Source organism: Rhodococcus oryzae (assembly GCF_005049235.1).
Classification (GTDB): domain Bacteria; phylum Actinomycetota; class Actinomycetes; order Mycobacteriales; family Mycobacteriaceae; genus Rhodococcus_G; species Rhodococcus_G oryzae.
Genome location: NZ_SUMD01000011.1, coordinates 1 through 57,671 on the forward strand (window position 1 = coordinate 1; position 57,671 = coordinate 57,671).

The following is a 57,671-nucleotide window of genomic DNA, read 5'->3' on the forward strand; positions in this document are numbered from 1 at the left end:
CCGCGGAGATGATGCCGTCGATCATGTCCGGATCACTCATCCGGGACACGCCGCCCTGCGCGCGGATGTCCGCGGGCACACGCTCGAGGGCCATGACCGCCACCGCACCCGCATCCTCGGCGATCTTCGCCTGCTCTGCATTGACGACGTCCATGATGACCCCGCCCTTGAGCATCTCGGCCATGCCGCGCTTGACGCGGGCCGTGCCGGTGGTCGGGGCGGTATCAGGGGTGCTCACGGCATACTCCATCGGTAGTGACCTGTCAGGGGAACTCGTTCAATTCTAGGACGATGCGGGTTTCTGCCGGTCGGCCGGTCAGCGAATCGATCGGACCTCGGGTTCGACCAGCCTTGCGACCACGACATTCGCCTCCTCGAGGAGGTCCGGCAGCTCCTCCGGGTACACCACCTCGCCGGTCGCGGCGATCTCCCGGATCTCGCTCGGGCTGCACCAGCGGTGGCCGGTGATCGCGCGCCGTTCGAGGTCGGTGAAGCCGCTGCGCGTGGGGGTGAACTCGGTGGTCTGCAACGCGAAGAACAGCTCCTCGGAGCGGATCAGCTCGCCGTCGTAGGGAAACACCGCGACCCGGCGCCACATCGGCCCGCGCAGCACCGCCTGGTCCACCGACAGCCCGGTCTCCTCGGCGATCTCCCGGACGGCCGCCGCCCGCAGGGTCTCCCCCATCTCGACGGCGCCGCCGATGGTGAACCAGAAGTAGACGTCGGGCACCTGCGGGTCGTGCCCGCGCAGCAGCAGCACCCGGCCCTTCTCGTCGAGCAGCACCACGCGGGAGGACGTCCGCGTCTCGTCCACGTTCAGACCGGCGCCCACCACCGGGGCGGTGCGCTCGGCGATCTCGAAGTAGGTGGGCAGCGGGGCGGTGCCGCCGAGGTGCAGCCAGCGCACCGGTCGCCGGGTCCGCAGCGCGAGGGTGTCGCGCACCGCGTCGTTGTGGAAGCGGCGGGCGATCAGCACCCGGGCCTCGGCATCGGCCAGCTCCGCCACCAGCTGGGGCGGCAGCGCCTCGGCCGGCACCGCTGCCAGCGCAACGGACAGCGCGTTCTCCTCGGTTTCCCGATGTCCGCGATCGGCCCGCTCGGCCTTGATCGCCAACGCCGCCAGGGCTTTTCCGTCCGGTACCGGGGCGTCTCCACCGGTCGCGAGCGCGGCGGCCACCGCACGGGCCACCACCGACCGGCGCGCGAGCGAGGAGTCGAGCGCCTGCCAGGACAGGTCGGAGCGCACGTGCAATCGGTCGAGCCGGTTGGCGGTGCCGTATGCCCACACACCGATCGTGATGATCACCGCGGCGATCAGCGCGAGGATGAGGATCGAGGTCGCGGAGAAAGTCACGAGCGGACCTCGACGCCGACGCCGCTGCCGCCGACCGTCACCGTCTCGTAGACGCGCAGGATCTGCTCCGCGACCACCGGCCAGTCGTACTCGGCCACCACCTCGGTGGCCGTGCCGACCAGCGCGCGACGGCGGTCCGGGTCACTGAGCACCGAATCGATCGCGGTGGCCAGCGCGGCCGAATCGCCGACCGGCACCAGCATTCCGGCGGTGCCGTCGCGCAGCACCCGACGGAAAGCGTCCAGTTCACTGGCCACCACCGCAGTGCCCGCCGCCATCGCCTCCACGAGCACGATGCCGAAACTCTCACCGCCGAGGTTCGGCGCGCAGTAGACGTCCGCGCTGCGCAGGGCCGAGGCCTTCTCCGCGTCGGTGACCTGGCCCAGCAGCCGCAGGTGCCCGGCATACCTGCCTGCGTCCTTACGCAGCCTGTCCTCGTCCCCGCGGCCGACGACCAGGATCTCCAGGTCGGGATGCTTCGCGACGAGCTCCGGCAGCGCCTCGAGCAGCACCGCCATGCCCTTGCGCGACTCGTCGTAGCGACCGAGGAACAGCACAGTGCCGCCCGGGCGCGGGTACCCGGGCAGCGGGTCCGCATTCGCGAACGCGGGCACATCGACGCCGTTGGGGATCTCGACGGCATCCGAGCCGAGCGACTCCATCTGCCACCGCCTCGCCAGTTCGGAGACGGCGATGCGGCCGCTGATCTTCTCCAGGTACGGCGCGAGCACGCCCTGGAAGGTGCTCAGCACCAACGACTTCGTGGTCGAGGTGTGGAACGTCGCGACGATCGGGCCCTCGGCGATCTTCATCGCCAGCATCGACAGGCTCGGCGCGTTCGGCTCGTGGATGTGCAGTACGTCGAAATCGTTGTCGACGATCCACCGACGGACCCGCGCATAGGAGACGGGGCCGAAACTCAACCGGGCCACCGACCCGTTGTACGGGATCGCGACCGCCCGGCCTGCCGAGACCACGAAGTCGGGGAGCTCGGTGCCCTCCGAGGCGGGCGCCAGCACGCTGACCTTGTGTCCCCGTTCGATGAGCACCGATGCCAACTCGACGACGTGGGCCTGCACCCCACCCGGCACGTCGAACGAATAGGGACAGACCATCCCGATCCTCATGGCGATTCCATCCGCGCCAGCCTGCCCTCGGACAGGTCGGCGAGCCACAGCGGCTGGAGCATGTGCCAGTCGGCCGGGTGGTCCGCGATGTTGGCGGCGAAGCGGTCGGCGAGGGCCTGGGTGGCCGCGGCCACCCCGCCGGCGGTGTCCACCGGAGGATCGACCTGGAAGCCCCAGCCGTCGCCCTCGAAGTAGCAGTGCACCGGCAGCAGCGCGGCGCCGGTCTCGATCGCGAGCTTGGCCGGGCCTGCCGGCATCCGGGTGGGTTCACCGAAGAACGTCACGGGCACACCGTGTTTGGCGAGGTCGCGCTCCCCCAGCAGACACACCAGCCGGTTCTCGCGCAGCCGTTCGGCAAGCTGCTCGAACGGCGGGCGCTCGCCGCCGCTGAGCGGGAAGATCTCGAAGCCGAGACTCTCCCGGTACTCGAGAAACCGCAGGTACAGCGACTCCGGCTTGAGCCGCTCGGCAACCGTCGTCACCGTGCCCCAGTGCTGCACGGCCCACACGCCCGCCATGTCCCAGTTGCCGCTGTGCGGCAGGGCCAGCACCACGCCCTTGCCGTCGGCCATCGCCTTGTTCAGGTGTTCCTGACCGTGCACCAGGGAATCGAGCCGCCTGCCCAGCTCCTGCTGATCCATCGCGGGGAGCCGGAAGGCCTCCCGCCAGTAGCGTGCATAGGAGCGCAACGAGTCCCGGATCAGCTCATCCGGCACCTCAGTGGCGGGTACCCCGAGCACCCGTGCCAGGTTGCGGCGCAGTTGATCCGGGCCGCCGCGACGGGCCGCCCGATCCGCGCCCAGGTTGAACAGCGACTCCGCCACCCCTTCCGGCAGCGCGCGGACCAACCGCCACCCGGCGGCGTAGCCGAGGTCGCTTACCCGTTCGGTCCAGCTCACGTCGTCGGCGCCTCTCCGCTCTCCGCGGTGCCGTTCTTCATCGGCAGCGGATCCCGCGCACCCGGGGCGTTGCGCACCTGCAGCACCCGCTGGAACACGGTGACGATGCTCGCCACCGCCAGCAGCCACATCGCCACGTAGACGGCCCATTCGAGCCAGTCGATACCGAAGTGTCCCGCGAGGCCGGTCAGGCCGGAGCCGAGGAGGACGATCACCAGGCGGTCCGACCGTTCGATCAGGCCACCCTCCGCGGACAGTCCGCTCGCCTCGGCGCGAGCCTTGGCATAGGAGATGACCTGCGAGGTGACCAGGCAGATCAGGGTCGCGACCAGCAGCGACCTGCTGTTCTCGTGGTACACCGCCCACCAGGCGAGGCCGGCGAAGATGGCACCGTCCGCGATCCGGTCACAGGTGGCGTCCAGCACCGCCCCGTACCGGGTTCCGCCGCCGCGTTCGCGCGCCATCGCGCCGTCCACGAGGTCGAACAGGACGAACGCGGCGATCACGATCGCGCCCCAGAACAGGTGCCCGGAGGGGAACAGGGTGACCGCGGCCACCACACTGGCCGTCGTGCCGAACACCGTCACGACGTCCGGGGACAGCCCGACCGCGACCAAGGCCTTACCCACCGGCGCGATCACCTTCGACACCGCGGCGCGCCCGAGAACGCTCAGCACCTGTCGACCCCCGTTCCTGTGCTGGAAGAGACCCGATTTCGAGTTGATCTCGTCAACGATCCTGCCATGACGCAGGCGATACGGCTCACGCGTTCCAGGCTGCCGAGAGCAGCGCCCTGGTCTCGCGCAGGAGCTGGGGCATCACCTTCGCCCCACCGACGACGGTGATGAAGTTCGCGTCGCCACCCCAGCGCGGGACGATGTGCTGGTGCAGGTGCTCGGCCAGCGAACCGCCCGCCGCGGCACCCAGGTTCAGCCCCACATTGAAGCCGTCCGGACGCGAGACCCGCTTGATCACGCGGATCGCCTGCTGCGTGAACGCCATCAACTCGGCCGACTCCTCGGGGGTGAGGTCCTCGAGCGCGGCGACGCGACGGTAGGGCACCACCATCATGTGGCCGGGGTTGTACGGGTACAGGTTGAGCACCGCGTAGACGTGCTCGCCGCGGGCGACGATCAACCCTTCCTCGTCGCTCATCTTCGGGATGTCGGTGAACGGTCCCTCGCCAGGGGTCGTGACCTTCGGCGCCTCGGCGATGTACGACATCCGGTGCGGCGACCAGAGTCGCTGCAGCCGGTCCGGATCACCGGGGCCGGTGTCGACGACCGAGCCCTCGTCGCTCATCCGAGGCCTCCGAGCAATTCGGCTGTGGGCGAGGCGTTCTCGCGCCGCGCGATCCATCCGGTGATCGCCTCGACGGCGTCCGCCACCGCGATGCCGTTGATCTGGGTGCCATCGCGGAAACGGAAGCTGACGGCGCCCGCCTCCACGTCCCGCTCGCCGGCGAGCAGCATGAACGGCACCTTCTGCGTGGTGTGGTTCCGGATCTTCTTCTGCATCCGGTCGTCACTGACGTCCACCTCGGCGCGGACACCGGCGGACTTGAGCTTGGCCACCACACCGAACAGGTGCTCCTCGAAGGCCTCGGCGACGGGGATGCCGACCACCTGCACGGGCGCAAGCCACGCCGGGAACGCGCCCGCGTAGTGCTCGGTGAGCACACCGAAGAACCGCTCGATCGAACCGAAAAGGGCACGGTGGATCATCACCGGCTGATGCTTGGCGCCGTCGGATCCGGTGTACTCGAGGTCGAACAGGTTCGGCAGGTTGAAGTCGAGCTGGATGGTGGACATCTGCCAGGTACGGCCCAACGCATCCTGCACCTGCACCGAGATCTTGGGGCCGTAGAAGGCGGCGCCGCCCGGGTCCGGCACCAGGGTCAGTCCGGACGCCTGGGCGACCTCGGCGAGGGTGTTGGTCGCCTCCTCCCAGACCGCGTCGTCGCCGACGAACTTGTCCGGGTTCTTGGTCGACAGTTCGAGGTAGAAGTCGTCGAGGCCGTAGTCCTTGAGCAGACCGAGCACGAAGTCCAGCGTGGTGGCCAGCTCGTCGCGCATCTGCTCACGGGTGCAGTAGATGTGCGCGTCGTCCTGCGTCATGCCGCGCACGCGGGTCAGGCCGTGCACGACGCCCGACTTCTCGTAGCGGTAGACGGAGCCGAACTCGAACAGTCGCAGCGGCAGCTCCCGGTACGAACGCCCGCGGGAACGGAAGATCAGGTTGTGCATCGGGCAGTTCATCGGCTTGAGGTAGTAGTCCTGGCCCGGCTTGCGCACGGTGCCGTCCTCGTTGAGCTCCGCGTCGATGTGCATCGCCGGGAACATCCCGTCCTTGTACCAGTCGAGGTGCCCGGAGGTCTCGTACAGATCGCCCTTGGTGATGTGCGGGGTGTTGACGAACTCGTACCCCTCCTCGACGTGGCGCTTGCGGGAGTAGTCCTCCATCTCGGTGCGGATGATGCCGCCCCTGGGGTGGAACACCGGCAGACCGGAACCGAGCTCGTCGGGGAAGCTGAACAGGTCGAGCTCCGCACCCAGCTTGCGGTGGTCGCGACGCTCGGCCTCGGCGATCAGCTCCATGTGCTTGTCGAGCGCCTCGCTCGACTCCCACGCGGTGCCGTAGATGCGCTGGAGGTCCTCGCGGTTCTGGTCGCCGCGCCAGTACGCGGCCGAGCTGCGGGTCAGCTTGAAGGCGGGGATGTGCTTGGTGGTGGGGATGTGCGGGCCGCGGCACAGATCGCCCCACACCTTCTCGCCGGTCCTCGGGTCGAGGTTGTCGTAGATGGTCAGCTCGTTGCCGCCGACCTCCATCACCTCGGGGTCGTCGATGCCCGACTTGTCGTCGATCAGTTCGAGCTTGAACGGTTCGTTCGCCAACTCGACGCGGGCGTCCTCGATGTTCTCGACAACGCGCCGCGAAAAGCGTTGCGAGCCCTTGATGATCTGCTTCATCTTCTTCTCGAGGCGGGTCAGGTCCTCTGGGGTGAACGGCTCGTCGACCCGGAAGTCGTAGTAGAAGCCGTCCTTGATCGGCGGGCCGATGCCGAGCTTGGCGTTCGGGAACTCCGACTGCACGGCCTGGGCGAGCACGTGCGCGGCGGAATGCCGGATCACGGTGCGGCCGTCGTCCGAGTCGGCCGCGACGGGCTCGACCAGTGCGTCCTCCTCGGGAATCCAGGACAGGTCCTTGAGCTGGCCCTCCGCGTCGCGGACCACGACGATGGCGTCGGCACCCTTGCCGGTGAGCCCCGCCTCCCGAACCGCCGTACCGGCGGTAGTCCCCGCGGGCACCCGGACGTGGGCGGCTGAGACTGCGGATGCGGGCGTGGTCACGGCGATGTGCTCCTCGATGTTCTGCGCCGACTCGAAGACGGCAGCTCGGTGAGCCCTCATGCTATCGGCACGCGGAACGGGCGGGCCTGTCACCCGAGCAGCGCGCCGAGCCGCGCCGCTCGGACCGACGGCTGCTGACGGGGGCAGCTGGTGCACTTGACGCCCTCGGCGGCCACCGGATCGGGCTCCGTCTCGTAGATCAGGCAGCAGGACGACCTGCGGATCACCCGCCGGGAACCCGGTGCAGGTGCGCCACACGGGTCAGCACCGGCCGGTCCCCCGCGCCCGACGTCGACGAACCGGGGGCGCGGCATCTCGGCACCGATCAGGTCGGCCAACCGCACCGCCAGCGCGCTGCCGAGCACCGGGCCGCCCAGCGCGGTGCCCGCGTCCAGCGCACGGTTGCCCAACGAGTCCGTCGCGATCGCCCACAGCGAGCGCACGCCCGCACCACTGAGTTCGCTCAGCGCCGCGATGATCGGGGCGAGCGCGGCGCCGAGCCGCGCGGCCAGTACCTCGTCGTCGTGGATGCCTGCCTCGGAGCGAATGGTTCCCAGGTACCCGTCGGGCCGCAACGTACAGGTCAGCCCGTCCAGGGCCGGGTCGGGCGCAAGGCCCGTCGCCAGCAGCATCGAGGCGGGCACCGACAGCAGCGTCGAGCTCGCCGAATACCACCACAACGTCGCAGAGACGCGGACGTCCTCGCAGGCCCAACGCCGCGCGGTGTCGGCGATCCGCGCCGCCAGCCAGTCGCGGTCCACCAGGACGCTGCCGGGGTGTTCGACCGCGCCCGGCGCGGGTACGGTCGCGTCCCGCAGCGACGGGATCGCCGCGACCACTCGCTGGTAGGCCTCGACGAGTTCCGGATCCGTCGCCACGGCTAGAGCGGGCTCTCCAGGAGCGGGTGCTCGATGCCAACCCAACCCGCGATCAGCCCGAGAGTTCCCAGCACCCACAGGGTTCCGATCACGATGGCGCACGTCAGCAACGCGGACAGCGCCTTCACCACGACCGATTGGCGGACGAACCACGCCATGAACCGGTCGTAGCGCTCCCGCGCGAACCGGAGCAGGCGGTGTGCCCACGCGAACTCCGAGGCGAGAATGCCGAGCCCGGCGAACACGATCAACCAACCAGGACCGGGGTACGGAATGGTGATGATGCCGACGACGAGAACCACGGTGCCGACGACGCCGACGCAGATCCGGTAGGCCAGGTTCAGTGCGGTGTTGCCCGCGATATCCCGCCGCAGGCGCCTCCACCGGTTCTCAGTCGTCACCACCCGGCCAACAGTACCGACGGGCGGGGCACGGCGCGCCGGTCGTCGAGCTACCTGGTGACCGCCCGCCACGCCTCGAGTTTGTCCGCCACCGGGGTGCCCGCGTTCGCCGGACTCGTCGACGGCAGCCGCGCCATCGCGACCGACGCCGGGTGCAGGCCGCGCGCGACGACGGCGCGCCGGTACGCCTGTTCGGCCTTGGCGCCGTTGAAGAAGACCCGGCCGATCCGAGGGTGACGCTCGAACAGGGCCGCGAAGTCGTTGGCCACCTCGGAATCGGGGTCGATGCTCGAGTCGAGGCTGCCCTCCCGCCTGCACAGCTTCAACACGTCCCACAGCGCGATGCCCTCGTCCTGAAGCCGCTGCAGCCGCTGCGCGTACGTCTGCCGGGGGCCCGCGTCGAAGAGCTCACCCATGATCGGCCAGAAACTGTTGCGTGGATTCGCGTAGTACATGCCCGCGGCCAGCGACGGGATACCCGGCATCGACCCGAGGATCAGGGTGTCGGCGCGGTCGTCGAGTACGGCGGGAAAGCTGTGGACGACGGTCATGGGCGTCCATTACACCCCAATATCGGCACGAGAAGAAGGGGCCGGTGTCCCTCACCGGCGCGGATTCAGAGGCCGCGATCGATCAGGTCGAGGATCTCCTCGCTGGTCGCCGCGTGAATCTTGTCGACCGCGTCGGCGCGCGCACCCTCGCCCGTGCCGACCTCGGCCAACAGGTTGGCCAGGCGCTTCGCGAGCGCCGCTCGGGCCTCGGTGTCCTCTCCGAGCTCGGCGATGGTCGCGCGAAGCCGGTCGACGTCGGCGAAGGCCACCGACACGGGGTCCGGGACGAGTTCCGCGCGCAGGAACTCGGCAACGGCACGGGAGCTCGGGTGATCGAACACCAAGGTGGGCGGCAACCGCAGCCCCGTGGCCGCACCGAGGTGGTTGCGGAGCGCCACCGCGGCGAGCGAGTCGAAGCCGAGTTCCTTGAACGCCTGATCGGGGTCGACCGAGTCCGCAGCGTCGTGGCCGAGCACCGCGGCGGCTCCTGCCCTGACCAGTTCGAGCATCAGGTGCCGCTGTTCGGGAATCGACAGGTCGGCCAGTCGCTGCGCCCAACCCGACGGCTCGGACCCGCTGGATCCGGCCGAGCCCGACCCCGCGGCGCGCCTGCGCGGTTCCCGGATCAGGCCGCGCAGCGGGGCAGGCACGTAGGGTCCGGCCGACCCGGAGAGGTCGAACCGGGCGGCGGCCACGGCCGGAACGCCTGCGGCCAGCGCGTTGTCGAAGAGGGCAAGGCCGTCGGGAGCGGACATCGGAACCATGCCGCTGCGGCGCGCCCTGGCCAGATCGATCGCCCCGAGGTTGTCGGTCATGGTGCTCGGCGGTGCCCACATGCCCCACGCGATCGACACCGCGGGAAGACCGAGGGTGTGGCGGTGCCGGGCGAGGGCATCGAGGTACATGTTCGCGGCCGCGTAGTTCGCCTGTCCGGGGGCCCCGAGGACACCGCCGAGCGAGGAGAACAGCACGAAGGCCCGCAGCCCGGATGTCGCGGTCAGCCGGTGCAGGTGCCAGGCCGCGTCGACCTTCGGCCGCAGCACCGCGTCGACCCGCTCGGGGGTCAACGAGCCAAGGGTGGCGTCGTCGATCACGCCTGCCACGTGGATCACCGCGGTCAGTGGGTGCTCCTGAGGGATCCCTTCCAGCAACGCCGCGAGGGCCGGCTCGTCGGAGGTATCACACGCGAGGATGCTCACCTCGGCGCCCAGGTCGGCGAGTTCGCGCCGCAGCTGGTCGCAACCCTCGGCGGCGGGTCCGCGCCTGCTGGTCAGCACCAGATGCCGCGCCCCGTGCGCCGCGACCAGGTGCCGGGCCACCAACGACCCCAGGGTGCCGGTGCCCCCGGTGACGAGAACGGTGCCGTCCTCATCGAACGGCGCCGATGTCTCGACTGCGGGCATCCGCCGCAACCGGGGTGCGAGCAGGGCGCCGTTCCTGGCCGCCAACTGGGGTTCGCCGCTTGCCGATGCCGACGTGATCGCGGCTTCGACATCCGACGCGTCGTCGAGGTCGATGAGCACGAACCGGTCCGGGTTCTCGTTCTGTGCGGACCCCACGAGTCCCCACACCGCCGCGGCCGCGAGGTCGGTGCCCGTATCCCGGTCCTGCCCGTCGTCGGTGAGCATCGCGTTGTGGGTCACGATCACCAGCCTGCTGTCGGCGACGATGTCATCGTCCAGCCACTCCTGCAGCAGGCCCAGCACGCGGGCGCACAGTTCGTGGGTTGCGTCCGGACCGTCTTCGCCCCCTGTCCCGCATCCGACCAGCACCGTCCACGCGAGCCGGTCGCCGTCGTCGGGGACGGACTCCATCGCGGCCCGCAGCGCCGCCAGGTCGCGATGGTGGGGAAACGCCGACCCGTCGCCCGGCCACCCGGAGCCGAGGACGACCACCGGTCCCGGTGCCGGCTCCGACGAGGTGCCCTCGACCGGGATCCAGGTCAGCCGGTGCAGAGGCGGGGCCGCCCTGCCGCCCGCACCCGCCCCGTCGACGGCCCTCGGCACCACCCGCAGCGCGTCGACGGTCAGCACAGGCTCGCCTCGGGGGTCGGCGAGGGCGACGCGATATCGCCCGTCCTCGCTCGCCTCGGACCGCACCGACACCGCCTCCGCTCCGACGGTGTGCAGACGGATTCCCGACCACGTCGTAGGCCAGCCGTCCCACCCGAGGATCGGCTCGAGCGCGGCCTCCAACAGCTCCGGATGAATCCCGTAGCCGGACGCGTCGGTGCCTTCCTCCAGACGCACCTCGGCGTCGACATCACCCGGAACCTGCTGCCCGGCAACGGCGGCGGGACCCACGACGTCGTCGATCGTCGCGGAGGCGTTCCGGACCCAGGCTTCCTGGCCGTCGGCCTCGGCCGCGTTCGACGAGATGGTGACGGTGCGACCACCGGTGGCGTCGGTCGGCGACACGAGCACTCTGATCGATGCCTGCCCCGGCGACGGGAGGGTCAGAGGCTGGTGCAGCGTGAGCTCGTCGATGTGGTCGAGGCCGATGTGGTGGGCCGCGTGCAGCGTGAGTTCGACCAGCACCGCGCTCGAGACCGACTGCGGAGCGTCGGGCGACGGCGGCTCACCGTCATCGACCGGTGGCGGCACGAGCCACGAATCGCGCGGCAGCGAGAGCTGCCCGGTGAACATCAGCGCGCCGTCGTCGAGGCTCACCGCCGCGCCGAGCAGCGGATGATCCGCCGGGCCGAGCCCCAGCTCCGTCGGATCGCCTGCGCTCCGCATCGACGTCGACGGCCAGAAGGAACGACGCTGGAATGCGTAGGTGGGCAGGTCGACCCGGCGACGCCCGGGCAGTACCCGATCCCAGTCGACCGGGACGCCCTGCACGTAGGCCGCCGCGACCGCCGCGATGATCCCGTGCGCCTCGTCTCCGCGTCCGGGCAGCGTGGCGATCGCGTTCGGGACGACCTCCGCGGCGAGCGCGGTCAGGGTCGCGCCAGGGCCGACTTCGACGAGGCGGGTGACACCGAGCTCGTCGAGGGCGCGAATGCCGTCGTGGAAGCGCACCGATTGCCGGACGTGCTGCGTCCAGTAGTCCGGGGACACGAGTTCCTCGGCGGTGGCGACACGACCGGTGACGTTGGAGATGACCGGCACACTCGGTGGCTGTGGCGTCAGCCTCGACACCACGGCGGTGAACTCGTCGAGGATGGGGTCCATCAGGGTGGAATGGAAGGCCCGCTCGACCCGCAGGCTCGTGGTCTTCAGGCCGGCGGCGGACAATTCGGATGCGATGGTGTCCAGATCGCGTTCACCGCCCGCGAGCACCACCGATTCGGCACCGTTGACGGCCGCCAGATCGACCCGGTCGTCGATCCGTGCGAGCACGTCCTCAGCCCCCGCGCGGACGGCGATCATCGCGCCCGGCTTCGTCGACTGCATCAACCGTCCGCGCTCGCCCACCAGGGCGGCGGCGTCTGGCAGGCTGAACACTCCCGCGACGTGTGCCGCGGTGATCTCTCCGATCGAATGGCCGATCAGGTAGTCCGGGGTGATGCCCCAGTCCCGCAGCAGCCGATAGAGCGCGACCTCGATGGCGAACAGGGCCGGCTGGGTGTACTCGGTGCTGTCGAGCTTGGCCGCTCCGCCCTCGGCGTCGTCCCAGATCACCTCCCGCACCGGGATTTCCACATGCTCGTCGAGTGCGGCGCAGACCTCGTCCAGTGCCTCCGCGAACACCGGATACTCCTCGTAGAGGCCGCGGCCCATCCCGATCCGTTGCGCGCCCTGGCCGGTGAACATGAAGGCCGTCTTGCCGCGGACACTGTTCCCCGCGATGACATTTTCGCTCGGTCGCCCCTCCACGATGTGGGCCAGGCCGTCGCGCAGGTCGGTGAACGTCTCGCCGATCACCGCGGCGCGATGGGCGAACCCGGATCGGGTGGTGGCCAGGGAGTAGGCGACATCGGCGGGATCGGGGAGTTCTGCTGCGTTGTCGAGGAACTCGGCCAACCGAGCGGCCTGCGCCCGCAGCGCGTCGCCGGTCTTTCCGGAGAGAACCCAGGCCAGCGGCGAGGCCGACCGCGGCGAGAGCTCGGGCGCGGGGAAGTCGGGTGGTTGTTCGAGGATCAGGTGCGCGTTGGTGCCGCTGATGCCGAACGACGAGACCGCCGCGCGACGGGGCCGCCCGGTCTCCGGCCACGAAACAGGTTCGGCGAGCAGCGAGACCTCTCCCGCCGTCCAGTCGACGTGCCGGGTCGGGGTATCGCCGTGCAGGCTCGGCGGCAGCACCCCGTGCCGCATCGCCATCACCATCTTGATCACGCCCGCGACCCCGGCCGCGGCCTGGGCGTGGCCGATGTTCGACTTGACCGAGCCGAGCCACAGCGGCCTGCCCTCGCGGTCCTGCCCGTAGGCGGCCAGCAGCGCCTGCGCCTCGATCGGGTCACCGAGCGTCGTGCCTGTGCCGTGGGCCTCCACGGCGTCGATGTCGGTGGGTGCGAGCGCCGCATCGGCCAGCGCCTGGCGGATCACCCGCTCCTGGGACGGCCCGTTCGGTGCGGTGATCCCGTTGGAGGCCCCGTCCTGGTTGATCGCCGATCCGCGGATGATCGCCAGCACCCGGTGGCCGTTGCGTTCGGCGTCGCTCAGCCGCTCCAGCACCACCATGCCCGCGCCCTCGCTGAGCCCGGTGCCGTCCGCCCGGTCGGAGAACGGCTTGCACCGACCGTCGGCGGCGAGGCCGCGCTGGCGGCTGAACTCGATCAGCACCCCGGGCGTGGACATCACCGTCGCCCCTCCCGCCAGCGCGAGCCTGCATTCACCGTCGCGCAGGGCCCGCGCCGCGAGGTGCATGGCCACCAGCGAGGACGAGCAGGCGGTGTCCACGGTGACCGCGGGCCCGGTGAATCCGAGAGAGTACGAGATCCGGCCGGAGGCAACGCTGTTGCTGGTGCCGGTCATCAGATAGCCCTCGGCGTCGACATTGCGCCTGCTCATCAGGTGGAAGCCGTAATCGCCGCCCATCAGCCCCACGTACACGCCGGTGTCGGTGAGTCCCGGTCCGTTCGGCTGGATCCCCGCCCGTTCCAACGCTTCCCAGGCGCTCTCCAGGAGCAGCCGGTGTTGGGGGTCCATCGCGATCGCCTCGCGGGGGCTGATGCCGAAGAACGCGGCGTCGAACTCGTCGGCGTCGTAGAGGAATCCGCCTTGGCTCATGTAGGTGGTGCCGGCTCGCTCCGGATCGGGGTGGTAGACCTCGGCGAGATTCCAGCCCCGGTTGTCGGGGTACGCGCCCACGGTGTCGTGGCCCTCGCTCACGAGCTGCCACAGGTCGTCCGGGCTGTACACCCGGCCCGGATACCTACAGGCCATCCCGACGATCGCGATAGGGTCCTCGCCCCTGCGAGTACGCGCAGGCCGGGTCGGCTGCGGTGCCGCATCGCCGCCGAGCAGTCGGGCCACGAGCTCCTGGGCGAGCGCATCGGCGGTGGGATGGTCGAACACCACCGTCGCGGCGAGTCCGACGCCGGTGGCGGTCGCGAGCTGATTGCGCAGTTGCACCGCGGTCAGTGAATCGAAACCGAGCTGCTTGAAGGCCCGTTCCGGATCGATCGCCTCCTTGCTGTCGTGGCCGAGTACGGCCGCCACGTGGGTGGTGACGAGGTCAAGGACCCGGCTGTGTCGCTCGCCCGGATCGAGTGCCCTCAGTTCGTCGGCCAGGCCGGTGGGTGATTCGGCGGCGGCGACCCGGCGACGGATCCCGAGGACTCGGCGCAGGATCGGCGGCAGGGACTCGGCATCGGAACGCGAGGGGCGGGTCGAGAGGCGGAGCGGCACGATCAGCGGCCGGTCCACGGCCAGCGCCGCATCGAAAAGGGCCAACCCCGACTCCGGGCTGATGGTGTCGATGCCGGAGCGCTGCAACCGGTCCAGGTCTGCCGCGTTCAGGTGGGAGGTCATCCCGCTCGGCCGGTCCCACAAGCCCCAGGCCAGGGAGATCGCCTGCAGCCCGCGGGCGCGACGGTGTTGCGCCAGGGCGTCGAGGAAGACGTTCGCGGCCGCATAGTTGGCCTGGCCTGCGCCGCCGAGCACACCCGCCGCGGAAGAGAACAGCACGAACGCCGACAGGTCGTGGTCGCGGGTGAGTTCGTGCAGGTGCCAGGCACCGTCCACCTTGGGACGCATGACGGCGTGCAACTGGTCTCGGGTCACCGTGACGGCGGTGGCATCCTCGAGCACCCCGGCAGCGTGGATCACGCCGGACAGGTCGGGGATGTCGGCGAGCAGGGCGGCGACCGCCGCGCGGTCGGCCACGTCGCAGGCGGCCAGGCGGATCTCGGCCCCCGACTCGGCGACATCGGCTCGCAGTTCGGCCGCGCCGTCGGCGTCGAGCGCATGTCTGCCGGTCAACACCAGCCTGCGCACCCCGTATCGCGTCACGAGGTGGCGGGCGATCAGCCTGCCGATGGTCCCGGTGCCGCCCGTGATGAGGACCGTGCCATCCGGACCGAAGGGGGCCGGATCCGCATCGGGTGCGGTCCGGACGGGCGTCTCCGCGGCGAGCATGGGCGCCAGCAGCACGCCGTCCCGGATCGCCAGCTGGGGTTCGTTGCAGGCCAATGCCATTGCCAGCAGTTCGGGATCGGCGGGTTCACCCGCCGATGCATCCAGGTCCACCAGGCAGATGCGGTCCGGATACTCGTGTTGCACCGCGCCGATCAGCCCCCAGGCGGGTGCGGCGGACACGTCGTCGATCGGTTCGCCGTCACGCACGCCAACCCCGCGCCGGGTCGTGACGAGCAGGCGGGTCTGCGCCAGTCGATCCTCGCGGAGCCAGGACTGGACCGCGGTCAACGCTGCCTCCGCCGCCGCGTGCGCCCGGGCAGGCACATCGGGCTCCCCACCCGGCTCGCAGTCCAGCCACAGCACGCGGCCGGAGTGGTCGCCGCCCGCCAGTGCCTCCGCGAGCGGCACCAGCTCCGCCCCGGCCGCCGCGGCCGCGCCCACCGGCATCCACTCCACGCGGTAGAGGTTCTCGCCTGCACCGACAGCAGGAAGTGGGGTGTCCCCGAGCGGCCGCAGTGCCAGCGCATCCACGGTCAAGACGGGTTTGCCCGCCACATCGAACGCGGCCACCCGGTACCGCTCGGGACCGATCGTCGTGACGTGCACACGCAGAGCGGTGGCACCGACGGCGTGCAACTGCACTGCGCCCCAGGCGAAGGGCAGCCGGACACCACTGGCGCCGGAGGCCGCGCCGCCGAGCGCGATCACGTGCAGCGCCGCGTCGAGCACGGCGGGGTGGATCCCATATCCCACGACCGCCTCGGCCGGGTCCTCGCCGCCCAGGCTCACCTCGCCGTACAGCTCGTCGCCGCGGCGCCACGCCGCCCGCAGGCCACGGAAGCTCGGGCCGTACCCGTAGCCGGCCTCGTCGAGCACTCCGTACAGACCCCCGACATCGATCGGCGTGACATCGGCAGGCGGCCACTGCTGTTCGCCGGTGTCCGCGGAGCCCACGGCCGCGGTGAGCGTCCCGGTGGCGTGCCTGGTCCACGGGGTCTCCCCCGACGCATCCGCGGGCCGGGAGTGCACCGCCACCGTGGAGCGACCGCCGTCGCCATCGACGAGGACGCTCACCTGCACCGCCACCTCACCCTCATCCGGGATCAGCAGGGGCGCTTCGATCGCGAGGTCCTCGAGCCCGCCGCGCGCGACGCGGTTCCCCGCGTGCAGGGCCAGCTCCACGAATGCGGTGCCGGGCAGAATGACGGTTCCGTTCACCGCATGGTCGCGCAGCCACGGAAGGCGTTGTGGGGAAAGCAGGCCCGTGAACACCACACCCCGGTCGTCACCGAGCTCGACCGATGCGGCGAGCATCGGATGTCCGCCGGTGTCCATGCCGGTCGACGCGACATCACCGTGCGGCGCGGGACTGTCCAGCCAATAGCGACGGTGCTGGAAGGCGTACGTGGGCAGGTCCACCCAGCGCTTCCGATCGTCGCGCCGAGCCCAGTCGACTCGGTCCCAGTCGATGTGCACCCCGGACACCTGCGCCTCGGCGAGCGCGGCGGTGAACTGGCGCAGGCCGGCGCGGTCGCGCCGCAGGGTGCCGATGGTTCGCCCCGCGACACCCGCCGCGTCGAGGGTCTCCTGCAACGGCACGGTCAGGATGGGATGGCTGCACGACTCGACGAACAATCGATAGCCGTCCGCGGCCAGCGATCTGGTCGCCTGCTCGAATCGGACGGGGCGCCGTAGATTCCGGTACCAATAGTCCGCGTCGAGCGCGGAGCCGTCCAGCGCGCCACCGGTCACCGTCGAATAGAACGGGATCCGCGACCGGCGGGGCGCGATCGAGGCGAGCGCGTCGAGGATCGGATCCCGCAACACCGACACATCCGCGCAGTGCGAGGCGTACTCCACCGCGATCCGCCTGGCCTGGACGCCCTCGCCCTGCAACTGCCCCACCAGCAGGTCGAGCGCGTCGACGGGACCGGACACCACCGTCGCGGAGGGACCGTTCATCGCGGCCACCTCGACGGCGCCCGCCCAGGGTTCGATCTTCGCCCGCACCGCGTCGGCGGGCAGTGCCACCGAGGCCATCCCGCCGCCGCGTCGCGCCGACGCGGCGATCACGCTGCTCCGCGCGGCGACGACCAGCGCCGCGTCGGACAGGCTCAGCGCACCCGCGACGCAGGCGGCGGCGATCTCGCCCTGCGAGTGTCCGACCACGGCCGCCGGTTCGACGCCGTACGCGCGCCACAGTTGGGTGAGGGAGACCATCACCGCGAACAGCGCGGGTTGCACGACATCGACCCGGTCCAGCGAGGCGGGATCGCGATCGCGGAGCACGTCGAGCAGGGAGAACTTCGTGTACGGCGCCAGCGCATCGGCACACTCGCGCACGCTGTCGGCGAACACCGGCGACGACTCGAGCAGTTCGGCGGCCATGCCCACCCACTGCGCACCCTGACCCGGGAAGACGAACACCGGCCGGTCCCCTGCTTCCAGGGCCTGGCCGGTGACCACATCGGGGCTGGGCGCGCCCCGGCCGAGCGCATCGAGCCCGGCCAGCAGGACCGAGGGCTCCGCGCCGATCACGGCGGCGCGATGGTCGAAGGCGGCGCGCGAATCCAGCAACGCCCCGGCCACCTCGGCGGGCGTCAGTTCGGGATGGCCGGCGACGTACTCACGTAACCGCTCGGCCTGGGCGCGCAGCGCGGGTTCGGTGTGACCCGATACGAACCAGGCCACGACCTCGTCTTCGGGGACGGTCGATTCGTCGGGCGAGGGCGAGACGGGCGGTGGCTGCTCCAGCACGACGTGCGCGTTGGTGCCGCTGATGCCGAACGAGGACACCGCCGCGCGTCGGGGCCGATCGGCCTCCGGCCAGTCGCGGTTCTCGGTGAGCAGGGACACCGATCCGGCGGACCAGTCGACGTGCGGGGTCGGCCGGTCGACGTGCAGCGTTTTCGGCAGGACGCCGTGGCGCATCGCCATGATCATCTTGATCACCCCGGCCACGCCCGCGGCCGCCTGCGTGTGCCCGAGATTCGACTTCACCGAGCCGAGCCACAGCGGCCGGTCGGCGGGGCGATCGCGGCCGTAGCCGGCCAGCAGGGCGGACGCCTCGATCGGATCGCCAAGCGTGGTTCCGGTGCCGTGCGCCTCGACGGCGTCGATGTCGGCCGGGCCGAGCCCGGCACTGGCAAGGGCCTGCCGGATCACCCGCTCCTGTGCCTGCTTGTTCGGAGCGGTCAGGCCGTTGCTGGCACCGTCCTGGTTCACCGCACTGCCACGAATCACTGCCAATATCCGGCGACCGTTGCGCTCCGCGTCGGAAAGTCGTTCCAGCGCGACCATTCCCGAGCCCTCACCCCAGGCCGTACCGTCTGCCGCCGCGGCGAAGGCCTTGCACCGCCCGTCCCTGGCCAGTCCGCGCTGGCGACTGAACTCCACGAACACCGCTGGTGTCGCCATGACCGTCGCCCCGCCCGCGAGCGCCAGTTCGCACTCACCGCTGCGCAGCGCCTGCATGGCGAGGTGGATGGACACCAGGGACGAGGAGCACGCGGTGTCGACGGTGATCGCGGGTCCACACAGGCCGAAGCTGTATGCCACTCGTCCGGAGGCGACGCTCATGGCGTTGCCGGTGATGAAGTAGCCCTCGAGGTCCTCGGGCGGCGCCCCGCCCGCCCGCGCCGCGTAGTCGATACCGGACAGCCCGGTGAAGACACCGACCTGGGCACCGTGCACAGACCGCGGATCGATGCCTGCGTTTTCGAAGGTCTCCCAGCTCGTTTCCAGGAGAAGACGCTGCTGCGGGTCCATGGCCAGCGCCTCGCGGGGCGAGATACCGAAGACCTCCGGATCGAACCCGGCGGGGTCGTCGAGGAAGCTGCCCTGCACCGTGTAGGTCTTGCCGGATTGCTCGGCCTTCGGATCGTAGAGGTCCGCGATCCCCCAGCCGCGGTCCTCGGGGAACCCGGTGACGGTGTCCGAACCCGACTCGACCAGGCGCCACAGATCCTCCGGCGACCGGACCCCGCCCGGGTACCGGCAGCCCATCCCGATCACTGCGATCGGTTCGCGGCTGACTCCCTCGGCCTCACGAAGCTTCTCCCGCGTCTGATAGAGATCTGCGGTCACCCGCTTCAGATAGTCGAGGAGCTTCGCCTGATCGGCCATCCGAGATCAGCTCCAATCTGAGCCCCCCGTATCAGCGCGGGACACCGATTGTATCCGCCACCACCTCCCCGAGGCAGCGGTCTGCCGGTCACGATCAGGGGAAACACTCGATCCCGTCGTACGGTCGCGGGACTCACTCAGAGCACAAAAAAGCCCCCCTCGAACGAGGGGGGCTTTATTCTTTGTGGTCCCGGCTGGGATCGAACCAGCGACCTTCCGCGTGTGAAGCGGACGCTCTCCCACTGAGCCACGGGACCGAGCCGCGCGTTGAACTCTCGCGGCCGGACGGGATGGAACATTAACACGACTTCCGTGGAAGTGAAAAACCGCAGTCCGACCCCATCCCTCAGCCCGTCGAAACCCCGTCTAACCACGTCCCCATTCCCTGCACACTCTTGTTCCCCGTCCGCCCGATCCTCCGACCCGACGGCGACCGGGATCAGGAGCCCACCCCAGTCGATACGCGGCAACCGTGCGGTAAACGCGCTGCAGCCGATCCCCGTTTCCGTCACTGAACTGGCGATTTGTGACTACACACCCCGTGGGCTAATGTTTCATCTCGCACCACGGAGGCAGCAACGCCGCCCCCGGAAGTGCAATGCGGATGTAGCGCAGTGGTAGCGCATCACCTTGCCAAGGTGAGGGTCGCGGGTTCGAATCCCGTCATCCGCTCTCGAGGTTGGACTCGACCTTGACGGTGGAGTGGCCGAGTGGTGAGGCAACGGCCTGCAAAGCCGTGCACACGGGTTCGATTCCCGTCTCCACCTCGCGCGATTAGCTCAGCGGGAGAGCGCTTCCCTGACACGGAAGAGGTCACTGGTTCAATCCCAGTATCGCGCACGAAGGAAAAGGCACCCGGACGGGTGCCTTTTCTGTACACGCACTTTCGGACCTACACAATGGGTCCGGTAGTGCACAATGCGGATGTAGCGCAGTGGTAGCGCATCACCTTGCCAAGGTGAGGGTCGCGGGTTCGAATCCCGTCATCCGCTCGTTTGGGCCGGACCAGGTTCCGGCTTCTCGCGCGATTAGCTCAGCGGGAGAGCGCTTCCCTGACACGGAAGAGGTCACTGGTTCAATCCCAGTATCGCGCACCAGCATCGAAAGCCCCGGCCACTGGTCGGGGCTTTCGTCGTTTCAGGGCAGCGGCGGGGTGAACGTCGGGTGAACACCGAGTCGGCCGAGCCTGTCGAGTTGAACGACCGTTCACATTAAGGTTTGCTCGTCCGGACACCGAACGATGCGACCCGAGGACTGTGATGGAGTTCAACCAGATCGATCGCCGCCGATTCCTGGCGGGCGCCGCCGCAGCGGGCGCCGCCCTGCCGCTGGCAGCCATGGCACCCGGGATCGCGGCGGCCGCCGAGACCAAGCCAGCCGCAGGCACGGGCAAGTTCCCGTTCCCCACGGACACCAACCTCCGGGTGCTGATCACCGGCGACGCGGGCACCGGCACCAAGGCACAGTGGGCGGTGGCCGACGCGATTCGCGATCTGCACAGTCGCGAGCCCTTCTCGATGGCGCTCGGCCTCGGCGACAACATCTACGAGATGGGGCCGACCAACGAGAACGACACCCAGTTCGCGGCGAAGTTCGAGGACCCCAACCACGGCCTCGACTTCCCCTGGGTGATGGCCCTCGGCAACCACGACAACAGCGCGATTTTCCCCGGCGACGGCGGCTGGCTGCTTCGCGGCGACGAAGAGGTGGACTACCACCAGCTCTCCCGGCGGTGGTGGATGCCCAGCCGCTATTACTCGGTCCGCATACCCGAGAAGAACCCGGTGGTCGAGTTCTTCGTCCTCGACATGAACCCGGTCGCCGCCATGCTGCCCCCGATCCTCGCGCCCTACTGGGCGGCGGACGGTCAGTTCATGAACGAGCAGCGCGCGTGGCTGGACGCGGCGATCGCCGCGTCGCCTGCGAAGTGGAAGGTCGCCTGCGCCCACCACCCCTACCTGAGCAACGGATCCCACGGCAACGCGGGCAAGTACGACGGCATGCCGGTACCCCCCGCGAACGGCGCCGACGCGAAGAAGTTCTACGAGGAGCACGTCCTCGGGCGTTGCCAGTTCCTCCTCGCCGGACACGATCACTCGCTGCAGGTCCTCGAGCCGACCGTCGAATCCAAGGGCACCCGTCAGATCGTCTCCGGTGCCGCAGGGAAGACCAGCAGCGGCAAGGCCAGCTCCACCACGAACAAGAGCCTCTTCGAGAACTTCGCGGACGTCGGATTCATGGTGATGGACCTCTCGCCCACCGCCGCAACGCTCCGCGTGTACACGGTCGACATCACGACCTCGAAGGCGAAGGAAGTGTTCAACCGCCGCCTGTAACAACCGAGGCGTACCCCTCCGGATCGACCCGGAGGGACAATTGCCTCATGGTCTTTCGGGTTCTCGCCGAGGCGACGATGACCGTGCACTTCGCGTTCCTGGTGTACGTCGTCGCCGGCGGGTTCCTGGCCTGGCGCTGGCCGTGGGCGATCTGGCCGCATCTCGTGCTCGCCGGCTGGGGCTTCTCGACCATCGTGTTCGGCCTCGACTGCCCGCTCACCCACCTGGAGAACTGGGCCAGGCACGAGGCAGGCGAGCAGGGGCTGCGCACCGGTTTCATCGACACCTACCTGACCGGTGTCGTCTATCCGGAGCGGTACACCACGCTGCTGCAGATGCTCGCCGGGCTCGTGGTCCTCGTGTCCTGGACCGGCTTCCTCATCCGGCGCAGGCATCCTGCCCGGGCGCGGGTCACCGCGCCGAACTGATCGCGCCCCTTGGGTCGACGAGGCCGCGCAGGGTCCGCCGGGCCGCCCTGCCCTCCGGCGTCGGCAGCAGCGGGTAGACGTGCAACATGTCCCGCTCCTCGTGGTACTCGAACTCGGTGTTGCTGAGCGCGATTCGCTCGCGCAGCCGCCGCGCGTCCGCGTTGAGGATGTCGCGGGTGCCGGTGAACACCGTGATGTGTCCCAGGTCGTCCAGGTCGGCATTGATCGGGCTCACCCGGACATCCTCCGGCTCCAGCGCGCCGCGGTACGCCTCGCCCGCCACCCGCAGCCCGTCCGGACTCAGCCACGGGTCGTCTGCCGCGAGGCCGGCGATGGCCGGGTCGTCGGCGGTGATGTCGAGCCACGGCGAGATCAACACCGTGCGCCGCGGCGGCGCGAGGGTGCGTTCCCGCAACGCCACCGCGACGGCCAGCGCCATTCCCCCGCCCGAGGAGTCGCCGAGGAGGGAGAACCGCTCGGCACCGCACTCCCCCATCAGGCATTCGGCGAGGTCGGCGGCCGCGGGCACCACGACGTCCGCGGTGGCCGACGGCGCGAGCGGGTAGATCGGGACCACCACCTCCATCGGCAACGACCGGGCCAGATCCGCGACCAGCAGCCAGTGTTGCAGGGTGATCTCGCGGAAGTAGGAACCGCCGTGGAGGTAGAGCGCGCTGTCCAGATCCCGCCGCGTCGCGCCGTGCGCGGCCACCGAGTACACCGGCCAGCCGGCGGCGGTGCGCTCCAATCGGATGTCGACCCGCCGGTCGAGCCCGCGCGGCGGGCTGAACGAACGGGGCCGTAACGCCCGGCCCGCGATCTCCCGGCGGGTGGCCTCGGCGCCCACCCGCCTGCTGCCCCGCAGCGCGAGCGCTGCGGGCATCAACCGGTTCGCCAGGCTGGTCATCAGCTCGCGCTCGCGTGCCCGGCGATCAGGTCGCGATACCAGAAATAGGAGTCCTTCGGCGTCCGGGCCAGGGTCTCGTAGTCGATGTGGACGAGGCCGAATCGCTCCTTGTACCCGGCCGCCCACTCGAAGTTGTCGAAGATCGACCAGGCGAAGTAGCCCCGCACGTCGACGCCGTCCTCGATCGCCGCCCGCACCGCATGCAGGTGTTCCCGGTGGTAGTCGATCCGCCGACGGTCGTCGACCCTGCCGTTCTCGTCGGGGTCGTCGTCGTGGAACGACGCCCCGCTCTCGGTGATGTAGATCGGCGGCAGCGCGTCACCGAACCGGTCCGCGAAGATCCCGAGGATCTCGCGCAGCCCCGCGGGCACGATCGGCCAGCCGAAGTCCGTCCGCTCGTAGCCCTCGAGCGCGACCGGCTGGAACGGCATCCCCGGCGGCAGGTCGACCTCGAGGACCCCGCTGCTGCCCTCGTCGGAGGTGGGTGCCGCGATCAGCGTCGGCTCGTAGTAGTTGATGCCGAACCAGTCGAGCGGCTGCGAGATCACCTCGAGGTCCTCGGCGACCGGTCCCTGCAGCGCCGCGGCCAACTCCTCCGCCGGGTAGCTGCCCCGCAGGACCGGGTCGGCGAACGTCCAGTTCACGATGTGGTCGTAGATCTCGGCGGCGGCGACGTCGGCCTCCGAATCGCTGGCCGCGTGTACGGGCGCGTGGTTGGAGGCGATGCCGATGTTGTCGCACCCGGCCGCGCGCAGCGCCTGCACCGACAGTCCGTGGCCGAGCAGCTGGTGGTGGGCGGCCTGCAGTGCGCCGAAGCCCAGTTCCTGGCCGGGGGCATGCACGCCGAGCGCGTGCCCGTACAGGGTGTGCACGACCGGCTCGTTCAGCGGCATCCACATGCGCACGCGATCGCCGAGCCTGCGACCGACGATGTCGGCGTACTCGGCCAGTCGATACGAAGTCTCGCGGTTGAGCCAGCCGCCCGCCTCCTGCAGTTCGACCGGCAGGTCCCAGTGGAACAGGGTGACGGCCGGATCGATCCCTGCTGCGACGAGCTCGTCGACGAGGCGGTCGTAGAAGTCCAGACCCTCCTCGTTGACCGGACCGCGGCCGGTGGGCTGCACCCGGGACCAGGAGACGGACAGCCGGTAGGCGTCGACGCCGAGGTCGCGCATCAGCCCGACGTCCTCGCGGTAGCGGTGGTAGTGGTCGATGGCGACCACTCCTGTCTCGCCTCCGACGATCACGCCGGGCCGCTCGCAGTACTCGTCCCAGATCGAACGGCCACGCCCACCCTCATCCACCGCGCCCTCGATCTGATAGGCGGCGGTGGCGACGCCCCACAGAAAGCCCTGAGGGAACGTCGGATTGGTTTCAGTCGCAGTCATGAGCCGAGTTTGCCGAAATGTTGGACGCGCGTCCAGTGCGGTGCTTGAATTCATCAACACACCGCCCGAACGGGCCCGGCGAAAGCACACTGGCCTCATGACGCTCCCCACCCCCGCATTGCGGGCCGCTCGCGTGTCGACCGCCGTTGGCTTCGGCCTCCAGGGCATGTTCCTCGCCGCACTCCTGACGCAGCTCCCCCAGTTCAAGGACCGGTACGGCTTCGACGACTCCACCATCGTCGTCGCGGTGGTGCTGGTCTCGCTGGTCGCGGCCGTCGGCAGCGTGATCGCCGAGTACCTGGCGACAAGGACCTCGAGCAAGACCACCCTGAGAGCGGGACTGTTCGTCATCGCGTGCGCAGGCACCGGGATCGCCTTCGCACCGTCCCCCGCCGCGTTCTTCACCGGATTCGCCGTGTACGGCATCGGCCTCGGCATGGTCGACGCGGCCACCAACATGCAGGCCGTGGCGATCCAGCACCGCTACGGCCGGTCGATCCTGTCCTCGTTCCACGGCGCGTGGAGCGTCGGCGCCATCGTCGGTGCGCTGTACGTCTCGGCCTGCTCGGCGCTCGAGGTGAGCCTGCCGGTGTCGATCTTCGGCGCCGCGCTCGGGGTCGCCGCCGGAACGCTGCTGATCGGACCGCGACTGCTCGAGGTCGGACCCGAGGCCGGGGCGAACACGTCCGCCGCGCCGCTGACGATCCCGATGCGTCCGTTCCTCGCCCTCGGTGCGGCAATGGCACTGTTCTTCGCCATCGACTTCAGCGTCGGCAACTGGTCGGCGCTGTACCTCAAGGACCTGCTGCTCGCCAGCGCCAGTACGGCGGCCCTCGCGGTCGCCGCCTATCAGACCGCGGGCCTCGTCTCCCGCCTGACCGGCGACTTCTGGGTGCGGCGCCACGGCGAGGTCGCGGTCGTCCGGGTCGGCTCGGCGATCGCCGCGCTCGGGCTGGTAGTCGTGATCGTCGCGCAGAGCCCGACCGTCGCGATCATCGGATTCCTCATCGTCGGACTCGGCGCCCCCGTCATCGCCCCGCTGTGCTTCAGCGCCGCAGGCCGGCTCGCCCCGCCGGACCAGACGGACGCCGTGATCGCCCGACTCAACCTGTTCAACTACGCGGGCACGTTGGTCGGCGGCGCCATCGTCGGTGCGGTCGCGGCCGTCTCCGATCTGCGCATCGGATTCGTCCTGCCGCTGCTGTTCGCCGTGGCCCTGTTCCTGCTGGCCCCCTCGTTCCGGCCCAAACGGGTCGTCGCAGGGGCCGATTCCGCCGACCTGACTCGTGTGGTCGACTAGACGCATGCCTTCTCAGTTCGCCGTCGTCCGCGCCATCTCATCCGACGCGGCCGAGCTCGCCGCCGTTGCCGCCGAGACCTTCCCGCTGGCGTGCCCGCCGTCCGCGACCGACGCCGACATCGCGGACTTCATCACCACGGTGCTGTCCGAGGCCCGCTTCACCGAGTACCTGGCAGCACCGGAGCGGACGGTGCTCAAGGCCGTCGGCGCGGACGGGATCATCGGCTACGCCATCCTCGTCGACGGCACCCCCGACGATCCCGATGTCCGGGCGGCGGTCACGCTGCTGCCGACCGTGGAGATCAGCAAGCTGTACGTGCTGCCGGACCGACACGGGGACGGGGTGTCGGTGGCGCTGATGACCGCGGCGCTCGACCACGCTCGCGCTCTGGACGCCGCGGGTGTCTGGCTCGGGGTCAACCAGGAGAACACGCGGGCGCAGCGCTTCTACGCCAAGCACGGGTTCGAGCGGGTCGGCACCAAGACGTTCCTGGTCGGCGAGCAGCTGCACCACGACTTCGTGATGCAGCGAGCGGTCTAGGCAGCGACCTCGAAGCGGGACAGCGCGAGCAGCCGCGAGGTCGCGCGCAGGTACTTCTTCCGGTAGCCGCCCGCGAGCATCTCGGGGGTGAAGATCTCGTCCAGCTTCGCGCCGGACACGGTGACCGGGATGCTCGCGTCGTACAGACGGTCGGCGAGCACGACCAGTCGCAGCGCGACGGACTGGTCCTGGGCCGGGTGCACGCCCCGCAGGAACACCGCGGGCACGTCCGCGATCAGCTTGTTGTAGCGCGAGGGATGCAGGGTGCTCAGGTGCGCACACAGGGCGTCGAAGTCGTCCAGGGTCGCGCCGGGGATCCCCTCGGCGCGGTCGGCGAGCTCGGCGTCCGAGATCGGCTCCGGCGCGGGGGGCAGGTCGCGGTGGCGGTAGTCGGGGCCGTCCACCCGGATCGTCTCGAAGATCGAACCGAGCTTCTTGATCTCCCGCAGGAAGTCCTGGGCCGCGAACCGGCCCTCGCCCAGCTGACCGGGCAGGGTGTTGGAGGTGGCCACGATCGACACGCCACGCGCCGACAGCTCGGTGAGCAGGCGCGAGACGAGCATGGTGTCGCCCGGGTCATCGAGCTCGAACTCGTCGATGCAGAGCACGCTGTGGCCGGAGAGCTGCTCGACAGCGTTGTTGAAGCCGAGCGCGCCGACCACGTGGGTGAGCTCGACGAACGTCCCGAACGCCTTCGGCGAGGGCACGCTGTGGAAGATCGATGCCAGCAGGTGGGTCTTACCGACACCGAAGCCGCCGTCGAGGTACAGGCCCGCGCCACTGGCCTGTGCCTTCTTGCCGAACAACCCGCGCCGTCCGCCGGAACGGATCTTCGTCACCTTGGCCGCGAACTCCTCGGCCTTGTGCACGGCAGCCGCCTGGCTCGGCTCGTTCGGGTCGGGGATGTAAGAGGCGAAACTGACCTCGTCGAACATCGCCGGCGGGACCATTTGGGCGATCAGCTGGTCCGCCTGAACCACCGGACTGCGATCAACAAGACGCTCGTGCATGCATGGAGGCTATCGACGTGCTGTCATCTCCCATATGCAGCGCCTCGATATTGCGACCCACCTCACACCGCTCGACGACGATGAACTCCGCGACCTGCACGTCTATCCGGACACGACGTCCGCGCCGTGGGTCCGGGTCAACTTCGTCTCCAGCATCGACGGCGCGGTGAGCGCCGACGGGACGTCCGCGGGACTGGGCACTCCGGCCGACAAGCGCCTGTTCGGCGTCCTGCGCGAGCTGGCCGACGTGATCCTGGTCGGCGCCGGAACGGTGCGGGCCGAGAACTACGGCGGCGCCCGGGTCACGGCGGAGCGCCGCGCACGCCGCCGTGAGCGCGGCCAGGCGGACGCGCCGCCCATCGCCGTCGTCACCGCGAGCGCCGACATCGACCCGACCTCCCGGTTGCTGACCGACACCACCACCGCACCCCTGATCCTCACCACCGCCGACGCACCCCGGGATCGGAAGGCCGGGCTCGAGGCGGCGGGCGCGCGGGTTCTCGAACTCGGCGAGTCCACCGTGCCGCCTGCGGCGATCCTCGACACCCTGCACGGGCTCGGCCTCGGACGCGTGCTGTGCGAGGGCGGGCCGGGACTGTTCGGACAGCTGCTGGCGGCCGACGCCGTCGACGAGCTGTGCCTGACCACGGCCCCGCTGCTGGTCGCCGGTACCGCACCGCGGATCGCCTTCTCCCCCGCCGCCGACCCGACCGCGATGCGTCGGGCGCACCTGCTCGGCGACGAGGACGGCACGCTGCTCGCGCGCTGGGTACGCGAGCGGAACGGCTGAGCGACCTGGCAGGCTGTGCACCGTGACATCCCCACTGCGCAGGACGTGGCCGCTCGCCGTGGTACTCGCCGTCTGCTGCGCCTGCAGCGCCGGGCCGAGCGTGCGCCCCGACGTCGCGGTCGCGCAGCGTCCGGGAGAGACGACGGGCCGGACCGCCGACGCCGAACAGGAGCCGCCCCCGCTCGAGGCGCCCCGCACGGATCTCGACTGGAGCGACTGCACCCGCACCACCCTGGACACGCTCGGTCTCGGGCCGGGACCAGCGGGGCTGATCATCGAATGCGCGCAGCTCGCGGCCCCGATCGACGAGTCGTCCCCGATCCCCGGCACCTTCAGCCTCGGGGTGTCCCGGGCCAGGCTCCCGCAGACCCCAGCCGACGCGGGCCCGCTCGTCCTCACCTCCGGCGCGGACCGGGCCTCCACCGCCACCCTCGCGGCGCTGGCCGCGGGTCCCATCACCGACCTGCTCGCCACCCGGCCGGTGGTGGCCGTTGACCGTCGCGGGATCGGGACCTCGACCACCATCGAGTGCATCGACACCCCTGGCCTGCGCAGGGCCATGCTCGACCTCGGCCAGTTCTCCCCGCCTGACCCCGACGGCGGTGACGCTGCGGACAAGGTGATGGCACTCAGCCGCGACGCCACGGTCGGCTGCACCGACTTTCTGCAGCCGCAGGAGCTGGACTTCGACGCCGCGCACGCCGCGGACGACCTCGAGCAGCTGCGCAAGGCGTGGGGCGTCGAGCGGTTGGGCCTGCTCACCACCGGAAACGGCGCGGCCGTCGGGCTCTCGTACGCGGCGCAGCACCCGGATCGGCTCTCCCGGCTCGTCCTCGACGCCCCCGGTTCGGTCCGCGCGGACGCCGTGACCGCAGCCGAGTCCCGGGTCGCGGGGCAGGAGGCGGCGCTGGCCGCCTTCGCCCGGCAATGCGCCGCGCTCGCCTGCTCGCTTGGCCCCGATCCCAGGACGGCGGTGGCCGACCTGGTCCGCCGCGCGTCTGCGGGCGAGCTGGCCCCTGTCTCCTCGAACGGAGTGCTGACCGCCCTCACCGGCTTCCTCGGCGCGCCCCGCGGCGATCAGCAGGCCCGCGTCCGCGAGTTCTCGGAGGTGCTGGCCGCGGCGGGCCGCGGCGACGTCGGCCCGCTCGACTCCCTCATCGGGCACACCGCCGCCGCCACCGACTCGGACGGACAGTTCATCGCGCGCTGCTCCGACGGGCATCAGTGGCCGACGCCCGGACGGGCCCGTGAACTGCGGACCGCCTGGGCCGAGCAGTACCCGGTCTTCGGGCCGGACGCCGCGCTCTCGCTGCTGCTGTGCACGGCGTGGCCCACCACGCCGCCGCCGGAACTGCCCGCCACACTCGACGTCGCGGTGCTCACGCTCAGCGGGGCCGCGGACCCGGTCGTCGGCAGCGCCGGGGCCGGCTCCGTGACCGGAGCGGTCGCGGCCGCGGGTGCCGCCAACGCCACCGTCGCCTGGCTCGGCAGCGGACATCCCGTGTCGACGCATTCCAGCTGCGGGCAGCTCGCCATCGCGGGGTACGCGGGCACCGGCATGCTGCCCCCGGACGGCGGCGCCTGCCCTGGCTGAGGCGGCCTCGCGGAGTGTCACCCGAACGCCCGGGCGCCCGCTCGGTGTACCGTGCCACGGTGTTCCTTCGACATCTCGAACCGCGCACCGGCCGGACGACCGCAGAGGTGGTCAAGTTCGCGCTGTGGCCGATCGCCATCATGACGGTGCTGCATCGAGTGCTCATCAAGGCGGTGAACGGGTTCCGGACGGACGACTTCGCGCCGGTCTACAGGGCGGCATTGGCCTTCCTCAACCACAGGCCCGTCTACACCGCGAACTTCAACTGGGTGGACCCGCACTACCTGTACCCACCCAGCGGAACCCTGCTGATCGCCCCGATCGCGCTCATCGACCCCGAGCGCTCGCGCTGGCTGTTCATTCTCGTGAACGCGGCGGCCGTCATCATCGCCGGCTACCTGATGCTGAAGATGTTCAACCTGGCGCTCGACTCCATCGCGGCACCGATCCTGCTGTTCGCGATGTTCGCGTCCGAGACCGTCACCAACACCCTGGTCTTCACCAACATCAACGGCCTCGTCCTGCTGGGCGAGGTGGCGTTCATGTACCTGCTGCTGCGCAAGAAGGACGCATGGTCGGGCGTCGCCCTCGGATTGACGTTCGCGGTCAAACCCGTCCTCTGGCCCCTGCTGCTGCTGCCACTGGTGAGCAAGCAGTGGAAGGTCTTCGTGACCGCGCTCGGCATCCCGCTGATCCTCACCGCGATCGCCTGGCCGCTGTCGGCCGACCCGATGGACTTCGTACGCCGCACCGCGCCGTACCTGGCGGAGTCCCGCGACTACTTCAACAGCGCGATCGTCGGCAACGGCGCCTACTACGGACTGCCGGACCTGCTGGTCCTGGGGCTGCGGGCCCTGTTCGGCGTGATGGTCCTTGTGTCGCTGTGGCTGCTGTACCGCTACTACCGCGACGATCAGCTCTTCTTCGTCACCACCGCCTCCGGCGTGCTGCTGACCGCGTCGTTCCTGCTGGGTTCGCTCGGCCAGATGTACTACTCGATGATGATGTTCCCGCTGCTGATGAGCGTGGTGCTGCGGAACTCGGTGATGCGGAACTGGCCGGCCTGGCTGGCCGTCTACGGGTTCATGAGCTACGACAGCTGGCTGTCGGTGCGGTGGCCGGCCGCGGGCCGCGCGGCCGAGTACATGAAGACCACCCTCGGCTGGAGCCTGCTCCTCATCGTGATCTTCGCGGTCCTGCTCGGCCGGTACCTCATCGCGAAGCGCGAGAACCGGCTGGACGGCGGCATCGACCCGGCATTCCTGATCGAGGAGCGCACGAAGGTCGCCGTCGGCTGAGCCGACAACGCGTCACCGTCGGCTGAGCCGACAACGTGTCACCGTCGGCTGAGCCGACACATGTAGCCGTCGCCTGAGTACCGTGGTGCCATGAGTTCCGCGGCAGATCCGGCACCCGTCCAGTTCACCGAAGCCCAGTGGCGTGAACGCCTGAGCCCCGAGGAGTACGCGGTGCTCCGCGAGGCGGGCACCGAGCGCCCGTTCGTCGGCGAGTACACCGACACCACCACCGTCGGCGAGTACCACTGCCGGGCGTGCGACGCGCTGCTGTTCACCAGCACGGAGAAGTTCGAATCCCATTGCGGGTGGCCGTCCTTCTTCGACCCGGCGGATTCCGATGCGGTGATCTTGCGCGAGGACAGCACCCTCGGCATGCGCCGGGTGGAGGTGCTGTGCGCGAACTGCCACAGCCACCTCGGCCACGTCTTCGAGGGCGAGGGCTACCCCACCCCAACCGATCAGCGCTACTGCATCAACTCGATCTCGCTGCGCATGGTTCCACAGGACTGAGTCCCGCTCACTTCGCGCGGTCCGACAACACCTGGCCGAGCGCGAGCATGCTCAGGCCGAACATCAGGACGCCAAGGGGCACATGGAGCGACGGCACGTGCGCGATGCCCAATGCAACCTGCACAGAGGCCAAAACGAGAAAGCCGGTCGAGTACAGGATCGGGCGGGGCGAGGCTCCGCCCGGCCGCCACGCCAGGATCGTGGCGAGCACGTACAGCATCGATGCGCCGTACATCACGCGCGATCCGATGTCGTGCAGCACCGCACCCTGGGAGGTGGACAGCAGCATGCCTGCGGTGACCGCCTGGAAGAAGATGGTCCCGGTCTGCAGGGCCACCGCGATCCGCGGGAACGTGAGTCGGCTCGGTACTGCCATCGTCTGTGTGGCCATGGTGCGGTCCCCTCTTCTGCCTCGCGGCGATGGATCAGTAGTGTCTCGACAAGTCGACGACGCAGGCCCGCGAAATGTGAGGTGAGGCGATGAGCACCCCATCCGAGCCAGGACCTGAACGGTCCGAGCCGGGCCCGAACGCGATCGTCGGCGAGCGGCGCCATCTGACCAATCTCGCCTACCGGCTGCTCGGTTCGCTATCCGAGGCCGAGGACGCGGTGCAGGAGACCTACGCCCGCTGGTATGCGATGTCGCGGCAACGGCAGGAGGCCATCGAGTCACCCGGAGCCTGGCTGACCACCGTGGCCGGCCGCGTCTGCCTGGACATGCTCGGCTCGGCTCGGGTCCGACGTGAGCGCTACGTCGGCGCATGGATTCCCGAGCCGCTGCCCGACCGTGCGGAGTGGTTCAGCGGGCCGGCGAGCGCCGGGGCCGACCCAGCCGACCGGGTCACCCAGGACGAGTCGGTGAACATGGCCTTCCTCGTCGTGCTGGAGTCGATGACGCCTGCCGAACGTGTGGTCTTCGTCCTGCACGATGTCTTCCGGTACCCCTTCGCCGAGATCGCCGAGATCGTCGACCGGACGCAGGCGGCGTGCCGACAGCTGGCGTCCTCGGCCCGTCGGCGTGTTCGCGCAGCGCAGGTTTCGGCGGTCCCGACGTCGGCGCAGGCCGACCTGGTGCGGCTGTTCAAGGAGGCGTGGGAGGCCAAGGACATCGAGGCCCTCGTCGACCTTCTCGACCCCGACGCCCGGATGCTCGCCGACGGCGGTGGCCTGGTCGGCACTGTCCTCCGCCCGGTCGAGGGCAGCAAGCGCATCGCCGAATACCTCGTCCACATCGCCGACAAGGCCCCCGGGCTGACGCTCCTGGAGCGGTCGGTGAACGGCAGGCCCGGCCTGGTCGCCCAGCACACCGGCGTCACCGTCACCGTGGCGGCATTCGACCTCACCGACGACCGCATCACGCGCATCTGGGCGGTCCGCAACCCGGAGAAACTCCGTCCCTGGACCGAGAACCTCCCCGCCGAGACCCCCGATCAGCTGGACCAGGACCCGCTCACTTCGGCGCGAACATCTTCTCGATGATCGTCTTGGCGATGGTGCTGGCCGGGTCCTGACCGTTGGCGCCGGGCGCGAGGTTGGTCCAGACGATCAGCGTCACGCCGCTCTCCTCGTCGGAACCCATGAACGAGTTGTAGCCGGGCAGCTCGCCGGTGTGACCGTAGAGCGGGCCCATCTTCGCGATCGCCCAGCCGTAGCCCGGTCCGTCCGGCGTGCTCGGGTCGACCGGCTGCACGCTCGCGAGGCGGCGTGCCTGCATGTCGGCGTCGAGGGACTTACCGTCGGCCAGGGCCTCCGCCCAGGTCGCGAGGTCGTGCGCGGTGGAGATGCCCGATCCGGCCGACCACGCCCAGGACGGGTTGCCGTCGGTCACGTCGTTCGGCGCCAGGGTTCCTGCCGCCGCGGCGGCCTGCATGTCCGGCGGGATCGCGGGGTCGGTCATGGTCAGCACGTTGTCGCCGAACATGTATCCGCGGGAGTACGGGGTGGGGATGGATTTCGAGGTCAACGCGGGGAATTCGGTGTGCTCCAGGCCTACCGGGGTGAACAGCCGGTCCAGGAAGATCTCCGGGAGCGGCTTGCCGTCGAGTTGCTCGGCGATCAGGCCGAGCAGGACGAAGTTGGTGTTCGAGTAGTGATAGCCCTGGCCTGGCGGGAAATACGGCGGATGCGCGAACGCCAGCGACAGCAGCTCCTCAGGCGCCCACACCTTCTGCGGGTCCCGGTCGAGGGACTCGTTCAGCTCGAGCGTCTCGCTGTAGTTGAACAGCCCGCTGCGCATGTTCAGCAGTTGCTCGATCGTGATGCCGTCGCCGCCGGGGACCTCGGGCCGATATTTCGAGACCGGGTCCTCGAGGGCGAGCTTGCCCTCCTGCACCAGCTGCAGGATCACCGTTCCCGTCCACGTCTTGGTGTTCGAGCCGACCCGGATGTGGTCGTCGAGGGTCACCGGCGCACCGCCGCCGCGTTCGGTCGTGCCGTAGGTGACGGTCTGGTCCCCCTCCGGCGTGCGTAGCAGCACCACCGCGCCGGGCAGCATGAACTGCTTGGCGGCCTCCTGCACGGTCGACTGCAGCGTCGCATCGTCGATCGCGGGGGCGGATGCTCCCGGCGAGGCGGCTGCGGAGGTGGTGCCCGAGTCCGACCCGGTGTCCGAGGAACAGGCACCGAGCAGCAGGGTCAGGGCGAATGCGGCGCCGGCCGCTCGGAGATGGCGTGGTCGACAGGTCACCGCACGACGGTCCATGCCTGACGACCGTACGCCGCCGTGGTGCCGCGCACCGGCAAAACGGCGGGCTTGACGATCGTCGCCGTCGCCGGGGTCAGTCGCCGAGAACACTGCGTGGGGTCGTTGCCCAGGCCGGGCGCCAGGCAGGCTCCGCGAGCGGTGTCAGGCTTGCGAGGTGGTTGATGATCGACCGCAGTCCGGGATGCGGATTCGTTCTGGGGAGAATGAGCGAGAGCGGGTATGCGAGCGCCGGATTCACGATCGGGATGCGGCGCAGGTCGTGGTTTGTCGGCCAGATGTACCGGTCGCGCGCCCCGACGAGGGTGGCCAGATCCGCGGAGTCCGCGAGGGTGTCCAGGAGTACTTCGTCGCCGAAGTGCGGGCCTGCCGCGTCGATGCGGAGGTCGAATTCGGTGGCGAGCTGATCGTAGAACTCCCCCCACTCGCTGCGGGGCGCGATACCCGGCACCCAGATCCGATGCCCGCGCAGCTGCGGTGGTGTCAGGGTTCGCGCGGAGGCGAGGGGATGCCTCGGGCCGACAAGGAGTTCCAGCGGTGAGTCGAACGCGTGGATCATCTGCACATCGCGCGGCAGCGTCGCGGGATCGGTGACCGTGCGGAACGAGGCGTCGATATCGCCTGCTTCGACGGCGGCGACCACGACGCGCGGGTCGTTGACCTTGAGGGTCACCACGTCGAGCTCGGTTTCGGGATGCGACCGCCAATAGTCGTGCAGGACAACAGCCTGCGCGGATCGCAGGCCGAGAACGTCGATCCGAAGGGCCCGTGAGCCCGGTCTGATCGCGGTGACGGCCCGATCGACACCCGTGACGATGCTTCGTGCGTGCGGAAGAAACGCCTGGCCGTCGAGAGTCAGGTCGACCCCGCGGGCGGTACGGGTGAACAACCGGACCTCGAGCTCCCGCTCCAGGGCCGCTATCCGTTTCGAGACGGCCTGTTGTGTCACGCCCAGCTCGTTGGCCGCGTGTTGGAGCTGTCCGAGCTCGGCCGCCCGCACAAACGATCGCACTGCCTCGGTATCCATCGCCCCAGCCTAGCGATGCACAACTGATCGTTGTGGCTCGCCAGGGAAGCAGTTGTTTGATCGGGTATCGGCACGGCTGATGTGATCGAAGACCCGAGCATCGGTTGTCACGAAGGAGTCGCATGCGCGTGCAGTTGGGGCCCGGCTTCGGCTGGCTGTGGTCGGCCTACGCCGTCAGCACCTACGGCACGTGGATCGCCTTCGGCGCATTCCCCCTCATCGCGGTGCAGGTGCTGCACTCACCGGCATTCGCCGTCTCGCTTCTCGAAGCGGCCGGACTCACCGTCTCGGCGATCGTCGCGGTCCCGCTGGGTCCGTGGGTCGAGCACCGGGCCAAACGGCCGGTGATGATCGCCTCGGACCTGGCCCGGTTCCTCGCGTTGGCGAGCGTTCCGATCGCGTACTTCCTCGGCGCACTGACCTACGGCCAACTGCTGGTTGTCTCGGTCATCTCCGGAACCTCGGGCATCGTCTTCACCGCCGCGTCCGGCGCGTACCTGAAGCACCTCGTCCGCAGCGAGCATCTCCTCGTCGCGAACGGGAGATTCGAAGGCACGAGCTGGGTGGCGACCGCGGCGGGACCGCCCCTCGGCGGAGCGCTCGTCGGGTTGCTCGGCCCGGTCGTCACCGTCGCCGCCGACGCGCTCAGCTTCCTGCTGTCCGCGCTCGGGGTCCTCCGCATCCGTGGAAGCGATGTCGCGGCGCCCCGCGACATCGCCACCGGGTTGCGCGTCACCGACCTGCTGGGCGGTTGGCGATTCATCCTGCACGACCGAGGCCTACGGCGCCTGTTCCTCAACTCGATCCTGGTGAGCGGCCTGATCATGGCCACCCTCCCACTCCTGGCCGTCCTCCTGCTGGGCGAATACCGCTTCCCCGCCTGGCAATACGGGCTCGCCTTCGGCATCCCGGCACTCGGCGGCTTCGTGGGTGCCCGCCTCTCCCCTCGCCTCGTCGCCCGCCACGGCCGGCACCGGGTCATGATCGTCTCAGGCTGGCTGCGCTCGATCTTCCCGCTCGGCCTCGCCTTCACCCAACCGGGCATCGCCGGACTCCTCACGGTGATCGCCGTCGAGGGCCTGCTGATCACCAGCATGGGCGTCTTCAACCCCATCAACGCGACAGAACGCCTGCAGCGCACTCCCGCCGATCACACCGCGCGAGTCCTCACCGCATGGAGTGTCAGCAGCAAATTGACCCAGGCCACCCTCATGGTGATCTGGGGAATCCTTGCCACACTCACCAGCCCGCTCGCCGCGATCACCATCTCCGGCGTTCTCCTGCTCGCCACCCCGCTCCTGCTCCCCCGGCGGACACACATGCCCGAAACCGTGGCCGCGTCGACCGAAGACGTCCGGGCCGCATGACTCGATAACATTGTCGGTTGAGGTTCTGACACATCACCCACAGAGAGAGTCGTTACGTGACAGAGGAATCCGACCGCGAAGACCTACTCCTCAGCGATGACGAGCGCATGCACGCCCTGAATGCCATCAGCGAGCACTACGCCGCAGGACGGTTGGACACCACCGAGTTCTATGACCGCTCGGAAGCGATCGCCTCCGCACGCACCCTCGACGTCATGCGTGGTGCCTTCCGGGGACTGCCCGGCGGAATGCCGCTCGAGCAGGTCGACGGTCATCTCCGGAAGATCCCGGTCGGCGGAACCACCCCCGCGGCCCTGACCACGTCACCTAGCACCGAGGCGGAGCTCTCCTCCCTCCGCAGGCGCGGCGGATTGATCGATTCGCTCGACGGAGTGATCTTCGGCATCACCCTCGTGACTTTCCTCGTACTGCAACTGGTTGTCGACTGGGACTACGCCTGGGTCGTCTGGCCGTCACTGATCGTCACGCTGAGCCTCCCCCGGATGATCCTCAGCTTCAGCGACGACGATGAGGAGATCTACGAGGAGTTGAAGACCTCGGAAGCCCGATCACGCAAGCAGCGCCTCCAGGAGGCCACCGAGCGGATACACGAGCTCGAGACCAAGCGCGACCCCGACACGATCTGACGGCGCCAGCTCGCAGCCCCTCCACCCACTCTTCCGTAACCGGCGAGTAGAGTCTCGCGCGGTCGATGCCAGAGCTGCCCGCCGACCGCGGGGCAGAAGTGCCGCCACCATCACCCGAGGGCTCTCCGCCCTGCCCTCACGCGAACGGAATCCGATGGCTGTCACCACCCCTGCCGGCAGCTGGACCGACAATTCGGTTCTCAGTGCCCTGCGCGACCCGCGCCGGCTCAAGACCGAGGTACTGGCCGGCCTCGTGGTCGCTCTCGCGCTGGTCCCGGAGGCGATCTCGTTCTCGATCATCGCCGGTGTCGACCCCCGCATCGGGCTGTTCGCCTCGTTCACCATGGCGGTGACGATCGCGATCGTCGGTGGCCGGCCTGCGATGATCTCGGCCGCCACAGGCGCGGTCGCCCTTGTCATCGCGCCCGTCGCACGGGACCACGGCCTCGACTACCTCGTCGCAACAGTTCTTCTCGCCGGCGCGCTCCAGGTTCTGCTGTCGGTGCTGGGTGTGGCGAAACTGATGCGGTTCATCCCGCGCAGCGTGATGGTCGGCTTCGTCAACGCCCTCGCCATTCTGATCTTCGCCGCGCAGCTGCCGCACCTGCTCGGCGTCCCATGGCTGGTCTATCCGATGGTCGCCGTCGGCCTGTTGATCATGGTGTTCTTCCCGAAGCTCACCACCGCCGTCCCGGCCCCTCTGGTTGCGATCGTGTTGCTCACCGCCGCCACTGTCGTCTTCGCGCTGAACGTTCCCGACGTCGGCGACGAGGGCGAGCTGCCGTCGAGCCTGCCGACCTTGTTCTTCCCCGACGTCCCCCTGACGATGGAGACGCTGCGGATCATCGCCCCCTACGCGCTGGCAATGGCCCTGGTCGGGTTGCTTGAGTCGTTGATGACCGCCAAGCTCGTCGACGACATCACCGACACGCACTCGAACAAGACCCGCGAGGGCTGGGGCCAGGGTGTGGCGAACCTGGTCACCGGGTTCTTCGGCGGCATGGGCGGCTGCGCGATGATCGGCCAGACCATGATCAACGTCAAGGTTTCCGGCGCCCGCACCCGAATCTCGACCTTCCTGGCAGGCGTGTTCCTACTGATCCTGGTCGTCGGGCTCGGAGACATCGTCGCCCTGATCCCGATGGCGGCCCTGGTCGCGGTGATGATCATGGTCTCGGTCGGCACCATGGACTGGCACTCGATCACCCCGAAGACGTTGCGCCGCATGCCCAAGAGCGAAACCGCCGTCATGCTCGCGACGGTCGCTGTCACCGTCGCCACCCACAATCTCGCCTACGGGGTCATCGTCGGGATGATCACCGCGATGGTCCTGTTCGCCCGCCGGGTCGCGCACCTGACGGACGTGGAGAAGATCTCCGAATCCGACAGCAACCACGACGGCCGCATCGACACCCGCACCTACCGTGTACACGGCGAACTGTTCTTCGCGTCCAGCAACGACCTGATCTACCAGTTCGATTACCTCGGCGATCCCGATCACGTGATCATCGACCTCTCGGACGCCCACATCTGGGACGCCTCCACCATCGCAACGCTCGACGCGATCACCACCAAGTACGCGAGCAGGGGCAAGACCGCCACCATCATCGGCCTCGACGAGGCCTCCGCCGACCGCCACACACTCCTGTCCGGCCACCTCGGCGCGGGACACTGACCGCGGCGCTCGCTCAGCGCGGCCGGATCGTGGGCGGGTCGTAGGCGCGGATCGGCGGCAGCTCGTCGTCGAACCGCTCGACCTGCACAAGAACGTGCTGACCGGTGCAGCCGCGAGCCAGGCTCGAGGTGCCGACGTCGGCGGTGAGGACGTTCGGATTGCCGTGCACGCACATCGAATCCGGGTCGGCGGGGTCCAACGGATCGAACCAGGCGCCCGTCGAGAGTTGGACGACGCGGACCCGCACGCCCTCGTCGAGCACCGCCCCGGCCAGGCAGGCGCCCCGGTCGTTGAATACCCGGACCACGTCTCCGTCCGCGATACCGCGGGCGGCCGCGTCGTCGGGGTGCAGCCGGATCGGCTCGCGCCCCTGCACTTTCGAGTTCTGACTGGTGGCGCCGTGGTCGAGTTGGCTGTGCAGCCGGGTCTTCGGCTGATTCGCGATCAGGTGCAGCGGGAAGGCCTCGGCCCGCCGACCACCGAGCCATTCCTCCGGCTCGTACCAGGTCGGGTGTCCGGCGCAGTCCTCGTAGCCGAAGCCGTCGATGACGGCCGAGAAGATCTCGATCTTGCCGCTCGGGGTGCGCAACGCGTTGACCTCGGGATCGGCCCGGAACTCCTCGAAGAGCGTCAGCTCCTCCTCGGTGCGCATCCGGACGTGCCCGCGCCGCCAGAACTCGTCGAACTCCGGCGCCTCCCCGCCGTCCGCGAGGACATACCCGCGCCACTGGCCGTAGAGGTGCTCGATCCATTCCCCCGCGGTGCGGCCCTCGGTGAACCGCTCCCCGAACCCGAGCCGCTGCGCGAGCGCGGCGAAGGTGTCGTAGTCGTCGCGGGCATCGGCGAATCGCGGTGTGGCGGCATGCATCGCGACCATCAGCGGATCGTTGCGCGTGCAGGACAGGTCCTCGCGTTCGAGGGACGTCGTGGACGGGACGACGATGTCGGCGTGCTTGGCCATCTGCGTCCAGTACGGGTCGTGCACGACGATCGTGTCCGGCCGGGCCATCGCGCGGCGCAGCCGGCCGAGGTCCTGGTGGTGATGAAAGGGGTTGCCCCCGGCCCAGTACACCAGCCGGATGTCGGGAAAGGTGCGGCGCTGACCGTCGAAGTCGTAGTCCTGCCCCGGATTCAGCAGCAGGTCCGAAATCGCCGCCACCGGGATGGAGTCCGACACCGGGTTGGTTCCCTGGAACAGGGTCGGCAGCGGGTACGGCACCGGCGCCAGGCCCGGCTCGTTCATCGAGCCGTACCCGTGCCCGAAACCGCCTCCCGGCAAACCGATCTGGCCGAGCATGGCGGCCAGGGTGATGCCCGCCCACGGCGCCTGCTCGCCGTGTCGCACCCGTTGCAGCGACCAGGTGACCGAAATCAGGGTGCGGCCCTCGGCCATTCGGCGGGCCAGGTCGGCGATGGCGTCGGCCGGCAGGCCCGACAGCTCTGCCGCCCACTCGGGCGTCTTCGCGACGCCGTCCGCCTTGCCCAGCAGGTACTCCTCGAACACCTCATAGCCGGTGCAGTAGCGGTCCAGGAACTCCCGGTCCGCGAGCCCCTCGTCGGCGAGCACGTAGGCGCAGGCGAGCATCATGGCCACGTCGGTCCCCGGACGCGGTGCGAGCCACTCCGCCTCGCCGTGCAGGTCGTCGCGCAACGGGCTGATGGACACGATCCGGCCGCCCCGCGCCCGCAGCGCGTCGAGCGCGGCGCGGGTGGGGTGATGGCTGGTGCCTCCGTCGTTGACGGCGGTGTTCTTGAGCGGCACTCCCCCGAAGCACACCATCAGGTCGGTCTCGCGGGCGATGACGTCCCAGTTCGTGGAGCGGGCGAACATCTTCCAGTGCGTCCCGACCACGCGCGGCATGATCACGCCGGTCGCGCCGAGCGAGTAGCTGTGCTCGGAGCGGGTGTAGCCGCCGAGCATCTTGAGGAATCGGTGGACCTGACTCTGTGCGTGGTGGAAACGGCCGGGCGAGGACCAGCCGTAGGAGCCGCCGTAGATCGCGCGGTTGCCGTGGGTGCCCACCACGCGGCGCAGCTCACCGGCGAGGAGGTCGGTCAGCTCGTCCCAGGACACCGCGACGAACTCGTCGGATCCCCGCTGCTCGGACGGCCCTGGACCCTTCTCGAGCCAGCCACGCCTGACGGCCGGGCCCGCCACCCGCGAGCGATGCCGGACCGAGCCGACCGCGTTCGCGAGGATCGGTGAGGGATCGCCGTCGCCGGGGTACGGATGCACCGCGGTGATGTCGGTGCCGTCGGATTCCGCCTCGAACATGCCCCAATGCGCCATGTGCTGGCGGCGCGCGGTTCCCGAACTCATGGCGGCCAGTCTGCCACCAGCGCAGGCGCCGCCCCGAACACCCTCGAACGCCCGGTTTTGGGTGTATGCCTGATTCATGGGTCGCGGCGACGGACCGGCTCCACATGTCCTGGAACTTCGCATTCACGGGGTGAGCAACACCCCGCCGCACGACATGCTCGACGTGCAGGCGGACCAGGTGCACCGGGTGATCGGCGACCAGCTCGCCGGGTTCTGGACCGTCGACGGTGATGCCGCGGCCGAGTTCACCCCCGAGCAGCGCGGATACACGCCGCCGGGGATCCGGCGCGAGGCCTACTCGTGGGGTGGGCTGGCGCGCACGACGCCGGGAGGCACGGCGCCCCTCGGCCAGGCGGTGCTCGCCGTGGTGATCAGGGCGGCCTGGTGCCTGGTGCTGCCGTACGGACTGACGAACCTGGCGTACTGGGCGCGGAATCTCTGTACGACGCCGGCGCAGGTGCGCCGGACCGCCACCCTGGTCCGGCTGTTCGGGCTCGGCCTCACGCTGCTGTTCGTCAGCGCCGTGGTGACGGTCTCGTCGGACCTGATCGCGCTGCAGTATCTGGAGCACGGGTCCGGGAACCTGCCCTCGCAGTTCCAGGCCGTCGCGGATCTGCCCCCGCAACGGCGACTGGCGGTGTCCCTGCTGGTGCCCGCCGCCGCGCTGGCGGTGCTGTGGTTTGTCTCGTCGCGGTCGCGCACCCGCTACGACGTGGACGGTGCTCAGCAGACCGCGGAGACGGCGGATGCCACACCGGTACTGCGGCGGCACGGGTTCTGGAACAACCGCGGCCATGCCACCGAGACCGCGGTAATCCACGTCGCCGCCGGAGTGGCGGGCACCGTGGCGATGTCCGCGCTGTTCGCCCCTCCCCGCGACGAGCCTTTCGGCTGGGTGTTCTCGGCGATCGCGATCGTCGCGGTGTTGGCGATGGTCGCGGGTGCGGTGCGGCTGGTGCTCACGAGCGAGCGCGGTGTGGACGTGCCGGTCTCGCGCACGGAGGCGGGCGTGCCCGCGGCGACCTGGGCGGTGGTCGCGGTCAGCGCGGCGGCCTTCGTGGCGCAGTCGCTGTTGCTCGCGTTCGGGCCCCACGCCGCGAAAACTCCGGGTGGGGAGGCGCCGCGGCTCGACGGCCTGGTCGCGGTGCCCGCGGTCCTCGTTCTCGTGTTGCTGGCGCTGGCGCTGGCGGGACTCTCGGTCCGGCGGATGTCGCCGTGGTGGACGGTCGCGCTGGCGACCACGCTCGGCGTGGCGGCGGTCGCGTACCTCTGTGGGCAGCGGGGGCCTGCGGTGGTCGTAGGCGCGGCCGTCTTCCTCGTCTTGCTCGCACTCGCGTTGCCCGGGAGCGAATTCCAGGCCTGGTCGGGCCGGGCCGTCGGTGTCTTCCTGCTGTTGGCGCTCGGCGGCGCCATGCTGCTGTCGAACCTCGTGGTGGTCGGCGTCGGAAACTGGCTCAACAGCTCCAGCGGGGCCGCGGAGCTCGTGTCGGACCACCCGGCGGGTGACCAGACCGAGATCCGCATCCCGGCGATCTTCGCCTGGTTCGGCGTCGGGCTGGTCGCCTCGGCCGCCGTGCTGGTGGTCGTGCTCGTGGTGGTGGGGTGCTGCGCCGTTCGGTGGGCCTCATTCGTCCGGGCCCGCAGCGGGGATGCCGCGGCATCCCCGGCGACCGCGGACGCGATGGCGCTCGCGGACCCGGACACCGTCCCCACCAAGCGGCTCGCCAACGCCGCCCATCGCGCCGAACCAGCGATCGGCGTGCTCGCCGCGCTCGCCCTCCTCGCGCTGCTCCCCTGCGTGATCCTGCCGCTGCGGCCATGGCAGCCCGACGAGGAACCCCCGCCTCTGCACGTCCTCGCCACCTGGGGCGCGCTGTTCGCCGCGGCACTCGCGGCGGCGCTGGTGGGAGCCCTGGCGCTACGGCCACGCAGCGGCAGGCCGCTCGGCATCGTGTGGGATCTGCTGGGTCTGGTCCCGCGGGCGGCGCACCCGTTCGGCCCGCCGAGCTACTCGGAGCGGGCGGTGCCGGAACTCGTCGCGCGGTGCGACGCCTGGCTCCGCGCGGCCGACGGGAACCGGGTGGTGCTCTCGGCCCACTCGATGGGGTCCGTGCTGGCCGTCGCGGCGCTACTGGACCCACGATCCGAGGCACTGGCCGAGCGCGGCGCCCTGCTCACCTACGGGTCCCAATTGCGCGCCTACTTCGGCCGCATCTTCCCGGAACTGTTCGGACCCGACGCGATCGCGAACGCGCCTGCATCGGGTGCGCGTCCACTCGCGCCCGACGAGTTCCGGGGCGACGACGCCGGCCCGCCGACACAGCCCCGCGCGGAGACCCTGACCGGCCTGCTCCGAGGAACACCCGGGCACCCGCGGTGGATCAACCTGTGGCGCAAGACCGACCATCTGGGTTTCCCGGCCTACTCACGACTGCGGAACCGAGTGGACGTGCGGGCCGACGAGGTCGACAGGTCCGGGTACCTGCCGACCGTCGCCGGCCACAGCGGCTACGTCCGCACCCCGCAGTACCGGGACGCGCTCGCGGAGTTGCGGCGGTTGATCGGGGCGTGAGCCCGTCAGGGCAGGGACGCGATGAGCTTCTCGACGTCCACCCGGGGGCCCGTGAAGAACGGGACCTCTTCGCGCACGTGCATCCGCGCCTCGGTGGCACGCAGGTCACGCATCAGGTCGACGATCCGGTCGAGCTCGGGTGCCTCGAACGCGAGGATCCACTCGTAGTCGCCGAGTGCGAAGGCGGGGATGGTGTTCGCGCGCACGTCCGGGTAACCGCGACCCGCCTTGCCGTGGTCGGCGAGCATCTTGCGGCGCTCGTCGTCCGGGAGCAGGTACCACTCGTAGGACCGCACGAACGGGTATACGCAGATGTAGGCGCCCGGCTCCTCACCCGCGACGAAGGCGGGCAGGTGGCTCTTGTTGAACTCCGCGGGACGGTGCAGCGCGACGTTGCTCCACACCGGGTCGCTCGCGCGACCGAGGATGGTGGTGCGCCGGAAGTCGGCGTAGAGCTTCTGCAGATCCTCCAACTTCTCCGCGTGCGTCCAGATCAGGAAGTCCGCATCGGCGCGCATCCCGGCGATGTCGTAGACGCCGCGGACGGTCGCGTCGGTGTCCTCGAAGGAATCGAAGAACGCCTTCGCGTCGTCGATCGCCTTGGTGCGGTCCTCTTCGAGGACTCCCGGCTGCACCTGGAACACCGAGAACATAGCGTAGCGGAGCGTGGAGTTGAGCTTGTCGTAATCGAGGCGTGCCATGGCTCTATCGTGCCATCTGCTCCGCGACCGTGGTCGCCGCCGTCGTCGCCGCCGCCACGCAGGCGGGCACGCCGACGCCGTGCAGCAGCGCCCCCGCGACGGCGAGCCCGGGCAGCGCGCCGATCGACTCCTCGATGACCTGCACGCGGTCGAGGTGGCCCGGCCCGTACTGGGGCAGCCCACCGTGCCAGCGCTGCACGACCGCGTCGACCGGATCGACCCGAAGACCGGTCACCGTCTCGAGGTCCGCGCGGGCGGCCGCGACGAGTTCGGTGTCGGGGGCGTCGACGATGTCCGCGTCCCCGAACCGCCCGAACGAGGCCCGCACCAGCGCCCCGCCGCGCTCGGCCAGGTGCGGCCATTTGCGGCTGGACAGCGTGAAGGCCTTGGCCCGCACGGCTTCCCCGGTAGCGACCAGGATGCCGGAGTTCTGCGGCAGCGGCGTCCCCTCTGCCAGCGCGAGGGCGACGACGACCGACGAGGCCAGCGGGATCTGTGCGGCGGCCGCACTCGCGGCGGGCGAGACCTCGGACAGCAGTGCGGCCAGCGACGGCGCGGGCACGGCCAGGACGACGCCGTCGACCCGGCCGACCGGATCGATCCACCACCCCGTCCCGTCGAGCGAGCGAGACAGGCCCGACGCGTCCGCGCGCAGCACCGTCGCGGCCGCTCGTTCGGTCAGGGCGTCGAGCAGCACGCCGTAGCCGTCGCGAAGCCCGCCGAACACCGGGCCGGGGCTTGGCTCCGGGAGCGCCTGCGCGACCGCCGCGGACAGGTTGGCGGCGCCGCGGTCCAGCGCCGCGGCCAGGGTCGGTAGTGCCGCGCGCACGCCGATCGAGTCCGACAGTCCCGAGTACACACCGCCGAGCAGCGGGTCAACCGAGCGACGCACCACCTGCTCGCCGAAGCGGGAGCCGACCAGGGTCGCGACATCGATGTCGGAGCCGGGCAGCCAGTCCAGCGGGACGCCCGGCTCGGCGGCGATCCGGGCCAGCGTCTGCTGGTCGACGAGTCCCGCCATCGACTCCGGTCCCGCCGGGATGCCCATCAGGGTGCCCCCCGGCAGCGGGTGCAGCGTGTCCCCGGACCAGATCAGCGGGCGCACCCCGGCCGGGGCGACCATCTGGTCGGACAGGCCGAGTTCGGCGAGCAACGCGGGCACCTCGGGCCGCCGGGCGATGAAGGCCTCCGCGCCGACGTCGACGCCGTCTCCCGCCAGCTGCGTTGTCCGCAACTTGCCGCCGACGCGCCCTGACGCCTCGACCATCGTGATGACGGCGTCGGGCCCGAGCCGCTGCCGCAGTCGATACGCGGCCACGAGGCCGGAGATGCCCCCACCGATGACGGCGACCGATGTCACAGCGAGTGCACCAGCTCCACCGCCGCGGTCAGCACGCCCGGATCGGTGTCCGGGAGCACCCCGTGGCCGAGATTGAAGATGTGGCCGATCGCACCCGCCGCGAGGGCGCGGTCGGCCTCGCCCGCCACCCGGCGGACCTCGCGTTCGACGGCGTTCCAGCCGGCGAACAGCACCGCCGGGTCGAGGTTGCCCTGCAGCGCCTTGCCGGGGCCGACGCGGCGGGCGGCCTCGTCGAGCGGGATCCGCCAGTCGACGCCGACCACGTCGGCGCCGGCCTCGCCCATGGCGCCGAGCAGTTCGCCGGTGCCGACACCGAAGTGGATCCGCGGCACGCCTGCCTCGGCGACCTCCGCGAACACCCGCTCCGAATGCGGGAGCACGAACTGGCGGTACTCGGCGAGGGAGAGCGCACCGGCCCAGGAATCGAAGAGCTGCACCGCATCGACACCCGCGTGCAGCTGCGCCTTGAGGAAGGTGATCGTGGTGTCCGCGAGCGACCCGAGCAGCGCGTGCCAGGTCTGCGGATCCGAGTGCATCAGCGCCTTGGTGCGCTCGTGGTTGCGGCTGGGACCGCCCTCGACCAGGTAGGAGGCCAGGGTGAACGGCGCCCCCGCGAACCCGATCAGCGGGGTCTCGCCCAGTTCCTTGGTGAGCAGCGAGATCGCCGCGGTGACCGCGCCGACCTCCTCGGTGCGCAGCCGCGGCAGCGCCGTGACATCGGCCGCCGAGCGGATCGGCGAGGCGACGACGGGTCCGGTGCCTGCCACGATGTCCAGGTCGATGCCCGCCGCCTTGAGCGGAACGACGATGTCGGAGAACAGGATCGCCGCGTCCACCCCGTGCCTGCGGACCGGCTGCATGGTGATCTCGCAGACCAGCTCGGGATTGAAGCAGGATTCGAGCATCCCGATCCCGGCCCGGATCTCGCGGTACTCGGGCAGCGACCGGCCTGCCTGCCGCATGAACCACACCGGTCGGTGTGCCGGTGTCCGCCCGGTCGCGGCCGCCAGCAGCGGTGCCTGGGGCAGCATCCGCCGGTACGGGTACTGCGCGCCGGTGGTCATGGCCGCATTCGTGTCTTCCAGGTCGCTCATATGTCCCAACGCTCGTCGCCCGCCAAGTGTCCTTTCCCGGTCATGCTGCCAGATCCGCGACCGGGAACCCGACTCCAGCCGATCGCTAACGGGCCCGGGCGACTCATGCGCCGATCTGGCCGGCGATCCGGTGCTCGAGCTGTGCTCGGGCACCGGCCGGGAGCACGATCAGCCCGTCGAGGTCCTTACGCGCCTTCACGTACGCGCTCTGCCGCTCTTCCTGGGTGGCCCCGTCGTCCATGGCCAGCCGCAGCAGCCGCTGGGCACGCACCAGCCGCTCTTGCTCGCGAGCGGTGAATCCGCTGCGACGCCGTCGCTTCGCCTCCGCCTCGCAGACGTCGAAGGCGATCGCGTAGCCATGCACGGCGTCGCGGTACTCGACCTGCGCCTCGTGGTTGCCGACCACCGATTCCGGGTCCTCCGGCCGGAGCAGGTCCGCGCGTCGCTTGGCCTTGTGGAACTCGACCGTCAGCGGTTCGCGCATGTCCGTGACCATCGGGAAGTCGAGCAGCGTCACCAGGCTCATCTCGTAGCCGAACCAGCGCGCATCGGTCTGATCGTGCTCGTCGACGGTCTTGGCGATCTCGCGTCGCTGGGTCCGCTCGTCGGTGTGGATCTGCGCCTTGGCGCGAGCAATCTCGATCTTGGTCTGCTGCTTCAGCCGGTAACGCTCCAGTCGCCGCTCGGCGCGGCGCCGGTTGGCCGCGCCGACTGCTTTCACGGCCCCGCCGATACTGCCGCCGAAGACGAACAGCAGCCACCAGGAGTGCGAGAGAAACCCGAGCAGCTGGTCCACCTCTTCATGATGCCTCCGGCGAGACCGACACGCGAAGAGTGCAGCGCCCGGAGCCGATGCCGCTAGAACCGGCGCGCCTCCACCGGCGACGATCGGGGCAGGTCTAACGTCCGCGGTGTGACCACGTCGGGATCCCCTGCCGAGCCTGCTCAGTTTCGCAGCGCGATAGCTGCGATGCAGAAGGCCGCGGTGCACCCGCAGATCGAGATCGGTCCGATCCGGCCGCCTCAGCGGTTGGCGCCGTACAGCTACGCGCTCGGCGCCGAGGTCCGGCATCCCGAGTCCGACATCGTGGCCGAACAGTCCGAGGGTGACGCCTTCGGACGGCTGATCCTGCTGTACGACCCCGAAGGCGACGAGGCCTGGAACGGCACCATGCGCCTGGTCGCCTACATCCAGGCCGACCTCGACGCCGATCTCGCCGCGGACCCGCTGCTGCCGGAGGTCGCCTGGAGCTGGCTGGTCGACGCGCTCGAGACCCGCGGCGAACCGATGACCGCGCTCGGCGGCACCGTGACCGCGACCAGCTCGGTGCGGTACGGCGACATCGCGGGACCGCCGCACGCGCATCAGCTCGAGCTGCGCGCCTCCTGGACCGCGACCTCCATCGAACTCGGCCCCCACGTTGAGGCGTTCTGCGAGGTGCTGGCCTACGCCGCCGGTTTGCCGCCGGTCGGCGTCACCCAGCTCGGGAGTCCGTCGAAGGGTTGAGCTCGGCCCTGCCCGCCCGGACCGACTCGAGGAACGCCGCGATAGCGCGGATCACCTGGTCGCTCCGAATCGAGTGGAAGATGTCGAAGGCGTGCTGCGCGCCGCGCAGTTCCGCGTAGGCGACCGGGCTGGTCGAGACCGCCCGCAGCCTCGCCACGAACTCCCTGGCCTCCGTCACCGGCAGCAACGAGTCGTGCGTCCCGTGCACGACGAGGAACGGCGGCGCATCGGCGCGCACCTTCGCCAGCGGCGACGCCGCCAGATAGTCCTCGGGGAATCGCGCGCCCTTACCGAGCACCATCTCGCTGATCCTGGACTCGACCCGGGCCCGCACCTGCTTGATGCCCGTCTCCGCGGCGAAGTCGTAGGCCCCGTACATCGGTATACAGGCCGACACCGAGGTGTCGATGTCCTCGAAGCCCGGCTGGAGCCCGGGGTCGTTGGCGGTGAGCGCGACCATCGCCGCCAGGTGCCCGCCGGCCGAGCCGCCCGTGACGGCGAGGAAATCGGGGTCGCCGCCGTACTGGTCGCCGTTCGTCCGCAGCCAGGCGACGGCCTGCTTGAGCGCGATGAGATGGGCTGGCCAGCTGGCGCGCGGCGAGAGCGGATAGTTCACCGCCGCGCACACCCACCCGCGGGAGGCAAGCTCCACCATCAGCGGCAGGCCCTGATGGTCCTTGCTCCCGATCACCCAGCCGCCGCCGTGGATCTGCAGCAGCATCGGAGCGTTGGGCGGTTGGTCCCGGTGGTGGTAGACGTCCACGCGGAACCGAGCACCGCCGGGCGCGTACTCGAGGTTGCTGACCCTCGCGACGTCGTCGCGGCGCATCCGGAACGGCCTGCTGCTCGAGCGCCAGTCGATGGGGCTGCCTGCACCGGGATCGTCCACGCCGATCTCGCGCAGGGCGTCAGCCATCTCCTGCCCCGCGCGACGGGACGAGACCATCGCCGCCGTCAGCCCGGCCGCGGACACGGCCGCGAGTGCGAGACCCAGCCGGTCGCTGCGCGTGGACGCGCCGTGGCGGGCCAGGTGGACGCCCGCATCGATGACCGTCGCCCCGAGTTGCTGCGGCGCCAGTTCCGACGTCAGCCAGCCGGCGAGGAAGGCGGGCACGGAGGCCCACATGCCGGGGACGGGCCGCAGCGCGTTGGCCGTCAGCGCCGCGTTGACCGCCTGCCGGATCAGGAAACCCCGTGTCATGTGACCTCTTTCACCCCTGCGCCAGGATCGGGCTTTTCCGTTCACCCGATTCAATAGTAGAAGCGACTCTAAAGTTGGGACATGGAGAGACTGAGCGGTCTGGATTCAACGTTCCTCTATCTCGAGACCCCCACCCAGCTTCTGCACGTCTGCGGGCTGATCGTCCTCGACGTCTCGACGATCCCGGGCGGGTACGACTTCGATTCGTTCAAGTCGGAGCTCACCGCCAGGGCGCAGGGCATGCCCGTCTTCCGGAGGAAACTGCACGACTCCGTGCTGAACCTCGACCACCCGGTCTGGGTCGACGACCCCGAGTTCGACATCGACCGGCACGTGCACCGGATCGCGGTACCCGGCCCCGGCGGCCGCAAGGAGCTCGCCGACCTGTGCGGCCACATCGCAGGACAGCAGATGGATCGCACCATCCCCCTGTGGGAGATGTGGGTGATCGAGGGCTCCGCGGACGGCACCGTCGCCATCATGTCGAAGATGCATCACGCGAACGTGGACGGCGTGACCGGGGCGAGCATGATGGCGCAACTGTGCGGACTGTCCCCCGACGCGCCGCGACCGGAGGTCGACCCCGACCAGCGCACGGCGGGCGACGCGGACACCCTCGATCTCGCCGTCAGCGGCCTTGTCGGTTTCGTCAGCCGCCCGCTCAAGCTGGCAAGGGCGCTGCCGAGCGGGATCGCGCTACTACCGAAATGGATCACCCGCGCGCGACGCGGCGAGGCGATGCCCGCGCCCTTCACCGCGCCGCGGACCTCCCTCAACGGGGCCCTGACCGGCCACCGCAATATCGCCTACGCACAGCTGGATCTCGCGAAGGTCAAGCTGGTCAAGGACGCCTTCGGCGTCAAGGTCAACGACGTGGTGCTGGCGATGGTCGGCGGCGCGCTGCGCCGCTACCTCTCCGACCGCGACGAGCTGCCCGACACCTCACTGGTCGCGATGGTCCCGGTCTCGGTGCACGAGACCTCCGATCGACCGGGGACCAATCAGATCTCGGGGATGTTCACCCAGCTGGGCACTCAGATCGGCGACCCCGTCACCCGGCTCACCGAGGCCAACGCGCACAACACCATGGTGAAGTCGCACAACGCCTCGCTCGGCGCCAGCCTGCTCCAGGACTGGTCGCAGTTCGCCGCGCCCGCGGCCTTCGGCCCTGCGATGCGGGTCTACTCCTCGCTCAAGCTGGCCGAGCGCCATCCCGTGGTGCACAACCTGGTGGTCTCCAACGTCCCGGGTCCGCCGGTCCCGCTGTATCTCCTCGGCGCACGCATCGTGGCCATGTTCCCGCTCGGACCGATCTTCCACGGCGCCGGACTCAACGCCACGGTGATGTCCCTCGACGGCAGGCTGAACGTCGGCCTGATGTCCTGCCCGGAGCTCGCCCCCGAGCTGTGGGACCTGGCCGACGCCTTCGGGCCCGCCCTCGACGAAATGGTCAAGGCCGCCCGCGCCAAGACCCGCAAGCGCAAGGCCACGTCCGCCCGGACGTGACGCGCACCCGGCGTCTGCTGAAGCGGCGGCGTGCGCGCCGTAAGGTCATTGTTCATGTCCGATGTCAGTGACCAGGCCCCCGAGCGCACCGCCGTGCCGCTCCTGACCCCCGCAGGCGGGCTCCCCGAGCTCGTCGACTCGACCCGGTTGCTTTCCGCGGCCGTGGACCGACTCGCCGGGGGCACCGGCCCGCTCGCGGTCGACGCCGAGCGCGCGTCCGGCTTCCGGTACTCGAACCGCGCCTACCTGCTGCAGTTCCGGCGGGCAGGCGCGGGCACCGTCCTGGTCGATCCCATCCCGATCGCGGGCGAACTGGCCCCGCTCGCCGAGCTGATCAACCCGCTCGAATGGGTGCTGCACTCGGCCGATCAGGATCTCCCTGGGCTGGACGAGCTCGGGATGCGGCCCGCCGCCCTCTACGACACCGAGCTCGCGGGCCGGCTGGCCGGTTACGAGCGGGTCGGCCTGGCCGCGATCGTCGAACGCAAGCTCGGGTTCGAACTGAAGAAGGGTCACGGGGCCGACGACTGGTCCAACCGCCCGCTGCCCGAAACCTGGCTGAACTACGCGGCACTCGACGTCGAGGTGCTCCTGGAATTGCGCGACGCCGTCGCCGAGGACCTGGAGTCGCAGGGCAAGACCGACTGGGCCGCGCAGGAATTCGAGCACGTGCGGCTCGCGGGCCCGCCGAAGCCCAAGCCCGACCGCTGGCGGCGCACGTCGCAGATCCACTCCCTCAAGTCGCCGCGCCAGCTGGCCGCGGTGCGCGAGCTGTGGACCGCGCGGGACGAGTTGGCACGTAAGCGTGACGTCGCGCCGGGGCGGGTCCTGCCCGACTCGGCGATCGTCGCGGCGGCGACCGCCGACCCCAGGACGGTCGATGCGCTGCGGTCCTTGCCGGTGTTCGGCGGACCGCGTCAGCGCCGGTCCTCGGCGCTGTGGATGCAGGCACTCGATCGGGCCAGGGCGCTCTCACCCGAGGATCTCCCCCCTGTGACGCAGCCGTTCACCGGTCCGCCGCCGGTCAACCGCTGGTCACGCCGCAATCCCGAGGCCGCGGAACGGCTGACGGCGGCCCGCGCGGCCATCACCGAACTCTCGGAGCGGGTGAAGGTCCCGGTGGAGAACCTGCTCACCCCCGAGCTCGTCCGGCGCCTGTGCTGGGATTTCGATCCCGCCGGTCATCCCGGAGACCTCACACAGGTGACCGCCGAGATCGACGAGACACTGGCGTCGGGCGGTGCCAGGCCGTGGCAGCGCGAGCTGACCGCCCCCCTGCTCGCGGAGGCACTGCGCACGGCACCCACCCATGTTACTGGTGAGTAATACGCGCTAGAGTGGACGGGCCGGACGTCGTGTCCGGCCGTTCGTCCACTCCAGCCAGGAGGAATCCAGCGTGGCTGCTCCCGCATCACAGCGCAGCGTCGTCTTCGTCGACGGCATCCGTACCCCGTTCGGCAAGGCCGGACCGAAGGGCATGTACGCGGAGACCCGTGCCGACGACCTCGTCGTCAAGGCCATCCGCGAACTGCTCCGCCGCAACCCGCAGCTCGACCCCGCCCGCATCGACGAGGTCGCCATCGCCGCGACCACGCAGACCGGCGATCAGGGCCTGACCATCGGCCGCACCGCCGGAATCCTCGCCGGCCTGCCGGAGACCGTGCCCGGCTTCGCCATCGACCGCATGTGCGCGGGCGCGATGACCGCCGTCACCACCACCGCGTCCGGCATCGGCTTCGGCCAGTACGACGTCGTCATCGCCGGCGGTGTCGAGCACATGGGCCGTCACCCGATGGGCGAGGGCGCCGACCCCAACCCGCGCTTCCTGGCCGACCGCCTTGTCGATCAGAGCGCGCTGGTGATGGGCAACACCGCCGAGAACCTGCACGACCGGTTCCCGACCATCACCAAGGAACGCACGGACGCCTACGCCGTGAACAGCCAGAACAAGTACGAGGCCGCCAAGAAGGCCGGCTTCATCGCCGACACCCTTGTGCCCGTCGCCACCCGCTCGGCCGCCGGCTGGGGCCTGGCGACCGAGGACGAGCCGCCGCGCCCCGGCACCACCGTCGAGGACCTCGCCGGCCTCAAGACCCCGTTCCGTCCCGCGGGCCGGATCACAGCGGGCAACGCGGCGGGCCTGAACGACGGCGCCACCGCCGCGATCCTCGCGGGTGAGGACACCGCCCTCGAGCTCGGCCTGCCGATCGGCATGCGCATGGTCGGCTTCGCGTACCAGGGCGTCGACCCGGCCGTGATGGGCTACGGACCGGTCCCTGCGACCGAGAAGCTGCTGGCCCGTACCGGATTGAAGATCGAGGACATCGGGCTCTTCGAGCTCAACGAGGCATTCGCCGTCCAGGTCATCGCCTTCCTCGAGCACTACGGCATCGCCGACGACGACCCGCGCGTCAACCAGTGGGGCGGCGCCATCGCCTGCGGCCACCCCCTCGCCTCCTCGGGAGTGCGTCTGATGACGCAGCTCTCCCGCCAGTTCGCCCAGCGTCCCGACGTCCGCTACGGCCTGACCAGCATGTGCATCGGTCTGGGCATGGGCGGAACCGTGATCTGGGAGAACCCGAACTTCGACGGAGCCAAGTAACCATGTCTGAAATCGCAACCGCATTCGCCGACGAGGTCGTGACGAACGCGTTCACCAAGCTCGTGTCCGTTCCCGGGATCGAGGGCAAGGTCGCGCTGATCACCCTCGACAACGGCTTCGACCACACCAAGCCGTCGTCCTTCGGCCCCGGCGGTCTCACCGCACTCGACGCCGCGCTCGACGAGGCCTTCGCCGCGAACCCCACGGCGATCGCCATCACCGGCAAGCCGTTCATCTTCGCCGCGGGCGCGGACCTCAAGGGTGTGCCGTCCATCACCAGCCGCGAGCAGGGCCTCGAGCTGGGCCGCCTGGGCCACAAGGTGTTCCGTCGCCTGCGTGAGTCCACCGTCCCGACCTTCGCCTTCGTCAACGGCGTCGCGCTCGGCGGCGGCCTCGAGGTCGCGCTGCACAGCCACTACCGCACCGCATCCGAGAGCGCGGGCGCGCTCGGCCTGCCCGAGACCATGCTCGGCCTGGTCCCCGGGTGGGGCGGCACGCAGCTGCTGCCGAACCTGATCGGCGCCGACAAGGCGGTCACCCTCGTCATCGAGAACCCGCTCAACAACGGCCGGGTCATCAACCCGAAGAAGGCCCTCGAGCTCGGCGTCGTCGACGCGGTGTTCGGTTCGGCCGACTTCATCGAGCAGTCCCTCGGCTGGGCCGCGCAGGTCCTCGCGGGCGAGATCACCCCGGCCCGCCCGGAGATCGACCGCGGTCAGGGCTGGGACGACGCCATCGCCCGCGCGAAGGCCCTCGTCGCAGGCAAGACGAAGAACAACGCCCCTGGCGCGGTCCGGGCCATCGAGCTGCTCGAGCTGGCCCGCACCACCGACCTCACCGATCCGGCCTCGCTGGACGCCGGCTTCGCGGCCGAGGACGAGGCGCTCGCCGACCTGCTGATGGCCGACGAGCTGCGCGCCGGCCTCTACGCCTTCGACCTGGTGAACAAGCGGGCGAAGCGTCCCGCGGGCGCGCCGGACAAGTCGTTGGCGCGCAAGGTGACCGGCGTCGGCATCATCGGTGCCGGCCTGATGGCCAGCCAGCTCGCGCTGCTGTTCGTGCGCCAGCTCAAGGTGCCGGTGATCCTCACCGACATCGACCAGGAGCGCATCGACAAGGGCGTCGGCTACGTCCACACCGAGATCGACAAGCTGCAGGGCAAGGGCCGGCTGTCCGCCGACGCCGCCAACCGCCTCAAGGCACTGGTCTCCGGCTCGCTGGACAAGTCGGCGTTCGCCAAGACCGACTTCGTCATCGAGGCGGTCTTCGAGAACCTCGACCTGAAGAAGAAGATCTTCGCCGAGCTCGAGGACTTCATCGCCCCCGAGACGATCCTCGCGACCAACACCTCGTCGCTGTCGATCACCGACATGGCGGCCGACCTCAAGCACCCCGAGCGGGTCGTCGGCTTCCACTTCTTCAACCCCGTCGCGGTGCTGCCCCTGCTCGAGATCATCAAGGGCGCCAAGACCGACGACGCGACGCTGGCAACGGCTTTCGCCACCGCCAAGACGCTGAAGAAGTCGGCCGTGCTGTGCGGCGACAAGGCCGGGTTCGTCTTCAACCGCCTCGTCACCCGCACCCTCGGTGAGGTCATGACCGCGGTGGACGAGGGCACCCCATTCGACGTCGCGGACAACGCGGTCGGCGAGCTGGGCATGCCGATGAGCCCGTTCACCCTGCTGGCCCTCGTCGGTCCGGCGGTCGCGCTGCACACCGGCGAGACCCTGCAGACCGCGTACCCCGAGCGGTTCACGAGCTCGCCCGGACTCGAGGCGCTCGTCGAGGCCCGCAAGCCCGGCGTGTGGACCTACGGCGAGAACGGCCAGGTCGTCGACCCCGAGGTCGCCGCGCTGTGGCCCCAGGGTGACAAGGCCTCCACCGCCGAAGAGGTCCTCGAGCGCACGCGTCGCGCGTTCGCCGAGGAGATCGCGATCATGCTCGACGAGGGTGTCGTCGCGGCGGCCGAGGACATCGACCTCTGCCTGATCCTCGGTGGCGGCTTCGGCTTCTGGAACGGCGGCATCACGCCGTACCTGGACCGGACCGGCACCTCGGAGGCCGTGAACGGCAAGCGCTTCCTGGCGCCGGGCGTCGCGAGCGTCTAGACCAGGCGGCACACGTCACGAAACGGGCGCGGTGCGGGAACTTTCCCGCGCCGCGCCCGTTTCGCTGGGTCTCGCCGCCGTTACAGCGTTATGGTGCAGAGTGCCCGTGAACGGCGGCCGTGCATGGCCGCACCGACGAAAGGCCATAACAGAATGCGAGTCAGACGTCTCAGGGGTGGGAGGGCCGTCTCGAGGCTCAAACGCGCAATGCTGGTGTCATTGGCGATCGTGCTACCGCTCGGGGTGTCGGTAGCAGGTCCCGTTGGCACCGCCTCGGCAGCGTTCAACCCGAGTGGTTTCGACTTCTGGGTCGATTCCGACATGGGCCCGATCAAGTCGCGCGTCTTCCGCGCAGCGGACGGCAACACCGGCCGGGTGGTTTATGCGCTCGACGGCATGCGGGCGCGGGACGACCTGAACGGTTGGGAGATCGAGACCGACGTCGCACGCGCGCTGACCAGATGGAACATCAACGTCGTGATGCCGGTCGGCGGTCAGTCGAGCTTCTACGCGGACTGGAACGCGCCGAGCACCTTCGGACCGGATACCGGTTCGGGTGAGGGATCGACGGGCTCGGCGGGTTCGTCGGCCGTGGGGTCGTCCGCCGCCCCGACCGATGTGGCGGGAAAGCGGAACACCTACAAGTGGGAGACGTTCCTCACCAGGCAACTCCCGTCCGCGCTGCGCTCGGAGCTCGGCTTCAGCTCCCACCGCAACGGCGTGTTCGGCCTGTCGATGGGTGGCAGCGCCGCGCTGACCCTGGCCGCGTACTACCCGCAGCAGTTCAGCTTCGCGGGCTCGTACTCCGGCTTCCTCAACATGTCGGCACCCGGAATGCGTGAGGCACTCCGCGTGGCGATGATCTCGGCAGGCGGCTTCAACATCGACGCACTGGCACCGCCGTGGGGTCCGCAGTGGCTGCGGATGGACCCCTTCGTGTTCGCACAAAGCCTGAAGGACCACAACACCCGCCTGTGGGTCTCCTCCGGCAGCGCGCTCCCCGGTAACGGAGACGTCAACGACGCACTCGGAATCGTGCAGGCCGTTCCGTTGGAGGCATTGGCACTGGCCAACACCCGTGCGTTCGAGGTCCGGATGGCCACCATCGGCGCAGGCAACGTCCACTACGACTACCCCGCCACGGGAGTCCACAACTGGAAGAACTGGGAGGACCAGGTCAACCGCATGATTCCCGACCTGTCGGCCAACATCGGTTGATTCGTCCATAGGGTTCATCTCGCGGATCCGCGCCCCAGGCACCTCGCCCGGGGCGCGGACCCGTTTCCGGGGCCAGGATAGTTAGGTTAGGCTCCCCTGTATGCGTTCACTCTTTCGTCTCGGCATCGCCGCCCTCGCCGCCACCACCCTGGTCGGCTGCGCTTCCGACACCGCGAACTCCGGTTCCACAGCTGGAGGCGACGGCACCTACCCGGTCAGCATCGACAACACCTTCGGCACCACCACCCTCGACGCGAGGCCGGACCGACTCGTCACCATGGGCTGGAACGCCCAGGATGTGCTCTACGCGCTCGGCCTCACGCCCGTCGGCCAGCCGAAGTACGTGTACGGAGCCAACCCGAACGGCGTGATGCCCTGGGCCGAGAAATACTACGACGCTGACAAGACCACGCTGTTCGACGATCCGCAGGCAGGCGAGCCGTCCATCGAGACACTGGCCGCGCTGGCCCCTGACGCGATCCTGGCGCCGTACGAGGGATTCGACCAGGCCTACTATGACAAGCTCAGCCGGCTCGCGCCCACCGTCGCCTATCCGGGCAAGGCCTGGCAGACGACCTGGCAGGACCAGACCAGCATCATCGGCGAGGCGGTCGGCAAGCCAGACGAGGCGAAGGGCCTGATCGACGGACTGGGGAAGACCCTGGCCGACACCGGATCCCAGCACCCCGAGTTCGCGGGAAAGACTCTCGCGGTGGTGAACTTCGACACCGGCGCGGGTGAGGCCAACGTGTAC

Annotated in this window: 42 protein-coding genes, 6 tRNA genes and 1 pseudogene (1 of these 49 running past the window's edge); 25 read left to right on the top strand and 24 right to left on the bottom strand. The window is 69.9% G+C overall.

Annotated elements, in window-relative coordinates; all coding sequences use genetic code 11:
• The 12 genes and pseudogenes from FCG67_RS20130 to FCG67_RS20185 all read right to left on the bottom strand — a co-directional run.
• Window positions 1–250 (bottom strand): annotated as a pseudogene (locus tag FCG67_RS20130) (pyridoxal 5'-phosphate synthase lyase subunit PdxS); the annotation flags it as partial.
• Window positions 251–316: 66 nt separating this feature from the next.
• Entirely contained in the window at window positions 317–1,354 is a 1,038-nt protein-coding gene (locus FCG67_RS20135; RefSeq protein WP_136911452.1) for an NUDIX hydrolase, read from the bottom strand.
• On the bottom strand, window positions 1,351–2,481 hold the full coding sequence (locus tag FCG67_RS20140) for a glycosyltransferase family 4 protein (RefSeq protein ID WP_136911453.1): 1,131 nt from the start codon (window positions 2,479–2,481) through the stop codon (window positions 1,351–1,353). The genes FCG67_RS20135 and FCG67_RS20140 overlap by 4 nt, the downstream gene beginning before the upstream one ends.
• The gene (locus tag FCG67_RS20145; protein ID WP_136911454.1) at window positions 2,478–3,380 is read right to left on the bottom strand and encodes a phosphatidylinositol mannoside acyltransferase; all 903 of its coding nucleotides are present in this window, start codon (window positions 3,378–3,380) and stop codon (window positions 2,478–2,480) included. Before FCG67_RS20145 ends, FCG67_RS20140 begins: the two co-directional genes overlap by 4 nt.
• The gene (gene pgsA / locus FCG67_RS20150) at window positions 3,377–4,057 is read right to left on the bottom strand and encodes a phosphatidylinositol phosphate synthase (protein WP_136911455.1); all 681 of its coding nucleotides are present in this window, start codon (window positions 4,055–4,057) and stop codon (window positions 3,377–3,379) included. The genes FCG67_RS20145 and pgsA overlap by 4 nt, the downstream gene beginning before the upstream one ends.
• An 85-nt stretch (window positions 4,058–4,142) precedes the next feature.
• Window positions 4,143–4,682 carry an ATP adenylyltransferase gene (locus FCG67_RS20155; RefSeq protein WP_027499599.1) on the bottom strand — a complete coding sequence of 180 codons (540 nt, stop codon included), beginning with the start codon at window positions 4,680–4,682 and terminating at the stop codon, window positions 4,143–4,145.
• Complete coding sequence (gene thrS, locus FCG67_RS20160) at window positions 4,679–6,730, bottom strand: threonine--tRNA ligase (protein WP_136911579.1); 2,052 nt, start codon at window positions 6,728–6,730, stop codon at window positions 4,679–4,681. The genes FCG67_RS20155 and thrS overlap by 4 nt, the downstream gene beginning before the upstream one ends.
• Window positions 6,731–6,819: 89 nt before the next feature.
• On the bottom strand, window positions 6,820–7,608 hold the full coding sequence (locus tag FCG67_RS20165) for a (2Fe-2S)-binding protein (protein WP_136911456.1): 789 nt from the start codon (window positions 7,606–7,608) through the stop codon (window positions 6,820–6,822).
• Window positions 7,609–7,610: 2 nt separating this feature from the next.
• Complete coding sequence (locus FCG67_RS20170; protein WP_136911457.1) at window positions 7,611–8,012, bottom strand: TIGR02611 family protein; 402 nt, start codon at window positions 8,010–8,012, stop codon at window positions 7,611–7,613.
• Between the two features lie 47 nt (window positions 8,013–8,059).
• On the bottom strand, window positions 8,060–8,560 hold the full coding sequence (locus FCG67_RS20175) for a DNA-deoxyinosine glycosylase (RefSeq protein ID WP_136911458.1): 501 nt from the start codon (window positions 8,558–8,560) through the stop codon (window positions 8,060–8,062).
• Window positions 8,561–8,625: 65 nt separating this feature from the next.
• A complete protein-coding gene (locus tag FCG67_RS20180) occupies window positions 8,626–19,209 on the bottom strand; it encodes a type I polyketide synthase (RefSeq protein WP_136911459.1) in 10,584 nt (3,527 codons plus the stop codon).
• Window positions 19,210–19,394: 185 nt separating this feature from the next.
• A tRNA-Val gene (locus FCG67_RS20185) sits at window positions 19,395–19,466 on the bottom strand.
• A 343-nt stretch (window positions 19,467–19,809) separates the two neighbouring features.
• On the opposite strand from FCG67_RS20185, the gene FCG67_RS20190 reads away from it, so the two are divergent.
• The 7 genes from FCG67_RS20190 (at window position 19,810) to FCG67_RS20220 (ending at window position 21,973) form a co-directional block, all read left to right on the top strand.
• Window positions 19,810–19,881 (top strand) — tRNA-Gly (locus FCG67_RS20190).
• A 24-nt stretch (window positions 19,882–19,905) separates the two neighbouring features.
• A tRNA-Cys gene (locus FCG67_RS20195) sits at window positions 19,906–19,976 on the top strand.
• A 1-nt stretch (window position 19,977) separates the two neighbouring features.
• Window positions 19,978–20,049: transfer RNA gene (locus FCG67_RS20200), tRNA-Val, on the top strand.
• An 80-nt stretch (window positions 20,050–20,129) separates the two neighbouring features.
• A tRNA-Gly gene (locus FCG67_RS20205) sits at window positions 20,130–20,201 on the top strand.
• A gap of 30 nt (window positions 20,202–20,231) precedes the next feature.
• Window positions 20,232–20,306, top strand: a tRNA-Val gene (locus tag FCG67_RS20210).
• Window positions 20,307–20,465: 159 nt separating this feature from the next.
• The gene (locus FCG67_RS20215; RefSeq protein WP_136911460.1) at window positions 20,466–21,545 is read left to right on the top strand and encodes a metallophosphoesterase; all 1,080 of its coding nucleotides are present in this window, start codon (window positions 20,466–20,468) and stop codon (window positions 21,543–21,545) included.
• Between the two features lie 47 nt (window positions 21,546–21,592).
• Window positions 21,593–21,973: a DUF2784 domain-containing protein gene (locus tag FCG67_RS20220; RefSeq protein ID WP_136911461.1), complete on the top strand. Its 381-nt coding sequence runs from the start codon at window positions 21,593–21,595 to the stop codon at window positions 21,971–21,973.
• Here the strand turns inward: FCG67_RS20220 and FCG67_RS20225 are convergent.
• Both FCG67_RS20225 and FCG67_RS20230 read right to left on the bottom strand, forming a co-directional pair.
• The gene (locus tag FCG67_RS20225) at window positions 21,957–22,880 is read right to left on the bottom strand and encodes an alpha/beta hydrolase fold domain-containing protein (protein WP_136911462.1); all 924 of its coding nucleotides are present in this window, start codon (window positions 22,878–22,880) and stop codon (window positions 21,957–21,959) included. The two genes, FCG67_RS20220 and FCG67_RS20225, sit on opposite strands and share 17 nt — an antisense overlap.
• Window positions 22,880–24,268, bottom strand: coding sequence for a GH1 family beta-glucosidase (locus FCG67_RS20230; RefSeq protein ID WP_136911463.1), 1,389 nt, complete (start codon window positions 24,266–24,268; stop codon window positions 22,880–22,882). The genes FCG67_RS20225 and FCG67_RS20230 overlap by 1 nt, the downstream gene beginning before the upstream one ends.
• Between FCG67_RS20230 and FCG67_RS20235 the strand changes: the two genes are divergently transcribed.
• Both FCG67_RS20235 and FCG67_RS20240 read left to right on the top strand, forming a co-directional pair.
• Window positions 24,267–25,568, top strand: coding sequence for an MFS transporter (locus tag FCG67_RS20235; RefSeq protein ID WP_136911464.1), 1,302 nt, complete (start codon window positions 24,267–24,269; stop codon window positions 25,566–25,568). The two genes, FCG67_RS20230 and FCG67_RS20235, sit on opposite strands and share 2 nt — an antisense overlap.
• Window positions 25,569–25,572: 4 nt before the next feature.
• Window positions 25,573–26,109: a GNAT family N-acetyltransferase gene (locus FCG67_RS20240; RefSeq protein WP_136911465.1), complete on the top strand. Its 537-nt coding sequence runs from the start codon at window positions 25,573–25,575 to the stop codon at window positions 26,107–26,109.
• Here the strand turns inward: FCG67_RS20240 and zapE are convergent.
• Window positions 26,106–27,119: a cell division protein ZapE gene (gene zapE, locus FCG67_RS20245; RefSeq protein ID WP_136911466.1), complete on the bottom strand. Its 1,014-nt coding sequence runs from the start codon at window positions 27,117–27,119 to the stop codon at window positions 26,106–26,108. The genes FCG67_RS20240 and zapE overlap by 4 nt on opposite strands.
• 34 nt (window positions 27,120–27,153) lie before the next feature.
• On the opposite strand from zapE, the gene FCG67_RS20250 reads away from it, so the two are divergent.
• The 4 genes from FCG67_RS20250 (at window position 27,154) to msrB (ending at window position 31,311) form a co-directional block, all read left to right on the top strand.
• A complete protein-coding gene (locus tag FCG67_RS20250) occupies window positions 27,154–27,909 on the top strand; it encodes a pyrimidine reductase family protein (protein ID WP_136911467.1) in 756 nt (251 codons plus the stop codon).
• Window positions 27,910–27,931: 22 nt separating this feature from the next.
• The gene (locus FCG67_RS20255; RefSeq protein WP_246045191.1) at window positions 27,932–29,503 is read left to right on the top strand and encodes an alpha/beta hydrolase; all 1,572 of its coding nucleotides are present in this window, start codon (window positions 27,932–27,934) and stop codon (window positions 29,501–29,503) included.
• A gap of 59 nt (window positions 29,504–29,562) precedes the next feature.
• Window positions 29,563–30,801: a glycosyltransferase family 87 protein gene (locus FCG67_RS20260; protein WP_211243281.1), complete on the top strand. Its 1,239-nt coding sequence runs from the start codon at window positions 29,563–29,565 to the stop codon at window positions 30,799–30,801.
• A 90-nt stretch (window positions 30,802–30,891) separates the two neighbouring features.
• Complete coding sequence (msrB, locus tag FCG67_RS20265) at window positions 30,892–31,311, top strand: peptide-methionine (R)-S-oxide reductase MsrB (protein ID WP_136911468.1); 420 nt, start codon at window positions 30,892–30,894, stop codon at window positions 31,309–31,311.
• A 7-nt stretch (window positions 31,312–31,318) separates the two neighbouring features.
• Here the strand turns inward: msrB and FCG67_RS20270 are convergent, their stop codons facing one another.
• Window positions 31,319–31,702 (bottom strand): hypothetical protein, encoded by a 384-nt coding sequence (locus tag FCG67_RS20270; RefSeq protein ID WP_136911469.1) that lies wholly within the window; start codon window positions 31,700–31,702, stop codon window positions 31,319–31,321.
• A gap of 89 nt (window positions 31,703–31,791) precedes the next feature.
• On the opposite strand from FCG67_RS20270, the gene sigJ reads away from it, so the two are divergent.
• Window positions 31,792–32,790: an RNA polymerase sigma factor SigJ gene (sigJ, locus tag FCG67_RS20275; protein ID WP_136911470.1), complete on the top strand. Its 999-nt coding sequence runs from the start codon at window positions 31,792–31,794 to the stop codon at window positions 32,788–32,790.
• On the opposite strand, the gene FCG67_RS20280 is transcribed toward sigJ, so the two are convergent.
• Window positions 32,762–34,012, bottom strand: coding sequence for a serine hydrolase domain-containing protein (locus FCG67_RS20280; protein WP_136911471.1), 1,251 nt, complete (start codon window positions 34,010–34,012; stop codon window positions 32,762–32,764). The two genes, sigJ and FCG67_RS20280, sit on opposite strands and share 29 nt — an antisense overlap.
• Window positions 34,013–34,088: 76 nt before the next feature.
• A complete protein-coding gene (locus tag FCG67_RS20285) occupies window positions 34,089–35,039 on the bottom strand; it encodes a LysR family transcriptional regulator (RefSeq protein WP_136911472.1) in 951 nt (316 codons plus the stop codon).
• Window positions 35,040–35,161: 122 nt separating this feature from the next.
• Here FCG67_RS20285 and FCG67_RS20290 point away from each other — a divergent pair, with 122 nt between their 5' ends.
• The 3 genes from FCG67_RS20290 to FCG67_RS20300 all read left to right on the top strand — a co-directional run bounded on the left by FCG67_RS20290 (window position 35,162) and on the right by FCG67_RS20300 (window position 38,728).
• Window positions 35,162–36,406 (top strand): MFS transporter, encoded by a 1,245-nt coding sequence (locus FCG67_RS20290; RefSeq protein WP_136911473.1) that lies wholly within the window; start codon window positions 35,162–35,164, stop codon window positions 36,404–36,406.
• Between the two features lie 56 nt (window positions 36,407–36,462).
• Window positions 36,463–37,053 carry a DUF1707 SHOCT-like domain-containing protein gene (locus tag FCG67_RS20295; RefSeq protein WP_136911474.1) on the top strand — a complete coding sequence of 197 codons (591 nt, stop codon included), beginning with the start codon at window positions 36,463–36,465 and terminating at the stop codon, window positions 37,051–37,053.
• A gap of 154 nt (window positions 37,054–37,207) precedes the next feature.
• Window positions 37,208–38,728: a SulP family inorganic anion transporter gene (locus FCG67_RS20300; protein ID WP_136911475.1), complete on the top strand. Its 1,521-nt coding sequence runs from the start codon at window positions 37,208–37,210 to the stop codon at window positions 38,726–38,728.
• A gap of 13 nt (window positions 38,729–38,741) precedes the next feature.
• Here the strand turns inward: FCG67_RS20300 and FCG67_RS20305 are convergent, their stop codons facing one another.
• Entirely contained in the window at window positions 38,742–41,018 is a 2,277-nt protein-coding gene (locus FCG67_RS20305) for a molybdopterin-dependent oxidoreductase (RefSeq protein ID WP_136911582.1), read from the bottom strand.
• 160 nt (window positions 41,019–41,178) lie between these two features.
• On the opposite strand from FCG67_RS20305, the gene FCG67_RS20310 reads away from it, so the two are divergent.
• The gene (locus FCG67_RS20310) at window positions 41,179–43,620 is read left to right on the top strand and encodes a hypothetical protein (RefSeq protein WP_136911476.1); all 2,442 of its coding nucleotides are present in this window, start codon (window positions 41,179–41,181) and stop codon (window positions 43,618–43,620) included.
• Window positions 43,621–43,625: 5 nt separating this feature from the next.
• On the opposite strand, the gene hemQ is transcribed toward FCG67_RS20310, so the two are convergent.
• From hemQ to FCG67_RS20330, 4 genes are all read right to left on the bottom strand, one after another.
• Complete coding sequence (gene hemQ, locus FCG67_RS20315; RefSeq protein WP_077041439.1) at window positions 43,626–44,321, bottom strand: hydrogen peroxide-dependent heme synthase; 696 nt, start codon at window positions 44,319–44,321, stop codon at window positions 43,626–43,628.
• 4 nt (window positions 44,322–44,325) lie between these two features.
• Window positions 44,326–45,681: a protoporphyrinogen oxidase gene (locus tag FCG67_RS20320; RefSeq protein WP_136911477.1), complete on the bottom strand. Its 1,356-nt coding sequence runs from the start codon at window positions 45,679–45,681 to the stop codon at window positions 44,326–44,328.
• A complete protein-coding gene (gene hemE / locus FCG67_RS20325; RefSeq protein WP_425467866.1) occupies window positions 45,678–46,775 on the bottom strand; it encodes a uroporphyrinogen decarboxylase in 1,098 nt (365 codons plus the stop codon). Before hemE ends, FCG67_RS20320 begins: the two co-directional genes overlap by 4 nt.
• A 103-nt stretch (window positions 46,776–46,878) precedes the next feature.
• Window positions 46,879–47,571 (bottom strand): hypothetical protein, encoded by a 693-nt coding sequence (locus tag FCG67_RS20330; protein WP_136911478.1) that lies wholly within the window; start codon window positions 47,569–47,571, stop codon window positions 46,879–46,881.
• A 117-nt stretch (window positions 47,572–47,688) separates the two neighbouring features.
• On the opposite strand from FCG67_RS20330, the gene FCG67_RS20335 reads away from it, so the two are divergent.
• A complete protein-coding gene (locus tag FCG67_RS20335; protein WP_077041436.1) occupies window positions 47,689–48,282 on the top strand; it encodes a DUF3000 domain-containing protein in 594 nt (197 codons plus the stop codon).
• Here FCG67_RS20335 and FCG67_RS20340 read toward each other — a convergent pair.
• Entirely contained in the window at window positions 48,251–49,483 is a 1,233-nt protein-coding gene (locus FCG67_RS20340; RefSeq protein WP_136911479.1) for an alpha/beta hydrolase, read from the bottom strand. The two genes, FCG67_RS20335 and FCG67_RS20340, sit on opposite strands and share 32 nt — an antisense overlap.
• A gap of 81 nt (window positions 49,484–49,564) precedes the next feature.
• On the opposite strand from FCG67_RS20340, the gene FCG67_RS20345 reads away from it, so the two are divergent.
• The 6 genes from FCG67_RS20345 to FCG67_RS20370 all read left to right on the top strand — a co-directional run.
• The gene (locus FCG67_RS20345; RefSeq protein ID WP_136911480.1) at window positions 49,565–50,989 is read left to right on the top strand and encodes a WS/DGAT/MGAT family O-acyltransferase; all 1,425 of its coding nucleotides are present in this window, start codon (window positions 49,565–49,567) and stop codon (window positions 50,987–50,989) included.
• A gap of 54 nt (window positions 50,990–51,043) precedes the next feature.
• Window positions 51,044–52,315: an HRDC domain-containing protein gene (locus tag FCG67_RS20350; RefSeq protein ID WP_136911481.1), complete on the top strand. Its 1,272-nt coding sequence runs from the start codon at window positions 51,044–51,046 to the stop codon at window positions 52,313–52,315.
• A 70-nt stretch (window positions 52,316–52,385) separates the two neighbouring features.
• Window positions 52,386–53,591, top strand: coding sequence for a thiolase family protein (locus FCG67_RS20355; RefSeq protein ID WP_097211292.1), 1,206 nt, complete (start codon window positions 52,386–52,388; stop codon window positions 53,589–53,591).
• Window positions 53,592–53,593: 2 nt separating this feature from the next.
• Window positions 53,594–55,699: a 3-hydroxyacyl-CoA dehydrogenase NAD-binding domain-containing protein gene (locus tag FCG67_RS20360; protein ID WP_136911482.1), complete on the top strand. Its 2,106-nt coding sequence runs from the start codon at window positions 53,594–53,596 to the stop codon at window positions 55,697–55,699.
• Between the two features lie 207 nt (window positions 55,700–55,906).
• On the top strand, window positions 55,907–56,917 hold the full coding sequence (locus FCG67_RS20365) for an alpha/beta hydrolase (RefSeq protein WP_136911483.1): 1,011 nt from the start codon (window positions 55,907–55,909) through the stop codon (window positions 56,915–56,917).
• Between the two features lie 100 nt (window positions 56,918–57,017).
• Window positions 57,018–57,671, top strand: the 5' portion of a protein-coding gene (locus FCG67_RS20370; RefSeq protein ID WP_136911484.1) for an iron-siderophore ABC transporter substrate-binding protein. It continues 351 nt past the right edge of the window; the window shows 654 of its 1,005 coding nt (coding positions 1–654); the start codon lies at window positions 57,018–57,020; its stop codon lies off the right edge, out of view.

Excerpts from the sequence above, each read along its gene's own strand:
- FCG67_RS20140 (WP_136911453.1), bottom strand. The coding sequence starts at position 2,481 with ATGAGGATCGGGATGGTCTGTCCCTATTCGTTCGACGTGCCGGGTGGG.
- FCG67_RS20155 (WP_027499599.1), bottom strand. The coding sequence starts at position 4,682 with ATGAGCGACGAGGGCTCGGTCGTCGACACCGGCCCCGGTGATCCGGAC.
- FCG67_RS20175 (WP_136911458.1), bottom strand. The coding sequence starts at position 8,560 with ATGACCGTCGTCCACAGCTTTCCCGCCGTACTCGACGACCGCGCCGAC.
- FCG67_RS20180 (WP_136911459.1), bottom strand. The coding sequence starts at position 19,209 with ATGGCCGATCAGGCGAAGCTCCTCGACTATCTGAAGCGGGTGACCGCA.
- FCG67_RS20220 (WP_136911461.1), top strand. The coding sequence starts at position 21,593 with ATGGTCTTTCGGGTTCTCGCCGAGGCGACGATGACCGTGCACTTCGCG.
- FCG67_RS20225 (WP_136911462.1), bottom strand. The coding sequence starts at position 22,880 with ATGACCAGCCTGGCGAACCGGTTGATGCCCGCAGCGCTCGCGCTGCGG.
- FCG67_RS20235 (WP_136911464.1), top strand. The coding sequence starts at position 24,267 with ATGAGCCGAGTTTGCCGAAATGTTGGACGCGCGTCCAGTGCGGTGCTT.
- FCG67_RS20230 (WP_136911463.1), bottom strand. The coding sequence starts at position 24,268 with ATGACTGCGACTGAAACCAATCCGACGTTCCCTCAGGGCTTTCTGTGG.
- FCG67_RS20240 (WP_136911465.1), top strand. The coding sequence starts at position 25,573 with ATGCCTTCTCAGTTCGCCGTCGTCCGCGCCATCTCATCCGACGCGGCC.
- zapE (WP_136911466.1), bottom strand. The coding sequence starts at position 27,119 with ATGCACGAGCGTCTTGTTGATCGCAGTCCGGTGGTTCAGGCGGACCAG.
- FCG67_RS20250 (WP_136911467.1), top strand. The coding sequence starts at position 27,154 with ATGCAGCGCCTCGATATTGCGACCCACCTCACACCGCTCGACGACGAT.
- msrB (WP_136911468.1), top strand. The coding sequence starts at position 30,892 with ATGAGTTCCGCGGCAGATCCGGCACCCGTCCAGTTCACCGAAGCCCAG.
- FCG67_RS20270 (WP_136911469.1), bottom strand. The coding sequence starts at position 31,702 with ATGGCCACACAGACGATGGCAGTACCGAGCCGACTCACGTTCCCGCGG.
- sigJ (WP_136911470.1), top strand. The coding sequence starts at position 31,792 with ATGAGCACCCCATCCGAGCCAGGACCTGAACGGTCCGAGCCGGGCCCG.
- FCG67_RS20280 (WP_136911471.1), bottom strand. The coding sequence starts at position 34,012 with ATGGACCGTCGTGCGGTGACCTGTCGACCACGCCATCTCCGAGCGGCC.
- FCG67_RS20285 (WP_136911472.1), bottom strand. The coding sequence starts at position 35,039 with ATGGATACCGAGGCAGTGCGATCGTTTGTGCGGGCGGCCGAGCTCGGA.
- FCG67_RS20290 (WP_136911473.1), top strand. The coding sequence starts at position 35,162 with ATGCGCGTGCAGTTGGGGCCCGGCTTCGGCTGGCTGTGGTCGGCCTAC.
- FCG67_RS20300 (WP_136911475.1), top strand. The coding sequence starts at position 37,208 with ATGGCTGTCACCACCCCTGCCGGCAGCTGGACCGACAATTCGGTTCTC.
- FCG67_RS20305 (WP_136911582.1), bottom strand. The coding sequence starts at position 41,018 with ATGGCGCATTGGGGCATGTTCGAGGCGGAATCCGACGGCACCGACATC.
- hemQ (WP_077041439.1), bottom strand. The coding sequence starts at position 44,321 with ATGGCACGCCTCGATTACGACAAGCTCAACTCCACGCTCCGCTACGCT.
- hemE (WP_425467866.1), bottom strand. The coding sequence starts at position 46,775 with ATGAGCGACCTGGAAGACACGAATGCGGCCATGACCACCGGCGCGCAG.
- FCG67_RS20340 (WP_136911479.1), bottom strand. The coding sequence starts at position 49,483 with ATGACACGGGGTTTCCTGATCCGGCAGGCGGTCAACGCGGCGCTGACG.
- FCG67_RS20345 (WP_136911480.1), top strand. The coding sequence starts at position 49,565 with ATGGAGAGACTGAGCGGTCTGGATTCAACGTTCCTCTATCTCGAGACC.
- FCG67_RS20350 (WP_136911481.1), top strand. The coding sequence starts at position 51,044 with ATGTCCGATGTCAGTGACCAGGCCCCCGAGCGCACCGCCGTGCCGCTC.
- FCG67_RS20360 (WP_136911482.1), top strand. The coding sequence starts at position 53,594 with ATGTCTGAAATCGCAACCGCATTCGCCGACGAGGTCGTGACGAACGCG.
- FCG67_RS20365 (WP_136911483.1), top strand. The coding sequence starts at position 55,907 with ATGCTGGTGTCATTGGCGATCGTGCTACCGCTCGGGGTGTCGGTAGCA.